Source organism: Pseudomonas rustica (assembly GCF_049959085.1).
Lineage (GTDB): Bacteria > Pseudomonadota > Gammaproteobacteria > Pseudomonadales > Pseudomonadaceae > Aquipseudomonas > Aquipseudomonas rustica.
The window spans coordinates 1,410,001-1,467,671 of the sequence record NZ_CP188200.1; the positions used below are offsets into that span (position 1 = coordinate 1,410,001).

42 protein-coding genes and 2 rRNA genes (2 of these 44 only partly in view) are annotated in these 57,671 nt (G+C 58.9%); 29 read left to right on the forward strand and 15 right to left on the reverse strand.

Annotated features, from left to right (window positions below; translation table 11 throughout):
- The 3 genes from ACP3TY_RS06665 to mrdA form a co-directional block, all read left to right on the forward strand.
- Nucleotides 1-1,530, forward strand: a 23S ribosomal RNA gene (locus ACP3TY_RS06665) (it extends 1,364 nt beyond the left edge of the window).
- 159 nt (nucleotides 1,531-1,689) lie between these two features.
- Nucleotides 1,690-1,805 (forward strand): 5S ribosomal RNA (gene rrf, locus ACP3TY_RS06670).
- 225 nt (nucleotides 1,806-2,030) lie between these two features.
- Nucleotides 2,031-3,923 (forward strand): penicillin-binding protein 2, encoded by a 1,893-nt coding sequence (gene mrdA / locus ACP3TY_RS06675; RefSeq protein WP_053122139.1) that lies wholly within the window; start codon nucleotides 2,031-2,033, stop codon nucleotides 3,921-3,923.
- A 12-nt stretch (nucleotides 3,924-3,935) separates the two neighbouring features.
- Here the strand turns inward: mrdA and ACP3TY_RS06680 are convergent, their stop codons facing one another.
- Complete coding sequence (locus tag ACP3TY_RS06680; RefSeq protein WP_172680132.1) at nucleotides 3,936-4,895, reverse strand: LysR family transcriptional regulator; 960 nt, start codon at nucleotides 4,893-4,895, stop codon at nucleotides 3,936-3,938.
- A 155-nt stretch (nucleotides 4,896-5,050) separates the two neighbouring features.
- Between ACP3TY_RS06680 and ACP3TY_RS06685 the strand changes: the two genes are divergently transcribed.
- From ACP3TY_RS06685 to ACP3TY_RS06695, 3 genes are read left to right on the forward strand one after another with little or no spacing between them, the layout of a single operon-like run.
- On the forward strand, nucleotides 5,051-6,352 hold the full coding sequence (locus tag ACP3TY_RS06685) for an MFS transporter (RefSeq protein ID WP_159814326.1): 1,302 nt from the start codon (nucleotides 5,051-5,053) through the stop codon (nucleotides 6,350-6,352).
- Nucleotides 6,349-7,104 (forward strand): class II aldolase/adducin family protein, encoded by a 756-nt coding sequence (locus ACP3TY_RS06690; RefSeq protein ID WP_426619541.1) that lies wholly within the window; start codon nucleotides 6,349-6,351, stop codon nucleotides 7,102-7,104. Before ACP3TY_RS06685 ends, ACP3TY_RS06690 begins: the two co-directional genes overlap by 4 nt.
- A complete protein-coding gene (locus tag ACP3TY_RS06695) occupies nucleotides 7,101-8,030 on the forward strand; it encodes a 2-hydroxyacid dehydrogenase (RefSeq protein WP_426619542.1) in 930 nt (309 codons plus the stop codon). The genes ACP3TY_RS06690 and ACP3TY_RS06695 overlap by 4 nt, the downstream gene beginning before the upstream one ends.
- Here the strand turns inward: ACP3TY_RS06695 and ACP3TY_RS06700 are convergent.
- A complete protein-coding gene (locus ACP3TY_RS06700; RefSeq protein WP_400650400.1) occupies nucleotides 8,024-8,959 on the reverse strand; it encodes a LysR family transcriptional regulator in 936 nt (311 codons plus the stop codon). The genes ACP3TY_RS06695 and ACP3TY_RS06700 overlap by 7 nt on opposite strands.
- Before the next feature lie 159 nt (nucleotides 8,960-9,118).
- Between ACP3TY_RS06700 and ACP3TY_RS06705 the strand changes: the two genes are divergently transcribed.
- The 3 genes from ACP3TY_RS06705 to ACP3TY_RS06715 all read left to right on the forward strand — a co-directional run bounded on the left by ACP3TY_RS06705 (nucleotide 9,119) and on the right by ACP3TY_RS06715 (nucleotide 12,861).
- Complete coding sequence (locus tag ACP3TY_RS06705) at nucleotides 9,119-10,429, forward strand: MFS transporter (protein WP_426619543.1); 1,311 nt, start codon at nucleotides 9,119-9,121, stop codon at nucleotides 10,427-10,429.
- A gap of 22 nt (nucleotides 10,430-10,451) precedes the next feature.
- Nucleotides 10,452-11,681 carry a Zn-dependent hydrolase gene (locus ACP3TY_RS06710; protein ID WP_426619544.1) on the forward strand — a complete coding sequence of 410 codons (1,230 nt, stop codon included), beginning with the start codon at nucleotides 10,452-10,454 and terminating at the stop codon, nucleotides 11,679-11,681.
- A 154-nt stretch (nucleotides 11,682-11,835) separates the two neighbouring features.
- A complete protein-coding gene (locus ACP3TY_RS06715; protein ID WP_426619545.1) occupies nucleotides 11,836-12,861 on the forward strand; it encodes a histone deacetylase family protein in 1,026 nt (341 codons plus the stop codon).
- 116 nt (nucleotides 12,862-12,977) lie between these two features.
- Here ACP3TY_RS06715 and ACP3TY_RS06720 read toward each other — a convergent pair whose 3' ends face one another.
- Both ACP3TY_RS06720 and ACP3TY_RS06725 read right to left on the reverse strand, forming a co-directional pair.
- Complete coding sequence (locus ACP3TY_RS06720) at nucleotides 12,978-13,382, reverse strand: lysozyme inhibitor LprI family protein (RefSeq protein WP_426619546.1); 405 nt, start codon at nucleotides 13,380-13,382, stop codon at nucleotides 12,978-12,980.
- Nucleotides 13,383-13,438: 56 nt separating this feature from the next.
- Nucleotides 13,439-14,359, reverse strand: coding sequence for an ADP-ribosylglycohydrolase family protein (locus tag ACP3TY_RS06725; protein WP_426619547.1), 921 nt, complete (start codon nucleotides 14,357-14,359; stop codon nucleotides 13,439-13,441).
- Between the two features lie 186 nt (nucleotides 14,360-14,545).
- On the opposite strand from ACP3TY_RS06725, the gene ACP3TY_RS06730 reads away from it, so the two are divergent.
- Entirely contained in the window at nucleotides 14,546-15,034 is a 489-nt protein-coding gene (locus ACP3TY_RS06730; protein ID WP_212545619.1) for an SRPBCC family protein, read from the forward strand.
- On the forward strand, nucleotides 15,021-15,836 hold the full coding sequence (locus ACP3TY_RS06735; RefSeq protein ID WP_426619548.1) for an aminoglycoside phosphotransferase family protein: 816 nt from the start codon (nucleotides 15,021-15,023) through the stop codon (nucleotides 15,834-15,836). The genes ACP3TY_RS06730 and ACP3TY_RS06735 overlap by 14 nt, the downstream gene beginning before the upstream one ends.
- Nucleotides 15,837-16,154: 318 nt before the next feature.
- On the opposite strand, the gene acnA is transcribed toward ACP3TY_RS06735, so the two are convergent.
- Nucleotides 16,155-18,896: an aconitate hydratase AcnA gene (acnA, locus tag ACP3TY_RS06740; protein WP_426619549.1), complete on the reverse strand. Its 2,742-nt coding sequence runs from the start codon at nucleotides 18,894-18,896 to the stop codon at nucleotides 16,155-16,157.
- Between the two features lie 221 nt (nucleotides 18,897-19,117).
- Between acnA and rlmM the strand changes: the two genes are divergently transcribed.
- Nucleotides 19,118-20,191 (forward strand): 23S rRNA (cytidine(2498)-2'-O)-methyltransferase RlmM, encoded by a 1,074-nt coding sequence (rlmM, locus tag ACP3TY_RS06745; protein WP_400754630.1) that lies wholly within the window; start codon nucleotides 19,118-19,120, stop codon nucleotides 20,189-20,191.
- Nucleotides 20,192-20,360: 169 nt separating this feature from the next.
- Nucleotides 20,361-20,612 (forward strand): sulfurtransferase TusA, encoded by a 252-nt coding sequence (gene tusA, locus ACP3TY_RS06750; protein WP_025111044.1) that lies wholly within the window; start codon nucleotides 20,361-20,363, stop codon nucleotides 20,610-20,612.
- Between the two features lie 133 nt (nucleotides 20,613-20,745).
- Here the strand turns inward: tusA and ACP3TY_RS06755 are convergent, their stop codons facing one another.
- The gene (locus tag ACP3TY_RS06755) at nucleotides 20,746-22,155 is read right to left on the reverse strand and encodes an MATE family efflux transporter (protein ID WP_212551172.1); all 1,410 of its coding nucleotides are present in this window, start codon (nucleotides 22,153-22,155) and stop codon (nucleotides 20,746-20,748) included.
- Between the two features lie 207 nt (nucleotides 22,156-22,362).
- Here ACP3TY_RS06755 and pdxB point away from each other — a divergent pair, with 207 nt between their 5' ends.
- Nucleotides 22,363-23,508 (forward strand): 4-phosphoerythronate dehydrogenase PdxB, encoded by a 1,146-nt coding sequence (pdxB, locus tag ACP3TY_RS06760; protein ID WP_426619550.1) that lies wholly within the window; start codon nucleotides 22,363-22,365, stop codon nucleotides 23,506-23,508.
- 171 nt (nucleotides 23,509-23,679) lie between these two features.
- Here pdxB and ACP3TY_RS06765 read toward each other — a convergent pair whose 3' ends face one another.
- Nucleotides 23,680-23,859, reverse strand: coding sequence for a PA1571 family protein (locus tag ACP3TY_RS06765; RefSeq protein ID WP_426619551.1), 180 nt, complete (start codon nucleotides 23,857-23,859; stop codon nucleotides 23,680-23,682).
- A gap of 258 nt (nucleotides 23,860-24,117) precedes the next feature.
- Between ACP3TY_RS06765 and ACP3TY_RS06770 the strand changes: the two genes are divergently transcribed.
- Nucleotides 24,118-25,902, forward strand: coding sequence for an ABC transporter transmembrane domain-containing protein (locus ACP3TY_RS06770; protein WP_426619552.1), 1,785 nt, complete (start codon nucleotides 24,118-24,120; stop codon nucleotides 25,900-25,902).
- A 57-nt stretch (nucleotides 25,903-25,959) separates the two neighbouring features.
- The gene (locus ACP3TY_RS06775; RefSeq protein WP_426619553.1) at nucleotides 25,960-26,988 is read left to right on the forward strand and encodes a Fic family protein; all 1,029 of its coding nucleotides are present in this window, start codon (nucleotides 25,960-25,962) and stop codon (nucleotides 26,986-26,988) included.
- Between the two features lie 108 nt (nucleotides 26,989-27,096).
- Here ACP3TY_RS06775 and ACP3TY_RS06780 read toward each other — a convergent pair whose 3' ends face one another.
- Entirely contained in the window at nucleotides 27,097-29,025 is a 1,929-nt protein-coding gene (locus tag ACP3TY_RS06780) for a transglycosylase SLT domain-containing protein (protein WP_053122100.1), read from the reverse strand.
- Between the two features lie 214 nt (nucleotides 29,026-29,239).
- On the opposite strand from ACP3TY_RS06780, the gene ACP3TY_RS06785 reads away from it, so the two are divergent.
- Complete coding sequence (locus ACP3TY_RS06785) at nucleotides 29,240-31,162, forward strand: ATP-binding cassette domain-containing protein (protein WP_053122098.1); 1,923 nt, start codon at nucleotides 29,240-29,242, stop codon at nucleotides 31,160-31,162.
- Between the two features lie 174 nt (nucleotides 31,163-31,336).
- Here ACP3TY_RS06785 and ACP3TY_RS06790 read toward each other — a convergent pair whose 3' ends face one another.
- Nucleotides 31,337-31,774 (reverse strand): universal stress protein, encoded by a 438-nt coding sequence (locus tag ACP3TY_RS06790; RefSeq protein WP_053122097.1) that lies wholly within the window; start codon nucleotides 31,772-31,774, stop codon nucleotides 31,337-31,339.
- Between the two features lie 102 nt (nucleotides 31,775-31,876).
- On the opposite strand from ACP3TY_RS06790, the gene ACP3TY_RS06795 reads away from it, so the two are divergent.
- The 7 genes from ACP3TY_RS06795 to ACP3TY_RS06825 all read left to right on the forward strand — a co-directional run bounded on the left by ACP3TY_RS06795 (nucleotide 31,877) and on the right by ACP3TY_RS06825 (nucleotide 40,288).
- Nucleotides 31,877-32,314: a hypothetical protein gene (locus tag ACP3TY_RS06795; RefSeq protein ID WP_159814295.1), complete on the forward strand. Its 438-nt coding sequence runs from the start codon at nucleotides 31,877-31,879 to the stop codon at nucleotides 32,312-32,314.
- 528 nt (nucleotides 32,315-32,842) lie between these two features.
- Nucleotides 32,843-34,990 (forward strand): fatty acid oxidation complex subunit alpha FadB, encoded by a 2,148-nt coding sequence (gene fadB / locus ACP3TY_RS06800; RefSeq protein ID WP_426619554.1) that lies wholly within the window; start codon nucleotides 32,843-32,845, stop codon nucleotides 34,988-34,990.
- A gap of 32 nt (nucleotides 34,991-35,022) precedes the next feature.
- Nucleotides 35,023-36,198, forward strand: coding sequence for an acetyl-CoA C-acyltransferase FadA (gene fadA / locus ACP3TY_RS06805; protein ID WP_053122093.1), 1,176 nt, complete (start codon nucleotides 35,023-35,025; stop codon nucleotides 36,196-36,198).
- Nucleotides 36,199-36,297: 99 nt separating this feature from the next.
- Nucleotides 36,298-36,534: a DUF1653 domain-containing protein gene (locus ACP3TY_RS06810; protein WP_007910467.1), complete on the forward strand. Its 237-nt coding sequence runs from the start codon at nucleotides 36,298-36,300 to the stop codon at nucleotides 36,532-36,534.
- Between the two features lie 114 nt (nucleotides 36,535-36,648).
- A complete protein-coding gene (gene topA / locus ACP3TY_RS06815; RefSeq protein WP_053122091.1) occupies nucleotides 36,649-39,279 on the forward strand; it encodes a type I DNA topoisomerase in 2,631 nt (876 codons plus the stop codon).
- Between the two features lie 144 nt (nucleotides 39,280-39,423).
- Nucleotides 39,424-39,948, forward strand: a complete 525-nt coding sequence (locus ACP3TY_RS06820; protein ID WP_053122089.1) for a DUF6586 family protein — start codon at nucleotides 39,424-39,426, stop codon at nucleotides 39,946-39,948.
- 106 nt (nucleotides 39,949-40,054) lie between these two features.
- Nucleotides 40,055-40,288, forward strand: a complete 234-nt coding sequence (locus tag ACP3TY_RS06825; protein ID WP_008082203.1) for a hypothetical protein — start codon at nucleotides 40,055-40,057, stop codon at nucleotides 40,286-40,288.
- Between the two features lie 97 nt (nucleotides 40,289-40,385).
- On the opposite strand, the gene sulA is transcribed toward ACP3TY_RS06825, so the two are convergent.
- Nucleotides 40,386-40,859 (reverse strand): SOS-induced cell division inhibitor SulA, encoded by a 474-nt coding sequence (gene sulA / locus ACP3TY_RS06830; protein ID WP_053122087.1) that lies wholly within the window; start codon nucleotides 40,857-40,859, stop codon nucleotides 40,386-40,388.
- A gap of 10 nt (nucleotides 40,860-40,869) precedes the next feature.
- Nucleotides 40,870-41,478 carry a transcriptional repressor LexA gene (gene lexA / locus ACP3TY_RS06835; RefSeq protein ID WP_053122085.1) on the reverse strand — a complete coding sequence of 203 codons (609 nt, stop codon included), beginning with the start codon at nucleotides 41,476-41,478 and terminating at the stop codon, nucleotides 40,870-40,872.
- A gap of 229 nt (nucleotides 41,479-41,707) precedes the next feature.
- Here lexA and ACP3TY_RS06840 point away from each other — a divergent pair, with 229 nt between their 5' ends.
- The 4 genes from ACP3TY_RS06840 to ACP3TY_RS06855 all read left to right on the forward strand — a co-directional run bounded on the left by ACP3TY_RS06840 (nucleotide 41,708) and on the right by ACP3TY_RS06855 (nucleotide 47,637).
- Complete coding sequence (locus tag ACP3TY_RS06840; protein WP_019648307.1) at nucleotides 41,708-42,415, forward strand: TetR/AcrR family transcriptional regulator; 708 nt, start codon at nucleotides 41,708-41,710, stop codon at nucleotides 42,413-42,415.
- 158 nt (nucleotides 42,416-42,573) lie between these two features.
- Nucleotides 42,574-43,584: a beta-N-acetylhexosaminidase gene (gene nagZ / locus ACP3TY_RS06845; protein ID WP_426619555.1), complete on the forward strand. Its 1,011-nt coding sequence runs from the start codon at nucleotides 42,574-42,576 to the stop codon at nucleotides 43,582-43,584.
- A 12-nt stretch (nucleotides 43,585-43,596) separates the two neighbouring features.
- Nucleotides 43,597-44,334 (forward strand): S-methyl-5'-thioinosine phosphorylase, encoded by a 738-nt coding sequence (locus tag ACP3TY_RS06850; protein ID WP_426619556.1) that lies wholly within the window; start codon nucleotides 43,597-43,599, stop codon nucleotides 44,332-44,334.
- 9 nt (nucleotides 44,335-44,343) lie between these two features.
- Complete coding sequence (locus ACP3TY_RS06855; protein WP_426619557.1) at nucleotides 44,344-47,637, forward strand: SNF2-related protein; 3,294 nt, start codon at nucleotides 44,344-44,346, stop codon at nucleotides 47,635-47,637.
- A gap of 127 nt (nucleotides 47,638-47,764) precedes the next feature.
- Here the strand turns inward: ACP3TY_RS06855 and ACP3TY_RS06860 are convergent, their stop codons facing one another.
- Genes ACP3TY_RS06860 through mfd form a run of 3 tightly spaced genes read right to left on the reverse strand, consistent with a single transcriptional unit; the run spans nucleotide 47,765 to nucleotide 54,493 of the window.
- Entirely contained in the window at nucleotides 47,765-50,455 is a 2,691-nt protein-coding gene (locus tag ACP3TY_RS06860) for a DEAD/DEAH box helicase (RefSeq protein WP_400651708.1), read from the reverse strand.
- A gap of 11 nt (nucleotides 50,456-50,466) precedes the next feature.
- Nucleotides 50,467-51,033 carry a CsiV family protein gene (locus tag ACP3TY_RS06865; RefSeq protein ID WP_053122077.1) on the reverse strand — a complete coding sequence of 189 codons (567 nt, stop codon included), beginning with the start codon at nucleotides 51,031-51,033 and terminating at the stop codon, nucleotides 50,467-50,469.
- A gap of 10 nt (nucleotides 51,034-51,043) precedes the next feature.
- Nucleotides 51,044-54,493: a transcription-repair coupling factor gene (gene mfd, locus ACP3TY_RS06870; RefSeq protein ID WP_159814281.1), complete on the reverse strand. Its 3,450-nt coding sequence runs from the start codon at nucleotides 54,491-54,493 to the stop codon at nucleotides 51,044-51,046.
- 354 nt (nucleotides 54,494-54,847) lie between these two features.
- On the opposite strand from mfd, the gene ACP3TY_RS06875 reads away from it, so the two are divergent.
- Nucleotides 54,848-56,311, forward strand: a complete 1,464-nt coding sequence (locus ACP3TY_RS06875; RefSeq protein WP_008082184.1) for a glyceraldehyde-3-phosphate dehydrogenase — start codon at nucleotides 54,848-54,850, stop codon at nucleotides 56,309-56,311.
- A gap of 171 nt (nucleotides 56,312-56,482) precedes the next feature.
- Here the strand turns inward: ACP3TY_RS06875 and ACP3TY_RS06880 are convergent, their stop codons facing one another.
- A protein-coding gene (locus ACP3TY_RS06880) for an MFS transporter (protein WP_282356715.1) crosses the window boundary here: on the reverse strand, nucleotides 56,483-57,671 show its 3' portion. The gene runs 113 nt beyond the window's last position; the window shows 1,189 of its 1,302 coding nt (coding positions 114-1,302); its start codon lies off the right edge, out of view; it ends in the stop codon at nucleotides 56,483-56,485.

The window sequence follows — 57,671 nt, forward strand, 5'->3', positions numbered from 1 at the left end:
TCGATGGAAAACAGGTTAATATTCCTGTACTTCTGGTTATTGCGATGGAGGGACGGAGAAGGCTAGGCCAGCTTGGCGTTGGTTGTCCAAGTTTAAGGTGGTAGGCTGAGATCTTAGGTAAATCCGGGATCTTAAGGCCGAGAGCTGATGACGAGTGTTCTTTTAGAACACGAAGTGGTTGATGCCATGCTTCCAAGAAAAGCTTCTAAGCTTCAGGTAACCAGGAACCGTACCCCAAACCGACACAGGTGGTTGGGTAGAGAATACCAAGGCGCTTGAGAGAACTCGGGTGAAGGAACTAGGCAAAATGGCACCGTAACTTCGGGAGAAGGTGCGCCGGTGAGGGTGAAGGACTTGCTCCGTAAGCTCATGCCGGTCGAAGATACCAGGCCGCTGCGACTGTTTATTAAAAACACAGCACTCTGCAAACACGAAAGTGGACGTATAGGGTGTGACGCCTGCCCGGTGCCGGAAGGTTAATTGATGGGGTTAGCTAACGCGAAGCTCTTGATCGAAGCCCCGGTAAACGGCGGCCGTAACTATAACGGTCCTAAGGTAGCGAAATTCCTTGTCGGGTAAGTTCCGACCTGCACGAATGGCGTAACGATGGCGGCGCTGTCTCCACCCGAGACTCAGTGAAATTGAAATCGCTGTGAAGATGCAGTGTATCCGCGGCTAGACGGAAAGACCCCGTGAACCTTTACTATAGCTTTGCACTGGACTTTGAATTTGCTTGTGTAGGATAGGTGGGAGGCTTTGAAGCGTGGACGCCAGTTCGCGTGGAGCCAACCTTGAAATACCACCCTGGCAACTTTGAGGTTCTAACTCAGGTCCGTTATCCGGATCGAGGACAGTGTATGGTGGGTAGTTTGACTGGGGCGGTCTCCTCCTAAAGAGTAACGGAGGAGTACGAAGGTGCGCTCAGACCGGTCGGAAATCGGTCGTAGAGTATAAAGGCAAAAGCGCGCTTGACTGCGAGACAGACACGTCGAGCAGGTACGAAAGTAGGTCTTAGTGATCCGGTGGTTCTGTATGGAAGGGCCATCGCTCAACGGATAAAAGGTACTCCGGGGATAACAGGCTGATACCGCCCAAGAGTTCATATCGACGGCGGTGTTTGGCACCTCGATGTCGGCTCATCACATCCTGGGGCTGAAGCCGGTCCCAAGGGTATGGCTGTTCGCCATTTAAAGTGGTACGCGAGCTGGGTTTAGAACGTCGTGAGACAGTTCGGTCCCTATCTGCCGTGGACGTTTGAGATTTGAGAGGGGCTGCTCCTAGTACGAGAGGACCGGAGTGGACGAACCTCTGGTGTTCCGGTTGTCACGCCAGTGGCATTGCCGGGTAGCTATGTTCGGAATAGATAACCGCTGAAAGCATCTAAGCGGGAAACTAGCCTCAAGATGAGATCTCACTGGAACCTTGAGTTCCCTGAAGGGCCGTCGAAGACTACGACGTTGATAGGTTGGGTGTGTAAGCGCTGTGAGGCGTTGAGCTAACCAATACTAATTGCCCGTGAGGCTTGACCATATAACACCCAAGCAATTTGACTACTCGAAAGAGCATCAGATTGCGGTGTGTGAAGACGAAACGAACCGAAAGTTCGAAACGCTCGCAAAACACCGAAAGCTGTCACATACCCAATTTGCTGAAGCGAGGCCATCTGGCCACGACTCAGTACCCGAATTTCTTGACGACCATAGAGCGTTGGAACCACCTGATCCCATCCCGAACTCAGCAGTGAAACGATGCATCGCCGATGGTAGTGTGGGGTTTCCCCATGTGAGAGTAGGTCATCGTCAAGATTAAATTCCGAAACCCCAATTGCGAAAGCAGTTGGGGTTTTGTTTTACCCGCAGGAAAAGTTTTCACGACGCGTTGAGACCGTTCCAACCGTCGCAAGACCTGCCATTGGAGAAAAACGTTCTGAAGTGACTGGGCAGTTTTTGGTATGGTGCAGCTCGTTTTTTAACGGACTGAGGTCATGCCCAAGGAACGGCATTAATTTATGTCAAAGAGTTGCTGTAGAAATGCCTGAACCTATCCCGATCAAGGATCACGAAAAAGAGACACGTCTGGTCAACAAACGGTTGATCGCCTGTGCTCTTTTCGTCTTTGCAGTCAGCTGTGCCCTGGTGGTGCGCCTGTACATCCTGCAAGTGGTCGAGTTCGATTACCACTCGACCATCTCCGAAAACAACCGCGTCCACGTCTTGCCGATCCCGCCCACACGCGGCCTGATCTACGACCGCAATGGCGTGTTGCTGGCTGACAACCGTCCCAGTTACAACCTGATCATCACCCGCGAACGCGCCACCGACGTCAATGAAGAGCTGAATGAGGTCATCAACCTCCTGCACCTGCCTGCCGAGGACCGCACGGTGTTCGACAAGGCGATGAAGCAGTCGCGTCATCCGTTCACGCCGGTGACACTGTTCTATGAATTGACCGAAGAGCAGATCGCCGTTCTGGCAGTTAATGAGTTCCGCCTGCCCGGGCTCGATGTTGAACCGCAGTTCGTCCGCCACTACCCACTCGGTGCGCATTTCGCCCACTCGATCGGCTACGTCGGCCGTATCAATGAAAAAGAATCCAAGACCCTCGACTCGGTCGAGTATCGCGGCACGCAATCCATCGGCAAGACCGGCATCGAGCGTTTCTACGAAGCCCAGCTACACGGCCACGTCGGCTACGAAGAAGTGGAAACCAACGCCCAGGGCCGAGTGCTGCGTGTACTCAAGCACACGGATCCGGTACAGGGTAAAAACATCGTTCTGAGCCTCGATGTTCACCTGCAAGAAGCCGCTGAGGCGGCACTGGGTGATCGTCGCGGTTCCGTAGTAGCGCTCGACCCGGCTACCGGTGAAGTGTTGGCCATGGTCAGTAACCCGAGTTTCGACCCGAATCTGTTCGTGACCGGCATCAGCTCCAAGGAATATTCGGCGCTGCGTGATTCTATCGACCGGCCGCTGTTCAACCGCGTGCTGCGCGGTCTCTACGCGCCGGGTTCGACGATCAAGCCAGAAGTGGCGATCGCCGGTCTCGATGCCGGCGTCGTGACGCCGCAGACCCGCGTCTTCGATCCGGGTTACTACCAACTTCCGGACTTCGATCACAAGTACCGCAACTGGAACCACAGCGGCGATGGCTGGGTAGACATGGACGCCGCGATCATGCGTTCCAATGACACCTACTTCTACGACCTCGCGCACAAGCTTGGCATTGATCGCCTGCACGACTACATGGCGATGTTCGGCCTCGGCGAAAAGGTCTCGCTGGACATGTTCGAAGAGTCGCCCGGTTTGATGCCGTCGCAAGCGTGGAAGCGCGCCACCCGCCGCCAAGCCTGGTTCCCGGGTGAAACCGTGATCCTCGGTATTGGCCAGGGCTACATGCAAGTCACGCCGCTGCAACTGGCTCAGGCCACTGCGCTGATCGCCAACAAAGGCGTGTGGAACCGTCCACACCTGGCGAAAACCGTCGATGGCGTGGCACCGGTCGATGAAAATCCAATGCCGAACATCCTGCTTAAAGACCCGCGCGATTGGGAACAGGTCAACCACGGTATGCAAATGGTGATGCACGATGCGCGAGGCATTGCTCGTGCAGCAGCGGCCGGTGCGCAATACCGCATTGCCGGCAAGAGTGGTACGGCGCAGGTGGTGGCGATCAAGCAGGGTGAGCGTTACAACCGCGAGAAAACCCTCGAGCGCCATCGCGACAACGCCTTGTTCGTCGGCTTCGCGCCGGCCGAGCACCCGAAAATCGCGATTGCAGTGATGATCGAAAACGGTGAGGCCGGTGGCCGAGTCGCAGGTCCGGTGGTGCGGCAGATCATGGATGCCTGGCTACTTGATCAGGATGGCCATCTCAAGCCGCAATACGCGGCGCCAGCCAAAGCGCCAGGCGATCCGCACGTTTGATCGATTACAGCTTCACAGCACAGGCTCACGCAAGCTGAGCATGTGCTGGAAGCTGTCGAGGAACACGGTCTCGGCCTGAGTCATCTTCTGCTCGCGATTCCACAGCAGCTCGATATCGAAATCCACTACGCCGTCCTCCGGTGGTAACCGCCAGAGCAAACCTTGCTCGACGTCGCGCCGCACCAAGTGCGTCGGCAGACAACCGATGCCGAATCCGGCGCAGATCAATCGGTATATCTCTTCGAAACTGGTGGAAGACGCCACGATCTTGCCGGTGAATCCTTGCTGATCGCGAAACAGCGTCAACGGCGATAGATTGCCGCCGAGCTGATCACTGGTGAAGCTGACGAAGTTCTCCGCCGCCAATTCCTCAAGCGACAGATTCTGTTGCCCGAACAACCGATGGCGCTGCCCGCAAAAATACGCGTAGGTCTCGCGAAACAACACCCGCCGTTCAAGCCGTGGTTGCGCGAGACGACATAGGCCAACGCCCACCGTGGCAGTTTTTTGCAGCAGTGAACTGATGATGTTCGAGCTGCCCATCACCTCGACTTCCAGCTCGATTTTCGGATGGGTTTCATGGAAGTCCGCCAGAAAATCATCGTAGTGCCGCGCCTGCACACCGCTGACCGTGAGGATGCGGATCTTGCCGACCACGTCATCATGGCGATGCTCGATCACTGTCCCCAACCGAGAAATATCGCCATAAATATCCGCCGCGATACGCAGGACTTCCTCGCCGGTTTCGGTCAGATCAAAGCGCCGTCCGCTGCGCGCAATCAGCACACATTCCAGTTGTTCTTCGAGGCGTTTCAATGCCTGACTGACTGCCGACTGGGTGATGTGCAAGCGCGCAGCGGCGCGGCTCATGCTGCCTTCCTGGCCGATTACGAGGTAGGTGCGCAGCAGATTCCAGTCCAGCCGATCATTGAGAAAGCGCCGACCGACCCAAGGGTTGGAAGAGGACATCACACACTCCATGTAGTAGCAGAGCTAATACTAGCTTTAAGTTTTTGAAAATTGACTAATCCTGTCACGGAAGCGATAAAGCCCACAAGCGCCACAGAGCGTGACCGTCAGCCGCCTGATACCTGCCCAAAAAAACGATAAATACACAGGTTCCTTGCATGCACACCACCGCTCAGCCACGTCGCGCCGCGGCCGCTGCCTTCATTGGCACGACCATCGAATTCTACGATTTCTACATCTACGCCACTGCCGCCGCACTGGTGCTTGGGCAAGTGTTTTTCCCCAGCGAAGATCCGGTTACCAGCACGCTCGCAGCCTTCGGCAGCTTCGCCGTTGGCTTCATTGCCAGACCGATGGCCGGGATGGTTTTCGGTCATTTGGGCGACCGTCTCGGGCGCAAGAAAATGCTTCTGGTGACGATGGCGCTGATGGGCCTGGCGACTGCCGGTATCGGCTTGCTGCCGAGCTATGCCAGCGTCGGCATATGGGCGCCGATCGGTTTGATCGTGTTGCGCCTGATCCAAGGGATTTCCGTTGGTGGCGAGTGGGGCGGGGCAGTGTTGATGGCCAGCGAACATGCGCCGGCCAAGCGCAAAACCTTTTACGCATCCTTCGCTCAACTCGGCAGTCCTGCCGGATTGTTGTTGGCCTTGATCGCCTTCCGCCTCGTCACTTCGCTGGAGCCGGAAGAGTTTCTCGCCTGGGGTTGGCGTCTGCCGTTTCTCGCCAGTGGCGTGCTGATGATGGTCGGTTTGATGATCCGTTCCGGCGTGCATGAATCGCCGGAATTCGCCAAGGCCAAAGAGAACAACGAAACCTCGAAATACCCGGTGAAAGACGTGATCCGTCAGTGCTGGCGGCAGATTCTGTTCGCGGCGGCTGCGGTGACCATTGGCTCGGCCGGCTTCTTTTTTACCAACACTTTCATGATCACCTACGTCACCCAATACCAGGGCATTTCGCGGGCGACGATTCTCGATTGTCTGTTCCTGGTCACGGTGATTCAACTGCTCTCGCAACCGCTGTCGGCGCTATTGGCCGAACGCATTGGCGAAGGCCGCTTCCTGACGCTGGTTGCGTTGCTGTGCATGGTCACGCCGTACCCGATGTTCCTGCTGGTCGGCACGCAAAACATCTTGCTGATGACCCTCGGCATTGCCGTCGCGGTGGTGATCCTGTCGGCGCTGTACGCAGTGATTGCCGGTTACATGACTCAGGCCTTCCCGGTGCACCTGCGCTACTCGGGGATTTCCATCGCCTATCAACTGAGCTGCGCGCTCGCCGGCGGCACCACACCTTTGATCGGCACGCTGCTGGCCAGCAAATTTTCCGGGCAATGGCTGCCTCTGGCGGTGTTCTTCACATTGCTCTCGACCGTGTCGCTGATAGGTGTCTGTGGCCTCGCTCGGCTGCGTGCCGCGCCGGTCGTTCTGCATTCCAACAAAGAGGTGTATTCGTGAGTAAACCTGCCCACATCGATCCGATCGAATGGCAAGCCCGCTGTGAGCTCGCCGCGCTGTATCGCTTGATCGCGCATTTCCGCATGACCGACTTGATCGACACGCACATCACCCTGCGTATTCCGGGGCCGGAGCATCATTTTCTGATCAATCGCTACGGGGTGATTTTCGACCGCATGCGTGCTTCGGATCTGGTGCGCATCGATCAGGATGGCAACATTGTCGACCCTGAATATGCGGGTCATCGGGTCAACGCCGCAGGCTTCGTCATTCACTCGGCGATCCACATGGCGCGCCCGGATCTGAACTGCGTGATCCACACGCATACCGCCGCTGGTATGGCCGTCGCTGCGCAAAAACAGGGCCTGCTGCCGATCAGCCAACACGCGCTGAAGTTCTACGGAAAACTGGCTTATCACACCTACGAAGGCATCGCGCTGTCGCTGGATGAACGCGCGCGTTTGATCGCCGACCTCGGCCCGCACCGCGCGATGATTTTGCGCAATCACGGTTTGCTGGTTGGTGGCTCGGGCGTGGCTCAGGCCTTTCAGGAAATCCACTTTCTCGAGCGTGCCTGTCAGGCGCAAGTGCAGGCATTGGCCGGTGGTTCGGAGCTGCATTATCCGTCCCACGAGGTCTGCGCGCACACCGCTGAACAGTTCGACCGCGATGAACAGGACAACATCATCGACCTGGCCTGGGCGGCCGCTTTGACCCTGATCGAATCCCAGCGCGAGTCTTATCTGTCATGAGCACCGTTGCACTGTTGTCCCGCGACTTGCTGTTGCTCGAGCAATTGCAGGCAGCGTTTGCACGCAGCGCGCCGCACCTCACGGCAGTGCTGGCCGATGACCCGCGAGCGCTTGATGCACAGATCGCGGCGTGCTGGTTTCCGCTGCCGGGCAGTCTCGCCGCGTTGCCCAATCTGCAAGTGATTCACTCGGTCGCCGCCGGTATCGATCATCTGGAGCACGATCCGTCGTGCCCGGATCTGCCGGTGTGCCGGGTGGTCGATCCCGGTCATCGGCAAGGCATGACCGAGTATGTACGTTGGGCGGTGATTCACTTTCACCGGGGATTTGATCAGGTGCTGCAACAGCAAAAACGCCAGCACTGGGAGCGGCCGCAGCAACGCCCGGCGAGTCAATTCAGGATCGGGATCATGGGCCTGGGATCGCTCGGCAGCGCCATCGCCGAAGATCTGGCTAACGCGGGTTACGACGTTCGCGGCTGGGCGCGAAGTACCAAGGATCTGCCGGGTGTGCAGACCTTCGCCGGCTCGAAAACCTTCACGGCGTTTTTGCACAACGTGGAGCTGCTGATCAACCTGTTGCCACTGACCCACGAGACGCGCGGCATCCTCAATCAAACCGCGTTAGAACACCTGGCCAACGGCGCAGCACTGGTCAATGTCGGACGCGGCGCACACCTGAATATCGAGGATCTGCAACAGGCGCTGCAAACAGGGAAACTGCGCGGCGCGCTACTCGATGTCTTCGATCAGGAACCGTTACCCAGCGACCATCCACTCTGGACAACCGCCGGTGTAACGATCACCCCGCACATGGCCTCGGCAGCTTCCCACAACTGTATCGCCGAGCAGATCGCGGAGAACTTCCGACGACTGAATTCGGGGGAAGAGCTACTCAACAGCGCCGACAGAACGCTGGGTTATTGATCCGCCAGGCACGCCTGCAAGCGTTCGATAAACAGCGTCTCGGCGCGGCTCATGCGCTGGTCGCGGTTCCACAGTAAATGGATGTCGACATCGGCAATCCCTTCGTGAGGCGGCAGTCGCCAGAGCAATCCCGCCTCAACGTCGGCCGCCACCACATGCTCCGGCAGACAACCAATCCCGAACCCGGCGATCACCAGTCGTCGGACTTCCTCCAGGCTCGGCGAGGACGCGACGATGCGTCCGCTGAAACCCTGCTGATCCCGAAAAATCGTCAGCGGCGAGAGCATTCCGCCAATTTGGTCGCTGGTAAAACTGACGAAATTCTCGCGCTGCAAATCGCCTTCGCTGACGTCCTCGCGACCGAACAATTCATGGTGCTTGCCGCAGAAAAACGCATAGCGCTGCCGCAGGAACAAACGCTGTTCGAGACGCGGTTGCGGGCGGCGATTGAGGCTCAGGCCGAGGGTCGCGGTTTTCTCCTGCAAGGCGCTGACGATGTCGGAACTGCGCATCACATCGACCTCCAGATCCACCCGTGGATACTGGCGATGAAAGTCGGCAAGAAAGTCATCGAAGCGGTCGGAAAAGATCCGGCTGATGATCAACAGGCGCACTTTGCCGATCACTTCGTCGGCCGGTTGTTCGAGCAATCCGCCGACCTGTGACACCTGTCCGTAAATCTCGCCAGCGAGTTCGAAGATCTGCTCGCCGACTTCGGTCAGGGCAAAGCGCGGGCCACGCCGGGCGATCAATTGCCGGCCGAGTTGTTCTTCCAGACGCTTGAGTGCCTGGCTCACCGCTGGTTGCGTCAGGTGCAAACGCGCGGCGGCGCGGCTGATGCTCAGCTCCTGACCGATCACGCGGAAGGTGCGCAACAGGTTCCAGTCCAGACGATCATTCAGCAAACGTTGTACATCGCGCTCAGCCATCGTGGCCTCGATTATAAGTTGGCGTAATAGTAAGAATAATAAATAGAAAATTGACTAATCATAGCCCCGGGACGATAAATCACTCCCAGACAGGCACCGCCAGAGTGCCTCGCCCCAGCGTTTTCCTCCTGCCAAAAAAACAATCAAAGGAGCCCGACCATGAAGCCCCAAGCTTCCAACCAGCCGCGCCGTGCGGCAGCCGCTGCCTTTATCGGCACCATGATTGAGTGGTACGACTTTTACATCTACGCCACCGCCGCCGCGCTGGTGTTCGGCGCGTTGTTTTTCCCTTCCGATGATCCACTGTTCAGCACCATGGCCGCCTTCGGCACCTTCGCCGTGGGCTTTTTTGCGCGGCCGTTGGGCGGGATCATTTTTGGCCACATCGGCGACCGCATCGGCCGCAAGAAATCGCTGATCATCACGTTGCTGATGATGGGCGTGGTCACCGTGTGCATCGGTCTGCTGCCGACCTACGCCCAGATCGGCGTGGCCGCGCCGGTGCTGCTGATTCTGCTGCGCGTCGTCCAGGGTATCGCCGTCGGTGGCGAGTGGGGCGGGGCGGTGTTGATGGCCGGCGAACACGCGCCGAAGGGCCGGCGCAACTTCTTCGCGTCCTTCGCGCAACTCGGTAGCCCGGCGGGTTTGATCCTCTCGCTGCTGGCATTCAGCGCGGTGACCCGTTTGCCCGAGGAAGACTTGATGAGCTGGGGCTGGCGTCTGCCGTTCCTCGCCAGTGCGTTCTTGCTGCTGGTCGGTCTGGCGATTCGTCTGGGCGTAAATGAGTCGCCGGAGTTCCTCGCCAGCCGCGAGAAGGCGAGCAAGGAAACCCGTAAGGAACAAGCGCCGGTGATGGAGGTTCTGCGCACCGCGTGGCGCCCACTGTTGCTGTGCATCGGCGCCAACACGCTGGGCATTGCCGGGGTGTATTTCACCAACACCTTCATGATCGCCTACACCACTCAACAACTGGCATTGCCGCGCTCGCTGATTCTCGAATGCCTGTTCGTCGTTGCGATCATTCAGTTTTGCATTCAGCCGCTGGCGGCATGGACGGCGGAGAAGGTCGGCGCCACGCGTTTCCTGTGTCTGGTGTCGCTGCTGGCGATGGCCTCGCCGTATCCGATGTTTGTTCTGGTGAGTTCGGCGCAGGCGCCGCTGATCATTCTCGGCATCGCACTGGCGGTGGTGTGCATGGCGTCGTTTTACGCGGTGATCGCCGGGTACGTCAGTGGCATGTTCGAGACCCGCGTGCGCTACACCGCGATTTCGCTGGCCTATCAGATTTGCGGCGCGGTGGCGGGTGGTCTGACGCCGCTGATCGGCACCATGCTCGCGCACAAATTCACCGGTCAGTGGTGGCCGCTGGCGGTGTTCTACAGCCTGATCGCTGCGGTTTCGCTGATCTGCGTGTTGTCCCTCGCACGTCGCCATGCCAGCGCTCATCGCGCGGAAATGGCTTCTATTTAATCTCGAATTCCAGGAGCACCTCATGTTGAAGATCAATGGCGAACGCCTGTGGGCGAGCCTGATGGCGATGGCCGAAATCGGCGCAACCGCACGCGGCGGCAGCTGCCGTCTGGCGTTGAGCGATGAAGACAAAGCAGGCCGCGAACTGTTCGCCCACTGGTGCCGCGAGGCGGGCATGACGCTGAGTGTCGATGCCATCGGCAACCTGTTCGCCCGCCGCCCAGGCACCGATCAGAACGCGGCGCCAGTGATGATGGGCAGCCACCTCGACACCCAACCGGAAGGTGGCCGCTTCGATGGCGTGTACGGCGTATTGGCCGGTCTGGAGGTGGTGCGCTGCCTCAATGACCAGAACATCAAAACCCGCAAACCGTTGGAAGTCGCGGTGTGGACGAACGAGGAGGGCGCGCGGTTTACCCCGGCGATGTTCGGCTCGGCGGTGTTCACCGGGATCATGGATTTGCAGGCCGCACTGGCGGTGCGCGACGCCAACGGCATCAGCGTTGCCGAAGAATTGCAGCGCCTTGGTTACGCCGCTGACCGTGCCTTGGGAGGTGCGGTGGATGCCTATTTCGAAGCGCACATCGAGCAAGGCCCGGTCCTTGAAGACAACGCGAAAAGCATCGGTGTGGTCAGCGGTGGCCAAGCGATCCGCTGGCTCGATGTGCGCGTCGAAGGCATGGCCGCGCATGCCGGCACCACGCCGATGCCGTTGCGCAAGGACGCCTTGTACGGCGTGGCACGGATGATTCAGGCGATTGAAGAACTGGCGGCGGATTTCGCTCCCGAAGGGCTCACCACTGTGGGCGAACTGAGCATCAATAAATCGTCGCGCAACACCATTCCGGGGCTGGTGAATTTCACCGTCGATTTGCGTCATCACCGTGACGACGCCATCGCCGCGATGGAACAACAAGTGCGCGCACGGTTGCAGACAATTGCTGATGCGCGGGGTTTGAGTGTGACGATCACCCCGCACTGGATCAGCCCGGCCACGCCGTTCGACGCCGAGTGCGTGGCGGCGGTGCAATCGGCGGTGGATGCGCTGGGCTACGCTCAGCAATCGATTGTCAGCGGCGCCGGGCACGACGCGATTCTGCTCGCGCGGTACTGCCCGACGGCGATGGTCTTCATCCCGTGCGTCGGCGGCCTGAGCCACAACGAAGCCGAAGACGTGCTGCCCGAGGATGTGCGCCAAGGCACCGATGTGCTGCTTAACGCCGTCCTGGCTCGCGCTGAAATTTCCCGGTAATCCCCAATCCCCATGTAGGAGTGAGCCTGCTCGCGATGGGGCCGTGTCAGCCACCATCAACGTCAAATGACAGACCGCTATCGCGAGCAGCCTCACTCCTACAGTTGAAATCGGTCATTTTGAAGATTTGTATTAACTGACAGGAATCCATCCCATGCGCAGTTTTTTCCACCCCGAACAATTGCTCCACCATCCACGCAGCTACTACTCCCGTGGCCAGATGCGCACGCCGCAGGAAGTCCCCGAACGCGCGCAACGTCTGGTGCAGGCCGCGCACACTCTGGGCTTCAACGTCGAGCAACCGACCGACGCCGGCCTCGCGCCATTGCTCGCGGTACACGGCGCGCCGTACCTGACATTCCTCCAGGAAGCGCACGCCCGCTGGAAAGAAATCCCCGAAGACTGGGGCGATGAAGTCATGTCGAACATCTTCGTCCGCGAACCCAATGCCCTGCGCGGCATCCTCGCTCAGGCCGCGCGGTATCTCGCCGACGGCAGTTGCCCGGTCGGCGAGCAGACCTGGCGTTCGGCGTACTGGTCGGCGCAAAGCGCGGTGGCGGGCGCGCAGGCGTTGATCGATGGCAAACCGGCGGCGTACGCGCTGTGCCGCCCGCCGGGACACCACGCTCGTGCCGAAGCCGCCGGTGGTTTTTGCTATGTGAACAACGCGGCGGTGGCGGCGCAGGTGTTGCGTGACAAGTTCGCCAAGGTCGCGGTGCTCGATACCGACATGCATCACGGTCAGGGCATTCAGGAAATATTCTACGACCGCGATGACGTGCTCTACGTCTCGGTGCATGGCGATCCGACCAACTTCTATCCGGGCGTGGCCGGGTTTGCCGAAGAACGCGGTGCGGGTGCGGGGGAGGGCTTCAATCTCAATCTGACGATGGCGCATGGTGCGAGTGAAGCGGATTTCCTCGGGCAACTCGATGTGGCGTTGGCGGCGGTGCGTGAGTTTGGTGCCGAGGTGCTGGTGCTGTCGTTGGGGTTCGATATTTATGAGCAGGATCCGCAGAGCAAAGTGGCGGTGACGCGTGAAGGGTTTGCCACCTTGGGTGAGCGGATTCGCGGGCTTGGGTTGCCGTGTTTGATTGTGCAGGAGGGTGGGTATCACCTGGAGAGTCTTGAGGATAATGCTCGGGCGTTTTTTGTGAATGGTGAGGTTTGGCAGATCTGATATTTGGGTTGTTTGACCGATAGTCTTCGCGAGCAAGCCCGCTCCCACATGTTGAAATGCATTCCAATGTGGGAGCGGGCTTGCTCGCGAAGAGGCCCTTAAAATCGCCGCAAAACTCAGGCCCCCGGCACCGGGCAACTCATGTCACCTTCCTCGCACTTCAAATATTCTTTCAGCGCCTCAACCCGCACTTTGGTCACACTCGTCAGGCAATTGCTGTAAATCAACGGATATACACTCCCGCCCGCGACCCCGGATGCCGAAAACTTGCACTCGGCATCACGGAACCCGACCCACGCCCGCTGCGCACTGACCAACAGCTTCTTGCCCTCAGGGTTGTCCTTCAAGCGCCCGGTAATCTGCTGATACACCGCATTCAACTCTTTATCCGCCGCTTTGAAATCCTGCCCGGCGCACTGGTTCATCGTCGCCTGATCGCTGGCGTTGGCGCAGTCGATGGCGGCGTGGGCGAGGGAGGGGAATAGTAATGGCGTCAGGGCCAGCAACAGGCGTGGGGACATGAGGATTCTCGCTGCGTCGAAAGTAAGTGTCAGGCAGTGTAGCGACTACGCCGAGCCTATTCAGGCGTACGCAATCTGGAGGCGTCAAGCAATCGATCTGCAGTCGCCGCAATTTCGGCGCCGTCATGCAGTTTATCCAGCCAGTGTCCCGGGATACCACGCTCTCCGTAATAAGCACCGGCCAGTTGGCCGGTGATTGCGGCGGTGGTGTCGGCATCATCACCCAGATTGGCGGCCAGCAGAATCGCAGCGGCAAAGCTGTCGGTTTGCTGAAAGCACCACAGCGCCGCTTCCAGCGACTGCACGCTATAGCCGCTGCCTTTTATGTCCGCGTGGGTTTTGCCAAGGTAATTCCCGCGAGCAATCGCAGCGACTTTGGGTTGCGAGAAATTGGCTGATGGCAGTTGGCGAAGCTCTGCCTTGGTTGCGCCTTCAAGAGCCTTGGCAATCAGCCCTGCCAATAATTGGCAACACTCGATGGCTTCAGCTGCGGCGTGGGTGGTTCGTGAACTGTCGGCGGCAAAGGTCTGGATCTGCTGGGCATCAGGGAAGTAAAACAGCACCACCGGTGCCAGACGCATTAGTGAGCCATTGCCGGCGCTGTACGGATCGGTTGAGCCCGCAAAGGGATCTGACGTCTGTTGGTATTGCTCCAGTGCCCGACTGACGGTCATCCCGATATCAAAACACTCACCAGTCGAACTCAGATAACCCCATTGCCACCAGTTGAGGTAGCGGCCCATTTGATCAGCAGCATTGAATCCGTTTTTGTTCAGCAGACTTTCCGCCAGACACAGCGCCATCGAAGTGTCATCAGTCCATTGCCCCGGTTTGAGCCGGAACGGGCCGCCTCCGATCATATCGGTCAACGGTTGGAATGATCCCCGCGGTTTGAACTCAACTGTAGTACCAACCGCGTCGCCGCAAGCCAGGCCGAGCAGGGCGCCGCGATAACGTTCGGCGAGGGAAGGCTGCATGGTACGTCCTTGTGTGGTTCGATCTCGCTGGAAACGGTAACAGCTTCGCCGTCGTAACGGTGGCTGGATCCACGCAATCAGCGGTCGGGAATTGCAGCCGGATGTTTCTCTTTTGCACCGGTTTGATACAACTTCACATTGGACATGTGGTCATACAAGCCTAGTGTTCAGAACAGGAGGTGACGTATGAAACCAGTACCCAATAGTTTCGAACGCAAGATTTCGCTGAAGGCGCCGCGTTCTCATGTCTGGCGTGCATTGGTCGACGCCGAGGCGTTTGGCCAGTGGTTTGGCGTGGCGCTGGAGGGCAGGCGGTTTATTGCCGGTGAATGGACGCAAGGGCAGGTCACGTATCCGGGTTATGAACACGTGTTGTGGAATGTGCTGATCGAGCGGGTCGAGCCGCAGCAGTTGTTCTCGTTTCGCTGGCACCCGTATGCGGTGAATCCGAAGATCGACTATTCCCAGGAGCCGACCACATTGGTCAGGTTCGAGCTGCAGGATTACGAGGACGGCACACTGCTCAAGGTTTCCGAGTCAGGTTTCGCGCATATCCCCGATATTCGCCAGAAAGAGGCTTATTTCATGGACAGCCGCGGCTGGGAGGAGCAACTGAGCCGACTGGAACAGTTCCTGACCGAAAGTGCCAAGGCCCGAGCGCGTGACGGTGGCTGATATTTTTCAACCGTGGCTGCAGCGTTGGTCATTGGTACCGGACGGCGAGCCGATCATTACTCTCGGCAGCCGTTTGCTGCCGGTGCGCCACGGCGATACCCCAGCGATGCTCAAAGTGGCGATGGATGCCGATGAAAAAATCGGGAACCATCTGATGTCCTGGTGGGACGGCAATGGCGCCGCGCAGGTGCTGGTGCATCACGAGGAAGGCTTGCTGATGGAGCGGGCCATGGGCCGGTGTTCGCTGATGCACATGGCACTGACTGGCGAGGACGACGAGGCCAGCCGGATTCTGTGTGCGGCGCTGGCGCGGCTGCATGCACCGCGCGCGACGCCACCGCCACCGTTGGTGGAGCTGGGGCCGTGGTTTGCTTCGCTGCGAATCGCTGCGGCCCAGCATGGCGGTCTCTACGGCTTAAGCCTGGAAACGGCAGAAACATTGCTCGCCAACCCGCAAGACGTGGTGGTGTTGCACGGCGACATGCATCACGACAATGTGCTGGATTTCGGTGAGCGTGGCTGGTTGGCCATCGACCCGAAGCGGGTCACGGGCGAGCGCGGTTTTGACTACGCCAATTTGATCTGCAATCCCGATCTGCCCTCAGCCACCAATCCCCAACGTTTCCGCCGACAGCTTGAGGTGATAACCGACGCCGCCGGGCTGGATCGCCAAAGACTGCTGCAATGGGTGCTGGCGTTCGCCGGATTATCCGCCGCATGGTTTTTGGAAGATGACGCACTCGAGCAGGCCTCAGGGCAGCTGAAAGTTGCGCAGATTGCCGCTTCCATTCTCGACGCCTGACACGTCTAAGGGTTTTCGGAAGGGTCGCTATGGCGAATGTCCTACACGCGATGGTAGCTATGTCGACTATTGCCGATTGGATCCCACGGTTAATCTAGCCACATCAACTGAGACACAGGGAGTGTTTCAGGATCACGGATGATCGACCATTTGCAAGGATCGCTGCCGACAGGGAGTCGATAATGGTCTTGGGAAAAACCCGCTTCGGCGGGTTTTTTTTTGCCCTGTAGGAGCTGCCGCCGGCTGCGATCTTTTGATCTTGATTTAAAAAAGATCAAAAGATCGCAGCCTGCGGCAGCTCGTACATGGGTTTCAGCGTTATGAGGCGATGAGTTGGCGCAGGACGTAATGCAGGATCCCTCCTGATTTGAAGTACTCCACCTCATTCAACGTATCGATCCGGCACAGCACTTCAATCTTCTCCTGACGCCCATCCTCCCGCGTAATCACCAACGGCAAATTCATCCGCGGTGTCAGTTCAACCCCGGTCAAACCCTTGATCTCAAACGTCTCCTTGCCCGTCAGATTCAGGCTCTTGCGGTTCTGATCAAGCTTGAACTGCAGCGGCAACACGCCCATACCCACCAGATTGGAACGGTGAATCCGTTCAAAACTCTCGGCAATCACCGCTTTCACGCCCAGCAGATTCGTACCCTTGGCCGCCCAGTCACGACTTGAACCGGTGCCATATTCCTGCCCGGCAATTACCACCAGCGGCGTGCCCGAAGCCTGATATTTCATGGCCGCGTCGTAAATCGCCAGTTTCTCGCCGGTCGGAATGTAGATGGTGTTGCCACCTTCTTCACCGCCAAGCATTTCGTTACGAATACGGATGTTGGCGAAGGTGCCGCGCATCATCACTTCGTGATTGCCGCGCCGTGAGCCGTAGGAGTTGAAGTCTCGCGGTTCCACGCCTTTCTCGCGCAGATATTCGCCGGCGGGACTGTCAGCCTTGATGTTGCCGGCGGGGGAGATGTGGTCGGTGGTCACCGAGTCGCCGAGCAAGGCCAGAACGCGAGCGCCTTTGACGTCTTTGATTTCCGGCAACGGCCCGGAAATGTCGTCGAAGAACGGTGGATGCTGTATGTAAGTCGAATCGTCCTGCCAGACATAGGTGGCGGCTTGCGGCACCTCGATGGCTTGCCATTGCTCATCACCGGCGAACACCTCGGCGTATTCCTTGTGAAACATCGCGGTGTTGACCTGGCTGACCGCGTCGGCAATTTCTTTGCTGCTTGGCCAGATATCGCGCAAGTACACCGGATTGCCTTGCTTGTCCTCGCCCAGCGGTTCGCTGCTGATGTCGCTGCGCACGCTGCCGGCCAAGGCATAGGCGACCACCAGCGGCGGCGAGGCCAGCCAGTTGGTTTTCACCAACGGATGCACACGACCTTCAAAGTTGCGATTGCCGGACAGCACCGAGGCAACGGTGAGATCGGCTTTCTGGATAGCTTTTTCAATCGGCTCGGGCAACGGCCCGGAGTTGCCGATGCAGGTGGTGCAGCCGTAGCCGACCAGCGAAAACCCGAGCTGGTCGAGGTATTGCGTCAGCCCGGCAGCCTTGTAGTAGTCGGTAACCACTTTCGAGCCCGGCGCCAGCGAACTCTTCACCCATGGCTTGCGGGTCAGGCCTTTTTCCACGGCTTTTTTCGCCAGCAGACCGGCCGCCATCATCACGCTCGGGTTGGAGGTGTTGGTGCAGGAGGTAATTGCCGCGATCACCACGGCACCGTTTTTCAGACGATAGGTGTGGCCTTCGTATTCATATTCGGTTTCGCCGACCAGATCGGCATTGCCCACCGCCACGCCACCACCGCCCTCACTTTCCAGGCGTCCTTCATCTTTACTGGTGGGTTTGAATTGCAGATCGATGAAGTCGCTGAAGGCTTGCGGCACATTGGGCAGCGACACGCGATCCTGCGGACGTTTCGGCCCGGCCAGACTCGCTTCGACGCTGCCCATGTCCAGCGCCAGGCTATCGGTGAACACCGGTTCCTGACCGGCCAGGCGCCACAGGCCTTGGGCCTTGGTGTAGGCCTCGACCAGTTTCACCGTTTCTGGCGGCCGACCCGACAGGCGCAGGTATTCCAGCGTCACGTCGTCGACCGGGAAGAAACCGCACGTCGCGCCGTATTCCGGGGCCATGTTGGCGATAGTTGCGCGATCAGCCAGTGGCAGATCGGCGAGGCCGTCACCGTAGAACTCGACGAATTTGCCCACCACGCCTTTCTTGCGCAGCATCTGCGTGACCGTCAGCACCAGGTCGGTGGCGGTGATGCCTTCCTTGAGTTTGCCGGTGAGCTTGAAACCGATCACTTCCGGAATCAGCATCGACACCGGTTGCCCGAGCATCGCCGCTTCCGCCTCGATCCCGCCGACGCCCCAGCCGAGTACGCCGAGGCCGTTGATCATGGTGGTGTGGGAGTCGGTGCCGACCAGGGTGTCGGGGAAGGCATAGGTGCGGCCGTCTTCATCCTTTGTCCACACGGTGCGGCCGAGGTATTCAAGGTTGACCTGGTGGCAGATGCCGGTGCCCGGCGGGACTACGCTGAAATTGTCGAAGGCACTCTGGCCCCAGCGCAGAAAGGCGTAACGCTCGCCGTTGCGCTGCATTTCGATATCGACGTTCTGCTCGAACGCGCTGGGCGTGGCGAATTTGTCGACCATCACCGAGTGGTCGATCACCAGATCCACCGGTGACAGCGGGTTTATCCGCTGCGGGTCGCCGCCAGCCTTGGCCATCGCCGCACGCATGGCGGCAAGGTCGACCACGGCGGGAACTCCGGTAAAGTCTTGCATCAATACGCGGGCAGGGCGGTACTGGATTTCCCGATCGGAGCGACGCTCCTTGAGCCACGCGGCAATCGCCTTGAGGTCGGCGCCGGTGACAGTTTTTTCATCTTCCCAGCGCAGCAGGTTTTCCAGCAGGACTTTCAACGACATCGGTAGCTTGTCCAGATCGCCCAGGCTTTTGGCGGCATCCGGCAGGCTGAAATAGTGGTAGGTCTTTTGGTCAATCTGCAGTGTTTTGAGGGTCTTCAGACTATCGAGGGACGGCATTACGATCACTCCTTTGAATCCGCACGGCTACGGATTGAGGGGACGGGCAGAGCTATCAACGTAGCCCTGTTTTCATTAGCTGGCTAATAACTGGACTCTATGGGCAAGTCCAAGGTTCCGACATCGGCTATCATGCGCCGGTTTTCGTGACAGGCTTTGCTTCAACGCAAGGCTTGAGCATCGCGCAGGGGCCAATCATCGCCCGCTGCCCAGGAGTAAGAATGAACACCCTATTCATGCATTGCCGGCCAGGCTTCGAAGGCGAAGTCTGTTCGGAAATTTCCGACCTCGCCGCCCAGCTCAACGTGGCCGGTTACGCCAAGGCCAAAGCGGCCACTGCCTGCGCCGAGTTTGTCTGCACCGAAGAAGACGGTGCCGAGCGCCTGATGCGCGGCCAGCGTTTCGCCGAGCTGATCTTCCCGCGCCAATGGGCGCGCGGCGTATTTATCGATCTGCCGGAAACCGACCGCATCAGCGTGATCCTTGCGCACATGGCCGATTTCCCGGTGTGCGGCAGCCTGTGGCTGGAAGTCGTCGACACCAACGATGGCAAGGAACTGTCGAACTTCTGCAAAAAATTCGAAGGCCCGCTGCGTAAAGCGCTGACCGGCGCCGGCAAACTGGTCGACGACGCGAGCAAGCCGCGCCTGTTGCTGACCTTCAAAAGTGGCCGAGAAGTGTTTCTGGGTATGGCGGACGCTGGCAACTCGGCGATGTGGCCAATGGGCATTCCGCGCCTGAAGTTTCCGCGCGAGGCACCAAGCCGTTCGACGTTGAAGCTGGAAGAAGCCTGGCACCACTTTATCCCGCGTGATCAGTGGGAAGATCGTCTGCACAGTGACATGACCGGCGTCGACCTTGGCGCAGCGCCGGGCGGCTGGACCTGGCAACTGGTCAATCGCGGCATGCTGGTGACGGCGATCGACAACGGTCCGATGGCGGAAAGCCTGATGGACACCGGTCTGGTGCAGCATTTGATGGCCGACGGTTTCACCTTCAAGCCCAAGCAACCGGTGGACTGGATGGTCTGCGACATCGTCGAAAAGCCTGCGCGTAACGCAGCGATGCTCGAAGAGTGGATCGGCGAGGGGCATTGCCGCGAGGCGGTGGTCAACCTGAAGCTGCCGATGAAGCAGCGTTATGCCGAAGTGAAGCGTTTGCTTGAGCGCATCGCCGATGGCTTCAAAGCGCGCGGGATCAAGGTCGATATCGGTTGCAAACAGCTGTACCACGACCGCGAAGAAGTGACCTGCCACCTGCGCCGTCACGACATCAAGAAACCAAAGTCCCGCTGATTCTCCCTGTAGGAGCTGCCGAAGGCTGCGATCTTTTGATCTTGTTTTTGAAGATCCAGATCAAAAGATCGCAGCCTTCGGCAGCTCCTACATAGGGTGCGGTTTAAAGCTATAGATGACCGAACACCCGGCATTGCGCGACAATGCCGGCCAGTTTCAGGAGTAAATCATGAGTGAAATGATCGATACCCCGGTCGACGGCACCCTCGACGCCACCGGCCTTAACTGCCCGGAACCGGTAATGATGTTGCACCAGCACATCCGTGACCTGGTGCCCGGCGGCCTGCTCAAGGTGATTGCCACCGATCCGTCGACCCGTCGCGACATCCCCAAGTTCTGCGTGTTTCTCGACCATGAACTGGTCGGCCAACACGAAGAGGCCGGCACGTATCTGTACTGGATTCGCAAGAAACACGCGTGATTCAGGCTTGCACAAAACGAACTGTGGGAGCGAGCCTGCTCGCGAAAGCGGTATATCAGTCACTATGGATGGCCACTGATACAACGCATTCGCGAGCAGGCTCGCTCCCACATTTTTTGTCTCGAGTCAGGCCTTAGCCTGCCGAACGACTGATCCGAATACGCTTGCGCGCACTGCGCGTCAGGCGGATCGACAACATCAACGCCGCGCAGCTCAGGCCGACGATCAAACCCTGCCACAAACCACTCGGGCCACGTGGCTCGCCGAGCCAGTCGGTCAGGCCGAGGGCGTAACCCACCGGCAAACCAATGCCCCAATACGCAAACAGCGTCAGAATCATCGTCACCCGAGTGTCCTGATAACCGCGCAGCGCGCCGGCGGCTGTAACCTGAATCGCATCGGAAAACTGGAACAGCGCTGAGTACACAATCAGCATCGCCGCGATGTGAATCACCGTCGGGTCGGCGGTGTAGATCGCCGCAATTGGCTCGCGCAGTAACAGCATCATGCTCGCCGACAGGCAGGCGTAGGCCAGCGCCGTGCCCATGCCGACGCCAGCAGCAAAACGCGCTTCACGCGGCTCTTCACGGCCCAATGCCTGACCGACCCGTACAGTCACGGCCATGCCCAGCGAATACGGAATCATGAACACCAGCGAGCTGACGTTCAGCGCAATCTGATGCCCGGCCACCACCGTGGCGCCGAGGCTGCCGATCAACAGAGCGATCACCGCAAAGATGCTCGATTCGGCGAACACCGCAATGCCAATCGGCAAACCAATCGCCAGTAAACGCTTGATCACCGCCCACTGCGGCCAGTCGAAACGGCTGAACAGTTCGCTCGAACGATAGGCCGGCGCCCAGCGCTCATAACCGGCCAGACCCAGCGCCATCACCCACATTACGATTGCCGTCGCCCAGCCGCAGCCGACGCCGCCCATCGCTGGCACGCCGAAGTGGCCATAGATGAAGATGTAGTTCAGCGGAATATTCAGCGCCAGACCGCACAGACCCAGCACCATCGCCGGGCGGGTTCGGCCGATGCCGTCACTGGTGCAACGCAGCACGTGATAAAACGCCACGGCCGGCAAACCACTGGCGATGCCGTGCAGGTATTGCATGCACGGGCCGATCAGCTCCGGGTCGACCTTCATCAGGTGCAGCACCGGTTCGGCGGCCACCAGCATCGCAGTCGCGATCAGGCCAACCACCAACGCCAGCCACAACGCCTGACGCACGATCGGGCCGATCTCGCTGTGCTTGCCGGCGCCGTAGCGCTGGGCGACTTTCGGCGTGGTGGCGAGCAGGGTGCCGGTCATTAACAGAAACACCGGCACCCAGATCGAGTTGCCCAGTGCCACTGCCGCCAGATCCTTGGGCCCGACGCGCCCGGCCATCACCGCATCGACGAAGCCCATGGCCGTGGTCGCCAGCTGCGCTATGATGATCGGCAGCGCGAGGGCGAGCAGGTTCTTGAACTCCAGACGAATCCGCGCGGGGCGGGTCAGGGAGACGGCGACAGGTTGGTCAGTTACAGAATTCACAGGCAAAGCGTCCACAAAGGTTGATGCGCAAGGCGCCGCATTCTACGCCGCTGACGTTACAGTCAGGAAAAATCCTCTGTTGCGGATTTGTAATCGGGTAGGAGCTGCCGCAGTCTGCGATCTTTAGGTTTTTAAGATCACCATCAAAAGATCGCAGCCTGCGGCAGCTCCTACAGTTAAACTGCCGATCCGCCCAAGGAGCCCGCCATGCTGATTGTTGCCGACGAAAATATCCCGCTGCTCGATGCCTTTTTTGCCGGTTTCGGCGAAATCCGCCGGGTGCCGGGCCGTTCCATTGACCGTGCGACGGTCGAGCAGGCCGATGTGTTGCTGGTGCGTTCGGTGACCAACGTCAACCGTGCGCTGCTTGAAGGCAGCAAAGTGCGTTTTGTCGGCACTTGCACCATCGGCACCGATCATCTGGATCTGGAGTATTTCAACGAGGCCGGTATCACCTGGTCGAGCGCACCTGGCTGCAATGCCCGGGGCGTGGTCGACTATGTGCTCGGCAGCCTGATGACCCTCGCCGAAATCGAGGGTGTCGATCTGACTAAACGCACTTACGGGGTGATCGGCGCCGGTGAGGTTGGCGGTCGCCTGATCAATGTCCTCAAGGGCTTGGGCTGGAGCGTCAAAGTCTGCGATCCGCCGCGTCAGGCAGCAGAGGGCGGCGATTACGTCAGCCTCGAACAGATCATCGAGCAGTGCGACGTGATCAGCCTGCACACTCCGTTGACCCGCAGCGGTGACGGCGCGACCTGGCATCTGTTCGATCAGCAGCGTTTGCAGCAACTCAAACCCGGTGCCTGGCTGATCAACGCCGCGCGCGGCCCGGTCGTGGATAACGCGGCCCTGCGCGAAGTGCTGCTGGAACGTGAAGACCTGCAAGCAGTGCTGGATGTCTGGGAGGCCGAGCCGCAAGTCGATGTCGCGCTGGCCGAACTCTGCGTGCTGGCAACACCGCACATTGCCGGTTACAGCCTTGATGGCAAACAGCGCGGCACCGCACAGATCTATCAGGCGTACTGCGAGTTCATCGGCCAGCCTGCGAACATTCAGCTCAGCGACTTGCTGCCGGCACCGTGGCTGTCGGAAGTTTCCCTGCACGCTGACAGCGATCCGGCGTGGGCGCTGGCGATGTTATGCCGTGGCGTGTACGACCCGCGCCGCGATGATGCGGATTTCCGCCGCAGTCTTGTAGGCAGCGTCGCTGAGCAGCGTGCGGCGTTTGATGTGTTGCGCAAACAGTATCCGGTGCGGCGCGAGATTGAAGGGCTGAAAGTGCGGATTGAAGGGGCGTCGCCAGTGTTGCGGCAGATTGTGGCGGCGCTGGGTGCAATCGCAATCCCGTAACCTGCCATAACCCCTGTAGGAGCTGCCGAAGGCTGCGATCTTTTGATCTTGCTTGTAATAAACAACATCAAAAGATCGCAGCCTTCGGCAGCTCCTACACGGTCCGTCGGCGAATCCCAGCCAGAAAAAACCCGGCCAAAATGGGGCCGGGTCAGGAAGACGGTGGCTATATCACTCTTGTTCGGCAGGCTTGACCAATCGCTTCTCCAGTTCGCTGCACGCTTGCTGGATCATGTCTTCAGTGATCGGTACTTCACGCCCATCCTTATCAATAATCGAGCAACCCAGAGGTCGGCCGGGCTTGGTGCGGATCACTTCAATCTTGTCATCGCTGCTGTGTTGCAAGGACATGGCCTGTCTCCTCATCAGGTTATTCGCCAAGGTTAAAACTGCCACGTGACCGGGCTGTTACAACGCCCTGCGGTCTGTCGGCGGCGGCATCTCCACTCAAACAGAAATGACCGCTCGTCTCAACCCGAACTTTAGACCAATAGCCTCTAGGCTCTAGTCGTCACGGGCATATTTAACCTGACTCATTGTGATTTACAGAGTTCCACCCCATTTCAATGACTAGGCTGGCCCTATTCATCTGCGCAGATGTGAACCCGAATGATCTCGATGCTTTCCTCCCGACACCGGCGCGCCCTGCGTCTGACCAGCCATTTTCTCCTGCCCTATCGTTGGCAGGCCTTTGGCGCGCTGCTCGCATTGATCGTCACCGCCGGCATTACCTTGTCGATGGGGCAGGGCATCAAGCTGCTGGTCGATCAGGGTTTCATGACCCAGTCGCCGCATTTGCTCAACCAGTCGATTGGCCTGTTCATGCTGTTGGTCGTCGGACTGGCGATCGGCACCTTTGCCCGGTTTTATTGGGTGTCGTGGATTGGTGAGCGGGTTGTCGCGGACATTCGTCGACAGGTGTTCAACCACTTGGTGTACCTGCATCCGGGGTTTTACGAAGACAACCGCAGCTCGGAAATCCAGTCGCGCCTTACCGCAGACACGACATTGCTGCAGTCGGTGATCGGTTCGTCGCTGTCGCTGTTTCTGCGCAATCTGCTGATGGTCATTGGCGGAGTTGTGCTGCTGTTCATCACCAACCCCAAACTCACCAGCATTGTGGTGATCGCGCTGCCGCTTGTAGTCGCGCCGATCCTGATTTTCGGCCGCCGTGTGCGCAATCTGTCGCGCCAGAGTCAGGATCGCATTGCCGACATTGGCAGTTACGTCTCCGAAACCCTTGGCCAGATTAAAACCGTGCAGGCCTACAACCATCAGGTGCGGGACGAGCATCGCTTTGCCTCGACGGTCGAGCAGGCTTTTGAAACCGCGCGTAAACGCATCTTCCAGCGTGCGTGGCTGATTACCCTGGTGATCGTGCTAGTGCTGGGCGCGGTCGCGGTGATGTTATGGGTCGGCGGCATGGACGTGATCGCCGGGCGCATTTCGGCGGGTGAACTGGCGGCGTTTGTGTTTTACAGCCTGATCGTCGGCAGTGCTTTCGGCACACTGAGCGAAGTGATCGGCGAGCTGCAACGCGCTGCCGGCGCTGCCGAACGCATCGCCGAACTGCTGCGCTCGGAAAATATCATCCAGCCGCCCACCTCCGGGTTGGTGACGTTGCCTGAGCGCGTGCGCGGCGAGCTGGAGCTGCGGGATGTGCGTTTTTCCTACCCGTCGCGTCCAGAAAGTTACGCCGTCGATGGCTTGAATCTGACCGTCCGCGCGGGCGAAACCCTGGCGCTGGTAGGGCCGTCCGGCGCCGGGAAATCCACGGTGTACGATTTGTTGCTGCGATTTTACGACCCGCGCGAAGGACAAATTCTCCTCGATGGCGTGCCCTTGACCCGCCTCGATCCTCTGGACCTGCGCCGCTGCTTCGCCCTCGTCTCGCAAACGCCCGCGCTGTTCTTTGGCAGCGTCGAGGAAAACATTCGTTATGGCTGCCCGACGGCCACGCTGGAGCAGGTCAAGGAAGCCGCGCGAATCGCCCATGCCCACGATTTCATCGAACAAATGCCTGACGGCTACCAAACCCACTTGGGCGACGGCGGCCTCGGCCTCTCCGGCGGCCAACGCCAACGTCTGGCCATCGCCCGGGCGCTGCTGGTGGACGCGCCAATCCTGCTGCTTGACGAAGCCACCAGCGCCCTCGACGCGCAAAGCGAACACTTGATCCAGCAAGCCTTGCCGAGCCTGATGCACAACCGCACGACGCTGGTGATTGCGCACCGTTTGGCCACAGTGAAAAACGCCGACCGGATCGCCGTGATGGATCAGGGCAAATTGGTCGCGGTGGGGACACATCAGGAATTGATTGCCAGTAATCCACTGTATGCACGGCTGGCGGCGTTGCAGTTTAGTGATGGTCAGGAAACGTCTAAACAACACTGATGAACTACGCCCGTATCGGGCATTATGGCGACCTGTATGGAATGCCTGGATGAGGACATGAGTCGTTACCAACCGCCATTGACCCTGACCACTCGAATGATTGCTTTGATCGCTGACATCAGCGAGCAAATCGGTCAGCTTTCGGCTTTGGACGATGGCCTTCAGACCCCTCAACTGCGGCGTGGCAATCGGATCCGTTCGATTCAGGCTTCGTTGGCGATTGAAAACAACACGTTGAGTGTTGATCAGGTAACAGCCGTCCTCGACGGTCGTCGGGTGCTTGGATTACCCAAGGAAATCCAGGAAGTACGTAACGCTTTTACGGCCTATGAAGCTATGCCGCAGTGGCAGCCCGGTAACAGGGCTGACTTGCTTCGCGCGCATGAGCTATTGATGCATGGACTTATTGATGAATGCGGGCACTTTCGCCGAGCGGGTGTAGGCATTTATCGCGGTGATCAACTGGTTCATATGGCACCGCCGCCGAACCGGATATCGTCTTTGATGGATGATTTGCTGGCGTGGCTGCAGGGCTCTGACTGGCATCCGTTGATTATCAGTTGTGTCTTTCACTATGAATTCGAATTCATTCACCCCTTTGCCGATGGTAACGGGCGGATGGGGCGGCTTTGGCAAACCTCGATTCTCAGTCAGTGGCGACCGGTGCTGGCTTATTTGCAAGTTGAGGCGGTAATCAGAGATCAGCAAGATGCTTATTATGCAGCGTTGTCAGCGGCGGATCGGATGGCCGAATCGACACCCTTCGTCGAGTACATGCTTCAAGCCTTAAGTCTTGCGCTGCAAGAAGCAATCAGCAATGAGCCTTCTACCGACCAAGTAACCGACCAAGTAACCGACCAAGTAGCGATGTTGCTCGGCGTATTTGATGGGGCTGATCAACTGAGCGTAAACGAGCTCATGAGTAGCCTCGGGCTGGCTCACAAGGCAACCTTTCGCGCGAACTATCTCAAGCCCGCTCTGGCTATTAAATTGATTGAAATGACCGACCCCGATTCGCCCAGGAGCCCAGTACAAAAGTATCGCCTGACTGCACGGGGCAAAACGACAGCCCCCACATTCAGGTAGGAGCTGCCGCAGGCTGCGATCTTTTGATCTAAAAATGCCCGCATGAAAATGCGGGCATTTTATTTGGAGCAAGATCAAAAGATCGCAGCCTTCGGCAGCGCCTACAGGTCATTGGTCGTCGAAGTAGCGCTCATGCCAATCCACCAGCGGCTGTGGCGAGTTGAGTTTCTGGCCGTAGATCACCGAGTACGACAGAACGTTTTGCACGTACTGGCGGGTTTCGTCGAACGGGATGCTTTCCACCCAGACGTCGAAGCTCAGGTGATCGGCGCCGCGCAGCCATTGGCGCACACGACCGGGGCCGGCGTTGTAGGCGGCGGAGGCGAGGACGCGGTTGCCGTTGAACTGGCTGTGCACCTGGCTCAGGTAGGCGGCGCCAAGCTGGATGTTTTTGTCCGGATCGAGCACTTGTTGCGGCGAGGCCAGCGGAATGCTGAACTTGCGCGCGGTTTCCTTGGCGGTGGCGGGCATCAGTTGCATCAGGCCGCTGGCGCCGACGCCGGAGCGGGCGTCGTCCATGAAGGCGCTTTCCTGGCGAGTGATCGCGAACACCCAGCTAGAATGCAGGCCACGCACCTTGGCTTCACGCACGAGAGTTTCGCGGTGGGCCATCGGGAAGCGGATGTCCAGGTCGTCCCAATACTGCGCCTGACTGATGGTGCGAATCGCCGGGAAATACCATTTCAGGTCATAAGCCAGTTTTGCCTGCGCGACCATTTCGTCACGATTGAAATGACGGCTGACGTGGTACCACTCGCGGCGACCGTCGACGATCTGCCCGCGCGCATGAAATTCCAGCGCGCGGCGTACGCCAGGCGTGTTGCGAACCTTGTTGATCAGCGCCTGGCTCAGCACCAGTGGCTTGTTGTTCAACGAATACGGCGATTGCGAGCGGTCGGCGGCGAGGAAACCGTAGAAGTCACGTTCACGCGCCAGATTTTTGTACAGGGTCTGTGCTTCCGGGTTCTGCGGTTGCGCCAGTTCCAGACTGCGCGCCTGCCAGTAACGCCAGCGGTTGGTGGTGGCGAGATCCTGCGGCAGACGTTTGGTCAGTTGGTAAGCATCGTCCCAACGCGCCAGACGCAACAGCAGACGCAAACGCCATTCGGAAACAGTGTTGTCGCGCAGTTCCGGATCGTATTTGGTCATCACGTCCAGCGCGCGGCTGTCGAAACGCCGGGCCAGGGTCAGGCCGATTTCCCGGGCGATCGCGACTTTTTCATCGCGGGAGAAATGCATGCTGCTGGCGTAACCATCGAGCAGCGCCATGGCCTTGTCCGGATCCTGACGGGCGAGGCGGCGCAGGCCGAGGCTGACCACGTCGGACATCGGCTCATCCGCCGGAGTGAAGCGCGACGGTTGGTTGAGCAGCTCGGGTTTCTGCGCGACATCGACCAGCAACCGCCCGCGCGGGGCAAGGGTGGTCAGGCCGTTAACGAGGCTGTTGGCGAGCGGATAGTTGCGCGCCTGAGCGGCGAGTTTGGTGCGCTCCCAGCGTTTCTGTTCGGTCAACTGGCCGTCAGCGGCCCAGATGCCGAACAGCGCGTCACACGCGGCGGGCTGCGATTTGCCGGTCAGCCAGAGCTTGTCGGCATTGGCATAACCTTCGGATTTTTTGTCGTGGGTGATCTGGTACTGCGCATTCAGGCAGTCCAGTTCGGTGAAGTTGAGCTTCGGGTCGTAGTACTTGACGAAGGTCGCCCAGTCGCCACGGTCGGCGAGCCAGCGCAACCAGCGCAGCTTCATCCAGTTGGCCTGGGGCAGGTCACCGTGCTCGGCGAGGAATTTCTCGATTTCCTCGTTGCTTGCGCTTTTCAGGCGCGCGGTCAATTCGTCGTAAGCCAGATACGGTTCCAGCGGATAATCGGCCAGTGCCTGGCTGTAACGGAAATACGGGCCGGTGTCGCCTTTGGCCAAGGCGCGCTTGGCTTCATCGTAATACTGGCGTTGGGTGGACAGATCCACCGCCTGGGCGGATTGAACGGCAGCGGCGGTAAGTAGCAAGCAGGACAAAACACTGAAAAGGCGACTGCGCATGAGACATCCGGGCAGAGAAATCATGACAAGTGCCGACCTCGGTCAGCACTGAATTGTCTGTAGCTTAGCCTTTTGCCAGCGAGCGGCGAAAGCTTTGCGGGCCTCGCAGCACAAGTTCGCAACAATTGTTGTGCAGAGTGCTTCGACAGACAAATTGCCGGCCTGCTGGAGCCCTAAGTCAGGTAGAATGCGCGCCCGGTTTTTGGAGAAGCTCATGACCCTGCTCAAATTCAGCGATGTGTCCCTTGCGTTCGGCGCTATGCCGTTGTTGGACAAGGTGTCCTGGCAGATCGCCCGTGGTGAGCGGGTGTGCATCATCGGCCGCAACGGCACAGGCAAGTCCAGCATGATGAAGCTGGTCAAGGGCGATCAAAAGCCTGATGACGGCTCCGTGTGGCGTGCCCCCGGTCTGAAAATCGGCGAATTGCCGCAAGAATTGCCAGTGGCCGACGATCGGACGGTGTTCGACGTGGTCGCTGAAGGCCTGGATGGCGTGGGCGCGTTGCTCGCCGAGTACCATCATTTGGCGCAGAACTGCGTCACTGAAGAAGACCTGAACAAGCTGATGCACGTTCAGCAAGACCTCGAAGCCCGTGATGGCTGGCGCTTGCAGACGTTGGTCGACAGCACCCTGAGCCGCCTGCAACTGCCGGCCGACAAGACCCTCGCCCAGTTGTCCGGCGGCTGGCGTCGTCGCGTGCTGCTGGCGCAGGCGCTGGTGTCCGAGCCGGATCTGCTGCTGCTCGACGAACCGACCAACCATCTGGACATCGGTGCGATTGCCTGGCTCGAAGAAGCGCTGAAAGATTTCCAGGGCGCCGTGCTGTTCATCACGCACGACCGTTCCTTCCTGCAAAACCTTGCCACGCGCATCCTCGAACTGGATCGCGGCGGCCTGATCGACTGGAACGGCGACTACGCCAGTTTCCTCGTGCACAAAGAAGCCGCGCTGGCCGCTGAAGAAACCGCCAACGCGCTGTTCGACAAGAAGCTGGCCCAGGAAGAAGTCTGGATCCGCCAGGGCATCAAGGCGCGCCGCACCCGTAACGAAGGCCGCGTCCGCGCCCTGAAAGCGTTGCGCGTTGAGCGCAGTGAGCGTCGTGAGCGCACTGGCAAAGCCAACATTCAGTTGGACACCGCCGACAAGTCCGGCAAGCAGGTGATGGTTCTCGAGAATGTGAGTTTCGCTCACCCGGGTGGCCCGTTCCTGATCAAGGATTTCTCGATGGTGCTGACGCGCGGTGACCGTATCGGTCTGCTCGGCGCCAACGGTACTGGCAAAACCACGTTGCTGAAACTGATGCTCAGCGGTCTGCAACCGACCAGCGGCAAAGTGGAAGAGGGCACACGGATCGACGTAGCCTACTTCGATCAGTTGCGTCATCAACTGGATCTGGAAAAAACCGTTATCGACAACGTTGCCGAAGGTCGCGACTTCATCGATATCGACGGTCAGAGCCGCCACGTCCTGAGTTATCTCGGAGACTTCCTGTTCAGCCCGCAGCGTGCCCGCACGCCGGTCAAGGCGCTGTCGGGTGGTGAGCGTGCGCGCCTGTTGCTGGCGAAGCTGTTCAGCAAACCAGCCAACCTGCTGGTGCTCGACGAACCGACCAACGACCTCGACGTGGAAACGCTGGAGCTGCTTGAAGAAGTGCTGCTGACGTTCAACGGCACTGTGCTGATGGTCAGTCACGACCGGGCATTCCTCGACAACGTGGTCACCAGCACCCTGGTCTTCGAAGGTGAAGGCAAGGTGCGTGAATACGTCGGCGGCTATCAGGACTGGATCCGTCAGGGCGGCTCGCCGCGTCTGCTGGGCGTGACTGAAAGCAAATCCGGCAAGGCTGACCTGAATTCGGCAGTGGTAACGGCTGAGCCTGCTGCGGTGGCTGAACCTGCCGCTACCGCCCCGGCGGCCAAGAAAAAGCTGAGCTACAAGCTGCAGCGCGAGCTGGAAGCGTTGCCGGGCGACATCGACGCCAAAGAGCAGCAGATCGCTGCGGTGGAAGCTGAAATGGCGGATGCCGGTTTCTATCAGCGTCCTGCGGCTGAGACGGCCAAGGTGATTGCTTCTCTGGAGCAGTTGCACGCTGAGCTGGATGCGTTGATGGAGCGTTGGGCCGAGCTGGATGCCTGATTGATCCCGTAACAAAAAAGCCCGGCCTCATTTGCGTGAGGCCGGGCTTTTCATATGTAAACGCTTTTCCATTGTAGGAGTGAGCCTGCTCGCGATAGCGGTTTAGCATTCAACGCGTCTGTCGACTGTTACAACGCTATCGCGAGCAGGCTCACTCCTACAGGGTGCAGTGTTTCAGCGTTTAACCAGGTGGACAGCGAGCACATCGCAAGGCGCGCCGTGCAGTACGTCGTTCGCAGTGGAGCCGAGCAACAGGGCCAGACCATGACGACCATGGCTGCCAACCACAATCAGATCGCATTGCTGTTCCTTGGCGAAGTGGTGGATCTCCTGACGTGGCTGGCCGTAGGTCAAATGGCAGTTGGCACCTTCGAGCTCGGAGTACTTGAGCTTCAGGCGCTCCAGGCGCTCTTTGGCCTGATCGAACTGCTGTTGTTGCAGTTGTGACAGATCCATCGGCACGTCGCCGCCGAACGCCATGGCCATTGGTTCGACAATATGCACCAGCGACAGCTTGGCACCGTTGCTCACCGATAGCTCGCGGGCGCGGTGAATCACAGGGTCGCACTCTTCAGTCAGATCTACGGCGACCAGGATATGGGTGTAGGGCATGAGGTGCTCCTCGTGACGGTTCAATATTGTTAAGTATGGCTGGTTTCAAGCGCATTGGTTCCGAAGTGGAGCAATGGCTCATCAAAAATCGGGAGTAGAGATATGACGGTCTGGTTGGTGGTGTCAATCCTGTTGGTGGTTTTGAGTCCGCTGGCGTGGTTGCGTCCATCGCGTGCGCAAAGCGGTCGCATCGCCCTGCGCATGGAGGCGCGCCGCATCGGTCTGGCCATGCAGCTGGCGCCTCAGGAGTGGCCACACTGGATGGCGCAAGAACCGCCGAGCCCGTGCGCGCAATATCATCGGCCGCGCCGTAGCAAGCAGCCGGCGTGCTGGACGTATTGGCAGAAATCGCCGGGTGCGTGGGTCAATCAATGGCAGGAAGCCTGCGAAGATCCGGCGCTGCTTAATCATTTCGAAAAGTTGCCGGGCAACGTTTTCAAAGTTGAAGCCGACAAGCAGATGATCGCCTTGTATTGGGGTGAGAAAGGCGAAGCCTCGGTTTTGCTGGATATCGACGCGACTCTGAAAGCGCTAGCATGACGCGCGGACTTTTCCCACTGCAACGGTGGGGAATGTCCGGCAGAGGCGCATTAAAAAGCCCGACATGATTCATCGGGCTGGGTTGGCCAGGCAGGCCGGTAAATCTTTTTACAACGAATCTCGCTTGTAGCGCTCAGCGCTTTTCCCTGTAGTCCAGCCAGCGTAGCCTGTTAAACAAGGCTCGGCGCTAATTAGGGCGACTTTTCTAACTATTGATTCTATGAATGGCTTCTCATGCAGGCGCGTGTTGCCGGTCAGCGTGGTGCGGAAATGACCGCAAAGTCGCATTTCAACCCGTATTTTGGGCGATTGACAATTGTCGGAAATTCCGTGAAGGTGACGTACCCAAATCAAACGGGCGTATGAATTGAGCGTTTGTCTTACTGACCGCTCCTACAGAATCCCGACTATCGCGTTGGCGGGTGTGCCGGGTGAATGGGTATCAGCAGTGACGAAGAAGCGTCCTGCCAAACCATTCGCTTGCGTCCGACGTGTACTGTTCAGCTTCCATATCGTGGAGATCAGTTGATGATTTACGAAGGTAAAGCCATCACGGTTAAAGCTCTTGAAAGTGGCATCGTCGAATTGAAATTCGACCTCAAGGGTGAGTCCGTCAACAAGTTCAACCGTCTTACCCTGAACGAACTCCGTCAGGCCGTAGACACCATCAAGGCAGATGCTTCGATCAAGGGCGTGATCGTCAGCAGTGGCAAGGACGTATTCATCGTCGGCGCCGACATCACCGAATTTGTCGAGAACTTCAAGCTGCCGGATGCCGAGCTGGTTGCTGGCAATCTCGAAGCCAACAAGATCTTCAGCGATTTCGAAGACCTCAATGTTCCGACCGTAGCGGCCATCAATGGCATCGCTCTGGGCGGCGGTCTGGAAATGTGCCTGGCGGCTGACTATCGCGTCATGTCGACCAAAGCCAAGATCGGTCTGCCGGAAGTCAAACTGGGCATCTACCCAGGCTTCGGCGGCACCGTGCGTCTGCCGCGCCTGATCGGTGCCGACAACGCCATCGAGTGGATTGCCTCCGGTAAGGAAAACCGCCCTGAAGACGCGCTGAAAGTCAGTGCTGTCGACGCTGTGGTTGCTCCAGAAAAACTGCATGAAGCGGCTCTTGAACTGATCAAACGCGCCATCTCCGGCGAGTTCGATTACAAGGCCAAGCGTCAGCCGAAGCTGGATAAGCTCAAGCTGAACGCCATTGAACAAATGATGGCTTTCGAAACCGCCAAAGGTTTCGTCGCAGGTCAGGCTGGCCCGAACTACCCGGCGCCGGTTGAAGCGATCAAGACCATCCAGAAAGCCGCGAACTTCGGTCGTGACAAGGCGCTGGAAGTCGAAGCTGCCGGTTTCGTCAAACTGGCCAAGACCTCTGCTGCGCAGAGCTTGATCGGTCTGTTCCTGAACGATCAGGAACTGAAGAAAAAGGCCAAGGCCTACGACGAAATCGCCAAAGACGTGAAGCAGGCTGCCGTACTCGGCGCAGGCATCATGGGTGGCGGTATCGCTTATCAGTCGGCCTCCAAAGGTACGCCGATCCTGATGAAGGACATCAACGAGCACGGTATCGAGCAGGGTCTGGCCGAAGCCGCCAAACTGCTGGTTGGCCGCGTTGATAAAGGTCGCATGACCGCTGCGAAAATGGCTGAAGTGCTCAACGCCATTCGCCCAACCCTGTCCTACGGCGACTTCGGTCACGTCGATCTGGTTGTCGAAGCTGTTGTCGAGAACCCGAAGGTCAAGCAAGCCGTATTGGCTGAAGTTGAAGACAAGGTCAAAGAGGACACCATCCTCGCGTCCAACACGTCGACCATTTCCATCAGCCTGCTGGCGAAAGCCCTCAAGCGTCCGGAAAACTTCGTCGGCATGCACTTCTTCAACCCGGTGCACATGATGCCGCTGGTGGAAGTGATCCGTGGCGAGAAGTCGAGTGAGCTGGCTGTTGCCACCACCGTTGCTTACGCCAAGAAAATGGGCAAGAACCCGATCGTCGTCAACGACTGCCCGGGCTTCCTGGTCAACCGCGTACTGTTCCCGTACTTCGGCGGTTTCGCCAAACTGGTCAGCGCCGGTGTGGACTTCGTCCGTATCGACAAGGTCATGGAAAAATTCGGCTGGCCAATGGGCCCGGCATACCTGATGGACGTGGTCGGCATCGACACCGGTCACCACGGTCGTGACGTAATGGCTGAAGGTTTCCCGGATCGCATGAAGGATGACCGTCGTTCGGCCATCGACGTGCTGTACGAGGCCAAGCGTCTGGGTCAGAAAAACGGCAAGGGCTTCTACGCCTACGAAGCCGACAAGAAAGGCAAGCAGAAGAAAGTCGCCGATCCATCGGTACTCGAAGTGCTCAAGCCGATCGTTTACGAGCAGCGCGAAGTCACTGACGAAGACATCATCAACTGGATGATGATCCCGCTGTGCCTGGAAACCGTGCGTTGCCTGGAAGACGGCATCGTTGAAACCGCCGCCGAAGCCGACATGGGTCTGGTCTACGGTATCGGTTTCCCTCCATTCCGTGGCGGTGCACTGCGCTACATCGATTCGATCGGTGTTGCCGAGTTCGTTGCCCTGGCTGACCAGTACGCTGATTTGGGCGCGCTGTACCACCCGACCGCGAAGCTGCGTGAAATGGCCAAAACCGGCCAACGGTTCTTCGGTTAAGCGTCCCAACTTTTGAGCGAGAGTGAAATTTTATGAGCTTGAATCCAAGAGACGTCGTGATTGTCGACTTCGGTCGTACTCCGATGGGCCGCTCCAAGGGCGGCATGCACCGCAACACCCGTGCCGAAGACATGTCGGCGCACCTGATCAGCAAACTGCTGGAACGCAACGTCAAGGTCGATCCGGCGGAAGTCGAAGACGTGATCTGGGGCTGCGTTAACCAGACCCTGGAGCAGGGCTGGAACATCGCGCGCATGGCGTCGCTGATGACCCAGATCCCGCACACTTCGGCCGGCCAGACCGTCAGCCGTCTGTGTGGCTCGTCGATGAGCGCGCTGCACACTGCTGCGCAAGCGATCATGACCGGTAACGGTGACGTGTTCGTGGTTGGTGGCGTCGAGCATATGGGCCACGTGAGCATGATGCACGGTGTCGATCCGAACCCGCACATGTCTCTGTACGCGGCGAAAGCCTCGGGCATGATGGGTCTGACCGCTGAAATGCTCGGCAAAATGCACGGCATCACTCGCGAGCAGCAAGATGCTTTCGGCGTGCGTTCCCACCAGTTGGCCCACAAGGCCACCGTGGAAGGCAAGTTCAAAGACGAAATCATCCCGATGCAGGGCTACGACGAGAACGGTTTCCTGAAACTGTTCGACTATGATGAAACCATTCGTCCGGAAACCACCCTGGAAAGTCTGGCGGCCCTCAAGCCTGCCTTCAATCCAAAGGGCGGCACCGTGACGGCGGGTACTTCGTCGCAGATCACCGATGGTGCTTCGTGCATGATCGTGATGTCGGCGCAGCGCGCACAAGATCTGGGTATCCAGCCAATGGCGGTTATCCGTTCGATGGCAGTGGCAGGTGTGGATCCGGCAATCATGGGCTATGGTCCAGTTCCGGCAACACAAAAAGCCTTGAAACGTGCCGGTCTTGGCATCAACGATATCGACTTCTTCGAGCTCAACGAAGCTTTCGCTGCACAGGCTCTGCCAGTGCTGAAAGATCTGAAAGTACTCGACAAGATGAACGAGAAGGTTAACCTGCATGGCGGCGCGATCGCCCTGGGTCACCCGTTCGGTTGCTCCGGTGCCCGTATTTCCGGCACCTTGCTGAACGTGATGAAGCAGAATAGCGGCACCTTCGGGGTAGCCACTATGTGCATTGGTCTCGGCCAAGGCATCTCCACCGTCTTCGAACGCGTTTAAGCGTCTCGTCGATGGAAGCCGGGGCCAAGTGCCCCGGTTTTTGTTTTTCTGGATTTATTTTTGTTTTTATTTTGAAAAAATTTGAGTGAGGGCCAAAACATGCCGATACAACCTGGGCTCTACCAACATTACAAAGGTCCGCAGTACCGTGTATTCAGTGTTGCGCGGCACTCGGAAACCGAAGAAGAAGTGGTCTTTTACCAAGCCCTGTATGGCGATTACGGCTTTTGGGTACGCCCCTTGAGCATGTTTCTCGAGTCGGTCGAGGTTGACGGCGAGCAGGTGCCACGCTTTGCTTTGGTGCAAGCTGAACCGAGCCTTTTTTCCAAGGCATAAGGCGAGTGCGCACAGAACCCTGTGCTTGACCTCACCTTGTATCAACTATATATAGCGGTGCCGCGTCAGGCGCCAACCGCCTTTCACTTCTAGAATTCAGGAATTTTCTGATCCATGGGCAAATCGCTGGTCATTGTGGAATCCCCGGCTAAGGCCAAGACCATCAACAAGTATCTGGGTAACCAATACGTGGTGAAGTCGAGTATCGGCCATATCCGAGACCTGCCCACCAGCGGTTCGGCTAGCGCCAGCAAAGAGCCAGCCGCCAAGCGCGGCAAGGCTGCTGCGGGCGAAGGTCCGGTGCTCTCGCCGAAAGAGAAGGCGCGCAAGCAGCTCGTCTCGCGTATGGGTGTCGATCCCGATCATGGCTGGAAAGCCAAGTACGAGATCCTCCCGGGTAAAGAGAAGGTCATCGAAGAGCTGCGCCGGCTCGCCAAAGATGCTGACACCATCTATCTCGCAACCGACTTGGATCGCGAGGGGGAAGCCATTGCCTGGCACCTGCGCGAAGCCATCGGTGGTGACGACAGCCGCTACAAGCGCGTGGTGTTCAACGAAATCACCAAGAAGGCGATTCAGGAAGCGTTCTCCAAGCCGGGCGAGCTGGACATCGATCGTGTCAACGCTCAGCAGGCGCGTCGGTTCCTCGACCGCGTTGTCGGTTACATGGTCTCGCCGCTGCTGTGGGCGAAGATCGCCCGTGGCCTGTCCGCTGGCCGCGTGCAATCTGTAGCCGTGAAGCTGGTAGTGGAGCGTGAGCGCGAAATTCGTGCGTTCAACCCGGAAGAGTATTGGGAAGTGCATGCCGATCTCGGCACCACCAAAGGCTCGACCGTGCGTTTCGAAGTGGCTCGCGAAAAAGGCGAAGCCTTCAAGCCGCTGAACGAAGCCCAGGCCACGGCCGCGCTGGAAAAGCTCAAGGCTTCCAGCTACAGCATCGTCAAACGCGAAGACAAGCCGACCAGCAGCAAGCCTTCGGCGCCGTTCATCACGTCGACCCTGCAACAGGCTGCGAGTAACCGCCTGGGCTTCGGCGTGAAGAAAACCATGATGATGGCCCAGCGTTTGTATGAAGCCGGCTACATCACGTATATGCGTACCGACTCGACCAACCTCTCGGCCGATGCCGTAACAATGGCGCGGGCTTACATCGAAGACGAGTTCGGCAAGAAATACCTGCCGGAAACGCCGAACGTCTACAGCAGCAAGGAAGGCGCACAAGAGGCTCACGAAGCGATTCGTCCTTCCGACGCCAACACCATTCCAAGCAAGCTGGCGGGCATGGAGCGCGATGCAGAGCGTCTCTACGAGCTGATCTGGCGCCAGTTCCTGGCTTGCCAGATGCTGCCGGCCCAATACCTGTCGACTACCGTCAGCGTCGGCGCTGGCGATTTCGAGCTGCGTGCCAAGGGCCGCATCCTCAAGTTCGACGGTTACACCCGTGTCATGCCGCAAATTGCCAAGCCGGGCGATGACGACGTTCTGCCTGATATGGCGCAGGGCGACGTGATGAAGCTGATCAAGCTCGATCCGTCGCAGCACTTCACCAAGCCGCCGGCGCGTTACTCCGAAGCCAGCCTGGTGAAAGAAATGGAAAAACGCGGCATCGGTCGTCCTTCGACTTATGCGGCGATCATTTCGACCATTCAGGATCGCGGTTACGTGACCCTGCACAACCGTCGTTTCTATTCCGAAAAGATGGGCGACATCGTTACCGAGCGTCTGTCGGAGAGCTTCTCGAATCTCATGGACTACGGCTTCACCGCCGGCATGGAAGAGAATCTCGATGACGTGGCGCAGGGCGAGCGCGACTGGAAAAACGTGCTGGACGAGTTCTATGGCGACTTCAAGAAGAAGCTCGAAGTAGCCGAGAATCCGGAAAACGGCATGCGTGCCAACCAGCCGGTGATGACTGATATTCCGTGCACGACCTGCGGCCGTCCGATGCAGATTCGTACCGCATCGACCGGCGTGTTCCTCGGCTGCTCGGGCTACAGCCTGCCGCCGAAAGAACGCTGCAAGGCCACCGTCAACCTGGTGCCGGGCGATGAGATCGCTGCGGACGATGAGGGCGAGTCGGAGTCGCTGGTACTGCGCGGCAAGCATCGTTGCCCGATCTGCAGCACAGCGATGGACGCTTACCTGCTCGACGAGAAGCGCAAACTGCACATCTGCGGTAACAACCCGGATTGCGCTGGCTACGAAATCGAAGAGGGCAGCTATCGCATCAAGGGCTACGAAGGTCCGAGCCTGGAATGCGACAAGTGCGGCAGTGAGATGCAACTCAAGACCGGCCGTTTCGGCAAGTTCTTCGGTTGCACCAACCCTGAGTGCAAGAACACCCGCAAGCTGCTGAAAAGCGGTGACGCGGCGCCGCCGAAGATGGATCCGGTGAAGATGCCTGAGCTGAAATGCGAAAAGGTCAACGACACCTACATCCTGCGCGACGGTGCCTCCGGCCTGTTCCTCGCGGCGAGTCAGTTCCCGAAAAACCGCGAGACCCGTGCTCCGCTGGTGATCGAGATTGTGCCGCACAAGGACGAAATCGATCCGAAGTACCACTTCCTCTGCGACGCGCCGAAGAAGGATCCTGATGGTCTGCCAGCGGTTATTCGCTACAGCCGCAAGACCAAGGAGCAATACGTGCAGACCGAAGTCGACGGCAAGCCTACCGGTTGGAAGGCTTACTACGACGGCGGCAAGTGGACGGTTGAAGACAAGCGTACGAAGGCCAAGGCCGAGTAAGCGTTAGTCCGATACTGAAAAGGCCGCATGCAAACCCTCGGGTTTTCATGCGGCCTTTTTGTTTTCTGCTTGCGGTGGGATCGGCTGATCCACGACACTGTCCGGCCTGTGTGAAGCAATTATTTCGTTGTGGAGAGCGCCGTCATGGCTCACGAACTCTATACCCGTACCAATCAGAAGATCTATTTCGCCGGCCTGTCGCTGGAAGCCCTGGCTCGCGCTGAAGAAGGGCGGGCGATGAATTCTCTGGCGCTGATTCAGGCCGGGCGTGAATCGGCGCTATTCCACCTCTACGGCGCTTTGCTGGGCCTGTGCCACGAGATCGCCGGGTTCTATCGTCTACCTCAGGCCAATGCGCCACGGGCAGAGATGCTGCTGACGCGCGAAGTGCTGGAGTCGATCGCGATTCCCGAAATGGCCGAAATGGTCGAATTGGCGGGTAATCCTGAAACCTGGCTGGCGAAACTGTTGGCGGCGCATTCGGCACTGTTTCAGCCTCCGCGGGTGCCACACAAGCCGAAGGGCGACGTGACCCAGCCGCTGATTCAGGCGATCAACCTCGATGAAGAAGAGGCGCCAGAAGAGTTGAGCCGAGAGGAGCTGGAAAGCTGGCGGCAGAATCTGAAAGGCTTGGCGATTCGTTTTCGTGAAGGATTGAACGAGTGCTGAGACTGATTGAGACGGTGGCAATCTGAAACATGCTGCTGGTCAAGATCCCGAGCGAATCCTGAATGATGTCTATATAATCCCTGCCTTTCGTGGAGAACAGACCTATATGCCAACGTCCTTTCTAGAAATTGTCGAGTTACCAGACGGCCGAATCGAACTGCGCAGGGCTGAGGACGAAGGTTCTTTGGTGACTCTGGATTTCTCCGAGGATGCCAAGACTTTCCTTCAGGGGCAGCACGTGGAAATCGCCAAGGCGATGTTGAGCGTCGGCGTGCAGATGGCCGGCCGGATGATTGAAGGTGAGTTTGATAAGGAAGAGGGGCCACGGGTTCTTCACTGATCCCTGCCTGCTTTTCGTTTTTATCGGTACCGCTTCAGATCGGCTTCTCTGTCCTTGGAGAAGCCCTGCGCTTCACACAGCGCATTTTACCTGCGAATCAACCCAAGCGAATGTTCAGGCTTTGAGCGTCGCCCGTGCGGGCCGCGCTGATCAGTTGCTGACGTGAGGTTGTGTTCAGCGGGTTGAGCCAGGTCACCACTGTGTGACTGCGGCCCAGACGCAATGCCTCGCACGCCAACTGTTGAGCACTTTGCGTGCCGCGCGGTTGCAGCAGCAGAATGCGTTCGCGGTTCAGGCCGGCATCGCGCAGCCAGGTTTGCGTCAGGCTGGCAGGCGGCGCGATCAGCGTCAGCCAGCGAGCGTCCTGATCTTCGCTGAGTTCGCGAAGGATCGGGGCGAGCAGGTTCAGGCAGTTCCCGGCCGCACCGCGCAGAGACAGCTCACTGAATACTTCAGGTTCGGCATTCCATTCACGCTCGACCACTTCTTTGAGGATCGGCGCCATCGGTTGCGCCAGAAACGCTTCGAATAAAGGCAGTTGTGTTTGCTGAGGTGTGTGTGGGAACTGCATAAAGCCTCCTTTAGCGGCGGATAACGCCGACACTCAAGCCTTCGATCACCAGTTCCTGATCTTTCAGGTCGACTTCGATTGGGGCGAACTCAGGGTTTTCGGCCATCAGCCAGACTTTGCTGCCTTCACGCTTGAAGCGTTTGACGGTCACTTCATCGCCGATACGGGCGACAACCACCTGGCCATTGCGCGCTTCGCGAGTGGTGTGGACGGCCAGCAGGTCACCGTCGAAAATGCCGATGTCCTTCATGCTCATGCCGTGCACGCGCAACAGATAGTCGGCACGCGGGTGGAAGAAGGCGGGGTTGATATTGCAGGATTCTTCGATGTGCTGCTGAGCGAGGATCGGCGCACCGGCAGCGACACGGCCAATGACCGGCAGGGTAGAGTCGTCAGCCTTGGCTTCGAAGCCAGGGATGCGAATGCCACGAGAGGCGCCCGGGGTCATTTCGATGGCGCCTTTGCGGGCCAGCGCCTTGAGGTGTTCTTCTGCCGCGTTAGGCGACTTGAAGCCCAGTTCCTGAGCGATTTCCGCACGGGTTGGCGGATAACCGTTGTCTTCGAGGCAACGTTTGATAAAGGCCAGAATCTCGGCTTGGCGTGGCGTCAGCTTTAGCATAATGATCGCTCTGTCTTTTTATACAGTGACTGGGATTATATACAGTGAAACGCTCTTGGCAATGCCCGTTTTTTTGCCTGCCGCCGGACGGTCGGCGGCACTGCTTATAAAAGCGTCGGGCTTGTGTGGTTAAATAGCTGACCGACCATTCCCAAAACGAACTGGCAGGCTTGACAAGGCATAGGCTGAAACGTATGTTTCAAACAAGTGTTTGTCAGGCGGAGTAGCCATGGCCCAGTCGGAAACCGTTGAACGCATTCTTGATGCTGCCGAGCAGTTGTTCGCGGAGAAAGGTTTCGCTGAAACCTCATTGCGTTTGATCACCAGCAAGGCTGGCGTCAACCTGGCAGCAGTGAACTATCACTTCGGTTCGAAGAAGGCCCTGATACAGGCGGTTTTCTCGCGCTTCCTCGGGCCGTTCTGCCTCAGCCTCGATAAAGAGCTGGAGCGCCGTCAGGCCAAGCCTGAGAACAAGCCGACCCTCGAAGAACTGTTGGAAATCCTCGTCGAGCAAGCCCTCGTGGTGCAACCACGCAGCGGCAACGATCTGTCGATTTTCATGCGTTTGCTCGGCCTCGCGTTCAGCCAGAGCCAAGGTCACTTGCGCCGTTATCTGGAAGACATGTACGGCAAGGTATTCCGTCGCTACATGTTGCTGGTCAACGAAGCCGCGCCGCGTATTCCACCAATTGAACTGTTCTGGCGCGTGCACTTCATGCTCGGCGCTGCGGCCTTCAGCATGTCCGGCATCAAAGCGTTACGGGCGATTGCCGAGACCGATTTCGGCGTCAACACTTCCATTGAACAAGTCATGCGCCTGATGGTGCCGTTCCTCGCCGCGGGCATGCGCGCAGAAACCGGCGTCACCGACACGGCCATGGCCACCGCGCAACTGCGTCCGCGCAGCAAATCAACGCCGGTCGCCGCCAAGGTTTAACCGCGCACGGGTGGGCGCGGCAGCTTGTATCCGCTAAGCTAGCCGCCCATGCCGACTCTCGTTCTGAACCCGATCCAAACAGAAATTGCCGACCTGCCGAGCACTGCTCACGGTAGCGATTTTCTGCGCATCGGGTTTTTCGTTTTCAAGGAATCTCTATGACTGCTGGCCTGCAAGGCTCGTTGATGGTGGACGTCGCCGGTACCTGGCTGACGGCCGAAGATCGCCAATTGTTGCGTCAGCCCGAAGTGGGCGGCCTGATTATTTTCGCCCGTAACATCGAACATCCACGCCAGGTGCGTGAGCTCAGCGCCGCGATCCGCGCGATTCGTCCGGATCTGCTGCTGGCGGTGGATCAAGAGGGCGGTCGTGTGCAGCGTCTGCGTCAGGGCTTCGTGCGCCTGCCGGCCATGCGTGCCATCGCCGACAACCCGAATGCCGAATACCTCGCTGAACAATGCGGCTGGATCATGGCCACCGAAGTGCTGGCGGTCGGCCTCGACCTGAGTTTCGCCCCGGTACTCGATCTCGATTACCAGCGCAGCGCCGTGGTCGGCACCCGTTCCTTTGAAGGCGATCCCGAGCGCGCCGCAGTCCTTGCCGGGGCATTTATTCGCGGCATGAACAGCGCGGGCATGGCGGCCACCGGCAAGCACTTCCCTGGTCACGGTTGGGCCGAAGCCGATTCCCACGTGGCGATCCCGAATGACGAACGCAGCCTCGACGAGATCCGCGCCAACGACCTCGTGCCGTTCGCCAGACTCAGCAAACAACTGGCTGCGATCATGCCGGCGCACGTTATCTATCCGCAGGTCGATTCGCAGCCAGCCGGTTTCTCCCGCCGCTGGTTACAGGACATCCTGCGCGGCGAGTTGCAGTTCGACGGCGTGATCTTCAGCGACGACCTGTCGATGGCCGGCGCTCACGTGGTCGGCGACGCCGCCAGCCGCATTGAAGCCGCGCTGACTGCCGGTTGCGACATGGGCCTGGTGTGCAACGACCGCGCCGCTGCCGAGCTCGCCCTTAGCGCCGCGCAACGGATGAAGGTCAAGCCCTCCGCCCGAATTTCCCGTATGCGCGGTCAGGCCATTGCCAGCACCGAATATCGCCAGGATCCGCGCTGGCTCACCGCCATCGGCTCGCTCAAAGACGCTCAACTGATCGATTAAGGATTTTTCTTTATGACCGTTTACGCAATCATCGGTGGCACCGGCCTGACTCAACTCGAAGGCTTGACCATTCGCCAATCGCTGGCAGTGGACACGCCTTACGGCGCGCCATCGGCCGACGTGCAAATTGGCGAATACGCCGGCAAGGAAGTGCTGTTCCTCGCCCGTCACGGCCACCCGCATCGCTTCCCGCCGCACAAGGTCAACTACCGCGCCAATCTGTGGGCGCTGAAGCAGGCCGGCGCCGAAGCGATCATCGCGGTGAATGCCGTGGGCGGGATTCATCCGGCGATGGGCACCGGGCATTTCTGCGTGCCACATCAAATCGTCGACTACACCAGCGGCCGCGAGCACACCTATTTCGCCGATGATCTGGAGCACGTCACCCACATCGATTTCAGCTTTCCCTACAGCGAACCGCTGCGTCAGCAATTGATCGCTGCCGTGGCCGCCGAAGGCTGCGAATACAGCGATCAAGGCGTTTACGCCTGCACTCAAGGGCCGCGTCTGGAAACGGTCGCCGAGATCGTGCGACTGGAGCGTGATGGCTGCGACATCGTCGGCATGACCGGCATGCCGGAAGCCGCGCTGGCGCGTGAACTGGATCTGGATTACGCCTGTCTGGCGCTGGTAGTGAACCCGGCAGCGGGCAAGACCACCGAAGTGATCACCATGGCCGAGATCGAGCAGGCGTTGCATGACGGCATGGGTAAGGTGAAGTCGACATTGGCGCGGGTGTTGGCCGGCTAAGGGCTGCCCATGAGCATTTTCATCGAGCGGCTCAAGTCGTCGGCCTGGACTCAGGCATTCACTAGCAGCGCGCTGGCCAAGGCTCGCGCTTATGCCGCCGAGAACCGGGTAGAGATCATCGAGATCAATGACCGAAAGATCGAGGCGTTCTGCGTCGGTTCGCAAGATCAGGCGTATCAACAAACCCTATACCTGTCCGAAGATCGGCTAGGTTCCGTCAACCTGCGTTGCCTGTGCACCTGTCCTGTCGCTATCGATTGCAAGCATTGCGCTGCGGTGCTTTATCACCTGCAGGGCAGTGATCATAGTGCGTCTGAAAGTGACGCACAGATCCCGCTGGGTCGGGCGCTGGAACATTGGCTTTCGACAATTCCGGTGCCGGCCAAGCCCGCCGTAGAAGGCGCGCAAACCGCAGGCACGCGCCTGTTTTACAAGCTCAAGCCTACGTCAGTCAGCGGCAAGTGGCTGCTCGATATTTTCAAGGTGTCCCAGCTCAAGAGCGGCGAGTTACGCGAAGTCAAACCGATGTATTCGCTGGCGGAAATGCTCATGCGTCAGCCCGGCTACCTGTCCGAACTGGATCTGCGCGTCGCCAGGCTGCTGGTTGCCATGCACTCCCACCACGCCTATTACAGCGGCTATCCGCTGGAAGGCAGCAGCGGCGCCGAGCTGCTGGAAATGCTCCTGCGCACCTCGCGGCTGTTCCTCGATTTCGAGGATCTGCGACCGTTGGCGCCGGGCGCGAAGCGCATCGGTCAGTTCGCCTGGGCCGAGCAGGCCGACGGCGGTTTCCGCGCGCAGTGGAGCAGTGCCGAGACTGCGCAGGAAACTGTGCTGGCGCTGGAGCCGCTTTATTACCTCGATCGTGAACAGCGGCAGATTGGCCCTTTGTTCAATGAACTGGAAGAAAAACTGGCCAGTCATTTGACACTGGCGCCGGACGTTCCGGCGCGTCAGGCCATGCAGTTCAGCCATCGCATGAGCGCGTCAACGAGAATCCCGCCGCCACACCAACTGACCGAACGAGTCATCGACGACGTATTGCCGCAGCCACAACTGACCCTCGTCAGCGGTCGGGAGCGCTCGCGCTGGGAATACGTTCTGGAGCACCGCGCCGCCCTGGTATTTACCTACAACGGCCAGCCGACGGTGGATCGCAATCCGGAAGTGATGATCCTCAACGGCACCGAAACCCAGCGCATTCAACGCCAGCCTGCGGTGGAAAAGCAACTGCGCCAGATCCTGCAAAAGCACGGCTTCAAGAAGGCCACGCGCAAGAGTTCGCTGGATCGTCGCGGCGAGATGTTCACCTTGCCGGATGATTCCGCCTGGCTCGGGTTTATGCACGAAGGCCTTGCCACGCTGCGCGCCTTGAACTGGCAAGTCGAGATCAGTGACGGCTTTCATTTCAATGTGCAGCCAGTCGAGCATTGGTACGCCGAGGTCGAAGAAGAGGCTGGGCATCAGTGGTTTGATTTGCAGTTGGGTATCGTCGTCAATGGCCAGCGCTACAGTTTGCTACCGATCCTTCTGCACTTGTTGCGCACCCAGCCGCGCTTGCTCGACCCGGTCAATCTGGCACAACGCAGCGATGACGAAAAACTCCTGATCGAACTGAAGCCCAGCGGTTTTGGTGACTCTTCGGGCGCCAAGGTCGCGCTGCCGCTGAGTCGGGTCAAACCACTGATGGCCACGCTGGGCGAGTTGTACCTGGGCGGTCATCAGGGCGATGCACTGCGCTTGAGTGTCCCGGATGCCGCGCGCTTGAGTATGCTCGATGGTGTGCCGCTGGATTGGCAGGGTGGCGAGCGGCTGCGCACCTTCGCCAAGCGTTTGCAGAATTCCAGTCACACCCACGTCGCTGCGCCGGCCGGTCTTAACGCGCAACTGCGCCCGTATCAGCTCGAAGGCCTGAACTGGATGCAGACCCTGCGTGAGCTTGAGGTCGGCGGCATTCTCGGCGATGACATGGGGCTGGGTAAAACCCTGCAAACCCTGGCGCATCTGCTCACGGAAAAACACGCCGGTCGCCTCGATTGCCCGGCTCTGGCGGTGATGCCGACCAGCCTGATTCCCAACTGGCTCGACGAGGCCGAGCGATTCACCCCGCAGTTGAAAGTATTGGCGCTGCACGGCACGGGACGGCAGAAAGATTTCGCCAATCTGGCCGAGTACGATCTGGTGCTGACCACTTACGCGTTGCTGCCGAGGGATCTCGAGGTTCTACAGTCGCAGCTGTGGAGCGTGCTGATTCTCGACGAAGCGCAGAACATCAAAAACCCGATCAGCAAAGCGGCGCAAGCCGCGCGTGATCTGCAGGCCCGTCAGCGCTTGTGCCTGAGCGGCACGCCATTGGAAAACCACTTGGGCGAGCTGTGGTCGCAGTTTCATTTCCTCATGCCCGGCTGGCTTGGCGACAGCAAATCCTTCAATCGCGATTACCGCACGCCAATTGAAAAGCACGGCAATGTTCAGCGCATGCAGCACCTGACGGCACGGATCAAGCCGTTTTTGTTGCGTCGCAAAAAGGATCAGGTCGCCACCGAGTTGCCCCCGAAAACCGAAATCGTCCATTGGGTCGATCTCAGCGACGGCCAGCGCGATGTCTATGAAACGGTTCGCGTCGCAATGGACAAAAAAGTCCGCGACGAGATTGCCCGCAGTGGCGTGGCGCGCAGTCAGATCATCATTCTCGATGCCTTGCTCAAGCTGCGGCAGGTTTGTTGCGACTTGCGCCTGATCAAGATGCCAATGACAGCCAAGGCACTGCGTTCCGGCAGTGGCAAGCTGGTCAGCCTGATGGAAATGCTTGAAGAGTTGCTCGGCGAAGGTCGCAGAATCCTGCTGTTCTCCCAGTTCACCTCGATGCTCGCTTTGATCGAGGAAGAATTGCAGCAACGGGACATTGCCTACTCGCTGCTGACCGGTGACACCACGGATCGGCGTACGCCAGTGAAGGATTTTCAGGGCGGCAAGGTGCCGCTGTTTCTGATCAGTCTGAAGGCGGGCGGTACCGGTTTGAACCTGACCGCTGCGGACACGGTGATCCACTTCGACCCGTGGTGGAATCCGGCGGTGGAGAATCAGGCCACCGATCGCGCGTATCGCATCGGGCAGAACAACCCGGTGTTTGTTTACAAGCTGATTGCCCGTGGCACCGTGGAGGAGAAGATACAGGCGTTGCAGCAGGAGAAGGCTGCACTGGCCGGGGCGGTACTGGAGGGCGGGACGACGGGTGGCTGGAAGCTTGAGCAGAGTGACATCGAGGCGTTGTTTGCGCCGTTGCCTGTTTCCAAGGGCTGAGCCTGGGTTTTAACTGTTAGACCGAGGTGAGTCATTCGCGAGCAAGCTTTGCTCCTACAGGGATCTGCGGCGTCCACCCGTAGGAGCAAAGCTTGCTCGCGATAGCTATCTAACAGAAAAAAAGATTTCAACGCTTATCGAGCTTATCCGGCAACGGCGCAAACAACGCTTCAATATCATCACTCTGCAACTTCCAGTCCCCAGCCTTGCGCCCATCCAGCACGCCTGCCGCCAAGTCGGATTTTTCCTTTTGCAGGTGCTGAATCTTCTCTTCCACCGTGCCCCGGGCAATCATCTTGTAAACGAATACCGGTTTCTCCTGACCAATCCGGTACGCCCGATCCGTCGCCTGATTTTCGGTCGCCGGGTTCCACCACGGGTCGTAGTGAATCACCGTGTCCGCTTCCGTCAGGTTCAGACCAACACCACCGGCCTTCAGACTGATCAGAAAAATCTGACGCTTGCCGCTCTGGAATTCCTTCACCGGTGTACGCCGATCGCGGGTCTGGCCGGTCAAGAGCGCGTAGGAAACATTACGCTTTTTCAGCTCTTGCTCGATCAAGGCCAGCATTGAGGTGAACTGCGAAAACAGCAAAATCCGCCGTCCTTCCTCAAACAACTCCTCAAGCATCTCCATCAAGCTGTCGAGCTTGCCTGAGGTGCTGCCGCGAGCGGGCAGGGTGGCATCGTTGACCAAGCGCAAATCACAGCAAACCTGACGCAGCTTCAACAGCGCCTCAAGAATAATGATCTGACTGCGCGCCACGCCTTTGCGGGTGATCTCGTCGCGGACTTTCTTGTCCATCGCCAAACGCATGGTTTCGTACACATCGCGCTGCGCTTCGTTGAGATCGACCCAATGGATGATCTCGGTTTTCGGCGGCAGCTCGGTGGCGACCTGCTCTTTGGTGCGGCGCAGCAGGAACGGTTTTATCCGACCGTTGAGGTGCTGAAGTCTGACTTCACTGCCGCGCTTTTCAATCGGCACACGGTAATCGGCGTTGAAGCTTTTGACGTCGCCGAGCCAGCCCGGCAGCAGGAAGTGAAACAGCGACCACAGCTCGCCCAAGTGGTTTTCCAGCGGCGTACCGCTCAGGCACAGACGCTGGCGTGCATTAAGCTCACGCGCCGCTTGCGCAGCTTTGCTGTTGGGATTCTTGATGTACTGCGCCTCATCCAGCACCAATACATGCAGCGGCTGCTTGGCAAGACGTTCGACGTCTTTGGGCAGCAGCGCGTAGGTGGTGAGGATCAGGTCGAAATCGGCCAGATTATCGAAATGTTTTTTGCGCGTGGCGCCGTACAGCGCGACCACTTTCAGCTGCGGGGTGAAGTGTGCCGCCTCATCCAGCCAGTTCGGAATCAGACTGGTCGGCATCACCACCATGCACGGGCGATCCAAACGTCCGGCGATTTTCTCGCTGAGAATATGCGCCAGGGTCTGTAGGGTTTTACCCAAACCCATGTCATCAGCAAGAATCCCGCCGACTTCCAGTTGCCGCAGCGATTGCATCCAGCTCAGGCCTTCGAGCTGATACGGACGCAGCGTCGCGTTCAGTCCTTCCGGTGCTTCAGCGCTGAAATCACGGATGTCGCGCAAGCGTTGGGCGAACGTGCGGATCTGCTCACCACCCTCCCACAGCAGCGGCAAGCCTTCCAAAGAATTGAGTCGCGTCGCGTCGGCCTTGCTCAGGCGCAGGGTGGTTTCGCCCGGCTCCTGCAAATAGAACTCGCCGAGCGTCATCAGCACAGGTTTCAACCGGCCCAGCGGCAACGCCACCTGCAGCGGCCCGTGCTCGATATTACGTTGCGGCACGTTGACCAGAATCAGCTCGTCATCACGGCGCCGCGCAAGGCGTTCCGGATTGAGAATTTCCGCGTGCGAGCGCATCAGGTTAAGCAGGATCGGCAGCAGACTCAGGCGTTCGCCGTTGACGATGATCCCCAATTCCAGATCAAACCAGTCGCGCTCCGGCGCCTGCTCGACCGTGGCGTACCAGTCATCCACGGCAGTCAGGTCAAAGCCAAACTCCTCGTCGATCTGCAATTCCCAGCCTTGGGTGCGCAGCTTCGGCAAATCGTTGAGGGTAAACGTTAGCCAGGCGCTGTCGTTGACCATCTCATACAGTTCGCCCGCGCTTTCCGGCAGCGCTTTGCTCTGGCGGGTAGCAATACGAAAACCGAGGATTCTTAACTGTTCACGGTAGGACTGTTCGACTTCCGGATGGCGTTTTATCCGCAGGGTCTGGGTTTCCTGACGGATCAGGATGTCGCTGTTTTTCTGCCCGCTGACGTACTCATCCAGATAGCTGAACGACAGCGCCGCTCGGTGCTGAATGTAGCGCTGCATCTTGCCGTTGCGCGGTTCGAAAGCGCTGAACTCGACACTGGCCAGCCACAGGCGCGGCATCGGCTGCACATTGTCGACCAGCACTTGCGGCGGCGCTTTCGGGCCACGGTTTTCCAGCACGGCTTGAAGTTTCTCCAACAGCTCGGCGTCTTTGGCGGCGGCGGGGTAATCGAGGGTTTCCTGCACTTTCAGCAACACTGCCGCGCAATGTTTGCAGTTGCTGCGAACCGGGCAGGTACAGCCGGCATCGACCAGCAGCAAAGTACCTTTGGCTGACTCGCGAAGATGAATCGTCTGACGGTAAACGTTGCCGCCAGAGCCTTCGCAACTGGCGGTGATCGTTGCATCGCCGACCTGGGCGATGCGTACCCGGTTTTCCAGGGCGTAGCGGCGGCCACGCTCCAGGCTCTGTTCCTTGAATCGGCTGACCCAGGAGGGCGCCAACGGTTTACTCAGCGGCGGGTTCATAAGGACTTCGATCAGTCCGGAATCGCTTCAGGCGCTTCCCGTGGCGCAGGTGCGGTCAGGGAAGTGATCTTGATCAGCAGGGCCAGATGGCCGTTATCGAGATAGTTGAGTTGGCCGTTCTTGGTGTGGCTGTCCTGTTTCAGGCGTTCACTGGCGGTGACCAGGCCATTGGTGTCGATCTGATTGACCCAGAAATCGGCAGCGACGTCGGTGAAGCGCCCGAGCTTCATCTCCAGCGTGCCCTCGATCGGGAACTGGCCGTATTGCTCCTGACCGTCGCTGACCGCGACTTTCGCCGGTGCTTCGCCGAGGGTCTGCTGCCAGGCCTTGTGCATCAGGACTGTGTAGTCGCCACTGGCGGTGAGTTTAGTTACCACGTCATTCAGTGCCGGGGTGCGCTTGCTGTCATCGCCCAAACGCTGGGCGCCGGCGGCCCAGTCTTCCGGCGCGGCACGGCTGACGATGGCCGGCACGGCGTTCTGGCGCACCAGAATCATTTCGACCTGATACAGGTCATCGGCAAAAACCGAAGGTGCTACCAGGGTGAGTAGCAAAGTCAGCGAGCGAAACAGGCGCATGCGGCGTCCTTTAAACAGATTTCGGGAGGAGGCGCTCAAACAGCGCCTCTACAGTATTAAAGCGCTCTTCCGGGCGTTCCATCGGCACCTGGAACTTGAACATCGTGGCGCCTTCGAATTTGTAGCGTTTCGGCTGGCTCTGGATCAGCTTGATCAGCGTCATCGGATCGACCGGCGTCTGCGCTTCGAACTCGATGCGCCCACCTTGCGGCCCGCCATCGACTTTCTTGATGCCCAACTGCTCGGCCTGCAACTTCAACGCCGTGATGCGCACCAGATTTTTCGTCGGTTCCGGCAACAAGCCGAAACGGTCGATCATCTCGACTTGCAGATCCTTCAAACCTTCCTCGTCGGTCGCCGAAGCAATGCGCTTGTACAGAATCAGACGGGCGTGAACGTCCGGCAGATAATCTTCCGGAATCAGCGCCGGTACCCGCAAGTTGACTTCCGGGCCACCGCCGAGCGGTTGATCGAGGTTCGGTTGCTCGCCCTTGCGGATCGATTTCACCGCGCGTTCGAGCATTTCCATGTACAGCGTAAAACCGACGGCTTGAATCTGCCCGCTCTGGCCATCGCCAAGCAGTTCGCCGGCACCACGGATTTCCAGGTCGTTGGTCGCCAGCACGAAACCGGCACCGAGATCCTGAGTATTGGCGATCGCTTCCAGACGCTTTTCCGCGTCCGAAGTGATTTGCTGGCGCGGCGGCGTCAGCAAATACGCGTAAGCCTGGTGGTGACTGCGGCCGACACGGCCACGCAACTGGTGCAGTTGCGCCAGGCCGAATTTGTCAGCGCGCTCAATGATGATGGTGTTGGCGCTCGGCACGTCGATGCCGGTCTCGATGATGGTCGAGGCGATCAGCACGTTGAAGCGCTTGTGATAGAAGTCGCTCATCACTTGTTCGAGTTCGCGCTCGCGCATCTGCCCGTGGCCGATGCCGATACGCGCTTCCGGTACCAGTTCGGCGAGGTCGGCTGCGCATTTCTCGATGGTTTTCACATCGTTGTGCAAGTAGTAAACCTGGCCGCCGCGCAGCAGTTCGCGGAGCAGGGCCTCTTTCACCGTGCTCTTGTTCTGCTCCATGACGAAGGTGCGCACCGACAGGCGTCGCGCCGGCGGTGTGGCGATGATCGACAGATCGCGCATGCCCGACACCGCCATGTTCAGCGTGCGCGGAATCGGCGTGGCGGTCAGCGTGAGGATGTCGACTTCGCTGCGCAGGGCCTTGAGCTGTTCTTTCTGACGGACACCGAAGCGGTGTTCTTCGTCGATGATTACGAGCCCGAGGTTTTTGATTTTCACGTCGTCGGACAGCAACTTGTGCGTGCCGATGACGATGTCGATCTTGCCTTCGGCCAGATCGGCGATCGCCGCGTTCACTTCCTTGGCCGATTTGAAGCGGCTCATCACTTCCACGCTCACCGGCCAGTCGGCGAAGCGGTCGCGGAAGCTGTTGTAGTGCTGCTGGGCGAGCAGGGTGGTCGGCACCAGAATCGCCACCTGGCGGCCACCGTGTACGGCGATGAACGCCGCGCGCATGGCCACTTCGGTCTTGCCGAAGCCGACGTCGCCGCAGACCAGGCGATCCATCGGTTTCGGCGCGAGCATGTCGGCGCGCACGGCTTCGATGGTGGTTTGCTGGTCGGGCGTTTCCTCGAACGGGAAACCGGCGCTGAACGTCGCGTAATCGGCTTTCGGGTCGGCGAACGCATAACCTTCGCGAGCGGCTCGGCGTGCGTAGATGTCGAGCAGTTCGGCAGCAACATCGCGTACCTGTTCGGCAGCTTTGCGTTTGGCTTTCTGCCAGGTTTCCGAGCCGAGACGGTGCAGCGGCGCTAGCGCATCATCGCTGCCGGTGTAGCGCGCGATCAGATGCAGGTTGGCCACCGGCACGTAGAGCTTGGCGTTTTCGGCGTATTCGAGGGTGAGGAATTCGGCGGCTTGATCGTCGATTTCCAGAATCGTCAGGCCTAGGTAGCGACCGACACCGTGATCGATGTGCACCACCGGCGCACCTTCGCGCAGTTCGGTGAGGTTTTTGATCACTGCGTCGTTGTTGCCGTCGGCACGCTTCTCGCGACGGCGACGCTGCATCACGCGTTGACCGAACAGCGGACTTTCGGCGACCAGCGCCAGCGCCGGATCGTCGAGCATCAGGCCTTCGTCGAGCGGGGCAATGGTGATCGCCAGGCGATCCTTGCTCGCAACAAAGTCCGGCCAGCTATCGACAGTTTTCGGCCGCAGCTTCAGACGTTCGAGCAACTCCAGCAGCACTTCGCGACGGCCCGCGGATTCAGCAGTGAACAGCACGCGCCCGGGGAATTCATCGAGGAAGCCAGCCAACGCGGCCAGCGGTTGCGTGGCTTTGGCTTCGATCGCCAGATTCGGCAGGGCTTGCGCGGGGAAGCGCTCGCGACCGGCGCCGCTTTCGACGTCTTGCTGACTGGCAACCACTCGCGGCCAGCTCTTCAGCCGGGCGAAGCAGTCTTCCACCGGCAGGAACAATTCGGCGGGCGGCAATAAAGGACGCGATGGATCGACGCGGCGCTCTTCATAACGATTGCGCACGTCGTTCCAGAAATTCTCTGCCGCTTGCTCGATGCCCGGCAGCGAGAACACTTGCGTGTCTTGCGGCAGGTAATCGAATAGCGTCGAGGTTTCGTCGAAGAACAGCGGCAGGTAGTACTCGATACCGGCCGGAGTGATGCCGCTGCTCAGATCTTGGAAGATCGGGCAGCGCCGGAAGTCGACGTCGAAACGCTCGCGAAAGCGCGCCTTGAAACGGGTGACGGCGTCTTTCTGCAGCGGAAATTCGCGGGCCGGCAGCAGCTTGACCGAGTCGACCTTGTCGATGGAGCGCTGGTTTTCCGGATCAAACGTGCGCAGGGTTTCGATTTCGTCATCGAACAGATCGATGCGATACGGCAACTTGCTGCCCATCGGAAACAGGTCGATCAGCGCGCCGCGCACGGTGAATTCGCCGTGCTCATACACCGTGTCGACGTAGCGATAGCCGCTGGCTTCGAGCCGCGAGCGCATCTGTTCGACGTCGAGTTTCTGCCCGACGTCTAGCACCAGACTGCTGCCGAGCAGAAATTTGGTCGGCGCCAGGCGGTGCAACGCTGTGGTGATCGGCACCACCAGCACACCGTGTTCCAGTTCCGGCAGCCTATATAAGCTGGCGATGCGCTGGGAAATGATGTCCTGATGCGGCGAGAACAGGTCGTAGGGCAGGGTTTCCCAGTCGGGGAAATGCAGAACGGGCAAATCCGGGGCGAAGAAACTCAGCTCCTGTTCCAGTCGTTCAGCACTCTGGCTGTCGGCGGTCAGTAGCAGGGTGAAGCGCTTGGCAGCGCTGGCAGCCTCGGCAATCGCCAGACTGAGGGCAGCGCCGGGCAAATTGCCCCAATGCTGTTTACCTGCCTCGGCAGGGAGTTGCGGTAGACGCAGAACGGGCACGGAAGGTTGAGCTCCAGGCTTTGCGACAAAGTCGGTAATTGTAGCGGCGTCGGGTGTCGCCTGTCAGTTGCAGACTACGTCTATCTTCACTGTTTTGGCGAAATGTAGTGGTAACCATAAAAACGAGCACTTTTTTAGTGGTTATGTAGTGCCGAAATTGGCTCGTGTTACGGAGGGTTACAGACATCGTCTAACAGTCGACGAAAAATTGACTGCGCTGGAAGCCGCGTATTTACTGGGCTGGCGCGGGGCGTGATTTTTTTGAAAGGAATTTTGTTACCGATTTCGCGACAAGCGCGCATTGCTGAATAAGGTTGTGGGCGGCATAATGTAGCCCCTTTTTTCTGCCCCTACATGTGGAAGGTTACCGTGACTCAGAAGCCCGACCAGTGTCTTGGTGAATGGATCGACCGTGAAGCACTCGCAGAAGCGATGATCCCGCTTATCGGTCAGCTCTACCGCAATAACAACGTGGTGAGCTCGATCTATGGCCGCAGCCTGATCAACCAGTCTGTCATCGCGATTCTCAAAGCTCACCGCTTTGCGCGCCACCGTTCTTCCGACGACAGCGAACTCTCCGTCCACGAAACATTCCCACTGCTTAAAGCCATGAGCGAGCTCAAGCTCGGCGCGGCTTCGGTAGATCTGGGCAAGTTGGCGTTCAAATTCCGCAACGAAGGCAACGGCCGCAGCGCTGAGCAATTCGTTCGTGAAGAAATGGCTGATGTGGTTGGCCAGCAAAACGCTTCCGCGCGTAAAGGCACCGACGTTGTGCTGTACGGCTTCGGTCGTATCGGCCGTCTGCTGGCGCGCATCCTGATCGAGAAAACCGGTGGTGGCGACGGTCTGCGTCTGCGTGCCATCGTCGTGCGTAAAGGCGCCGACAACGACCTGACCAAGCGTGCCAGCCTGCTGCGTCGCGATTCGGTACATGGTTCGTTCAACGGCACCATTACCATCGACGAAGAAAACAACACCATCACCGCCAACGGTAACCTGATCCAGGTGATCTACGCGAAGAACCCGACTGAAGTGGATTACACCCAGTACGGCATCAAAGACGCGCTGCTGGTGGACAACACCGGTGTATGGCGTGACGCTGATGGCCTGGGCCAGCACTTGCAGTGCCCGGGTATCGACCGCGTTGTTCTGACTGCACCTGGTAAAGGCAAGCTGAAGAACATCGTTCACGGCATCAACCACGGTGAAATCACCGCTGATGACAAGATCGTCTCCGCTGCTTCCTGCACCACCAACGCCATCGTGCCGGTGCTGAAAGCTGTGAATGACAAGTTCGGCATCATCAACGGTCACGTCGAAACCGTTCACTCGTACACCAACGACCAGAACCTGATCGACAACTTCCACAAAGGCGATCGCCGTGGTCGTAGCGCCGCGCTGAACATGGTGATCACCGAGACCGGTGCTGCCACCGCTGCTGCCAAGGCCCTGCCTGAGCTGGCCGGCAAGCTGACCGGTAACGCGATCCGCGTTCCAACGCCGAACGTGTCGATGGCCATTCTCAACCTCAACCTTGAGAAAGCCGCCACCCGTGAAGAGATGAACGAGTACCTGCGCTACATGGCGCTGCACTCCGATCTGCACAAGCAAATCGACTTCGTTAACTCGCAGGAAGTGGTTTCGACTGACTTCGTGGGTTCGCGTCACGCCGGTGTGGTCGACGCTGAAGCGACCATCGTTCAGGACAACCGCGTTGTTCTGTACGTCTGGTACGACAACGAGTTCGGTTACAGCTGCCAGGTTATCCGCGTGATGGAAGACATGGCTGATGTGAATCCGCCAGCGTTCCCGCGCTAAGCGATAGCTGCACATGAAAACGCCCCGACTTTGGTCGGGGCGTTTTTGTTTGTGTGCCTTTTAGAGCTGTGTTGTCAGTACCGGCCCCTTCGCGAGCAAGCTCGGCTCCTACAAGGGATTTGTGAGCGCCACATCTCCAATGTAGGAGCAAAGCTTGCTCGCGATGGCGTTCTATCGGGCGCCGCCAGGGATAGCCGCTTGCGCCGTTCGCAGTTCATGCTTATTGCCCCGGAACAACACCAGCGTCGCCAGCAACCCCAACACCGCCGCGCCACTCAGCCAGATCCCCGGCGCAGCCTTGTTATCCAGCACATGAATCAGGTACGTGCACGCCGCCGGGGTAAACCCGCCAAACGTCGCCGTCGCCAGGCTATAGGCCAGCGAGAACCCGGTCGTACGCACTTCCACCGGCATGATCTCGGTCAGCGCCACCACCATCGCGCCGTTGTACGAGCCGTACAGGAACGACAACCACAACTCGACGATCAGCAAATGGCTGAAGCTCGGATTCGCCACCAACCACGACAGCGCTGGATACGCGGTCAGAATCGCCAGAATAGTCGCCGCCAGCAGTAGGGGTTTACGTCCAATCTTGTCGGACACCGCGCCCATCACCGGCAGCCAGAAGAAATTCGACAAACCAATACACACCGTCACCAGTAACGCATCGAAGTCCGACAAGTGCAGCTCAGCCTTGCCGAAGGTCGGGGTGTACGCAGTGATCAGATAGAAAGACACCGTGGTCATCACCACCAGTGCCATGCCGGCGATAACGATGCCAAAGTTCTGACCGATCGAGCGGACAATTTCCCGCAGGGTAGGGCGATGTTTCCGCGCCTGGAATTCCGGGGTTTCTTCCAGCGAGCGACGAATGACGAAGATCACCGGCACAATCATGCAGCCGATAAGGAACGGCACGCGCCAGCCCCAGTCACCCATCTGTTCCGGACTCAGCCAATGGTTGAGGCCGACGCCGAGCAAACCGGCGAACACCACCGCCGCTTGTTGGCTGGCGGACTGCCAACTGACGAAAAAGCCCTTGCGGCCCGGTGTGGCGATTTCTGCCAGATACACCGAGACGCCGCCCAGCTCCACGCCCGCCGAAAAACCTTGCAGCAAGCGGCCAAACAGCACGAGCAAAGGAGCGGCAACGCCGAGGGTGGCGTATCCCGGAACACAGGCAATCAGCACCGTACCGGCGGCCATCAATGCCAGCGTGATGATCAAACCCTGGCGACGGCCATGACGGTCAATGTAGGCGCCGAGGAAGATCGCCCCCAGCGGTCGCATCAGGAAACCGGCACCAAAAGTCGCCAACGACAGCATCAGCGAAGCGAAGGCACTGTCAGTCGGGAAGAAG

What these genes read in the sequence shown, in the direction of transcription:
- mrdA (WP_053122139.1), top strand. Translation starts at nt 2,031, where the DNA reads ATGCCTGAACCTATCCCGATCAAGGATCACGAAAAAGAGACACGTCTG.
- ACP3TY_RS06685 (WP_159814326.1), top strand. Translation starts at nt 5,051, where the DNA reads ATGCACACCACCGCTCAGCCACGTCGCGCCGCGGCCGCTGCCTTCATT.
- ACP3TY_RS06695 (WP_426619542.1), top strand. Translation starts at nt 7,101, where the DNA reads ATGAGCACCGTTGCACTGTTGTCCCGCGACTTGCTGTTGCTCGAGCAA.
- ACP3TY_RS06700 (WP_400650400.1), bottom strand. Translation starts at nt 8,959, where the DNA reads ATGGCTGAGCGCGATGTACAACGTTTGCTGAATGATCGTCTGGACTGG.
- ACP3TY_RS06705 (WP_426619543.1), top strand. Translation starts at nt 9,119, where the DNA reads ATGAAGCCCCAAGCTTCCAACCAGCCGCGCCGTGCGGCAGCCGCTGCC.
- ACP3TY_RS06710 (WP_426619544.1), top strand. Translation starts at nt 10,452, where the DNA reads ATGTTGAAGATCAATGGCGAACGCCTGTGGGCGAGCCTGATGGCGATG.
- ACP3TY_RS06715 (WP_426619545.1), top strand. Translation starts at nt 11,836, where the DNA reads ATGCGCAGTTTTTTCCACCCCGAACAATTGCTCCACCATCCACGCAGC.
- ACP3TY_RS06720 (WP_426619546.1), bottom strand. Translation starts at nt 13,382, where the DNA reads ATGTCCCCACGCCTGTTGCTGGCCCTGACGCCATTACTATTCCCCTCC.
- ACP3TY_RS06725 (WP_426619547.1), bottom strand. Translation starts at nt 14,359, where the DNA reads ATGCAGCCTTCCCTCGCCGAACGTTATCGCGGCGCCCTGCTCGGCCTG.
- ACP3TY_RS06730 (WP_212545619.1), top strand. Translation starts at nt 14,546, where the DNA reads ATGAAACCAGTACCCAATAGTTTCGAACGCAAGATTTCGCTGAAGGCG.
- acnA (WP_426619549.1), bottom strand. Translation starts at nt 18,896, where the DNA reads ATGCCGTCCCTCGATAGTCTGAAGACCCTCAAAACACTGCAGATTGAC.
- rlmM (WP_400754630.1), top strand. Translation starts at nt 19,118, where the DNA reads ATGAACACCCTATTCATGCATTGCCGGCCAGGCTTCGAAGGCGAAGTC.
- tusA (WP_025111044.1), top strand. Translation starts at nt 20,361, where the DNA reads ATGAGTGAAATGATCGATACCCCGGTCGACGGCACCCTCGACGCCACC.
- pdxB (WP_426619550.1), top strand. Translation starts at nt 22,363, where the DNA reads ATGCTGATTGTTGCCGACGAAAATATCCCGCTGCTCGATGCCTTTTTT.
- ACP3TY_RS06765 (WP_426619551.1), bottom strand. Translation starts at nt 23,859, where the DNA reads ATGTCCTTGCAACACAGCAGCGATGACAAGATTGAAGTGATCCGCACC.
- ACP3TY_RS06770 (WP_426619552.1), top strand. Translation starts at nt 24,118, where the DNA reads ATGATCTCGATGCTTTCCTCCCGACACCGGCGCGCCCTGCGTCTGACC.
- ACP3TY_RS06775 (WP_426619553.1), top strand. Translation starts at nt 25,960, where the DNA reads ATGAGTCGTTACCAACCGCCATTGACCCTGACCACTCGAATGATTGCT.
- ACP3TY_RS06780 (WP_053122100.1), bottom strand. Translation starts at nt 29,025, where the DNA reads ATGCGCAGTCGCCTTTTCAGTGTTTTGTCCTGCTTGCTACTTACCGCC.
- ACP3TY_RS06785 (WP_053122098.1), top strand. Translation starts at nt 29,240, where the DNA reads ATGACCCTGCTCAAATTCAGCGATGTGTCCCTTGCGTTCGGCGCTATG.
- ACP3TY_RS06790 (WP_053122097.1), bottom strand. Translation starts at nt 31,774, where the DNA reads ATGCCCTACACCCATATCCTGGTCGCCGTAGATCTGACTGAAGAGTGC.
- ACP3TY_RS06795 (WP_159814295.1), top strand. Translation starts at nt 31,877, where the DNA reads ATGACGGTCTGGTTGGTGGTGTCAATCCTGTTGGTGGTTTTGAGTCCG.
- fadB (WP_426619554.1), top strand. Translation starts at nt 32,843, where the DNA reads ATGATTTACGAAGGTAAAGCCATCACGGTTAAAGCTCTTGAAAGTGGC.
- fadA (WP_053122093.1), top strand. Translation starts at nt 35,023, where the DNA reads ATGAGCTTGAATCCAAGAGACGTCGTGATTGTCGACTTCGGTCGTACT.
- ACP3TY_RS06810 (WP_007910467.1), top strand. Translation starts at nt 36,298, where the DNA reads ATGCCGATACAACCTGGGCTCTACCAACATTACAAAGGTCCGCAGTAC.
- topA (WP_053122091.1), top strand. Translation starts at nt 36,649, where the DNA reads ATGGGCAAATCGCTGGTCATTGTGGAATCCCCGGCTAAGGCCAAGACC.
- ACP3TY_RS06820 (WP_053122089.1), top strand. Translation starts at nt 39,424, where the DNA reads ATGGCTCACGAACTCTATACCCGTACCAATCAGAAGATCTATTTCGCC.
- ACP3TY_RS06825 (WP_008082203.1), top strand. Translation starts at nt 40,055, where the DNA reads ATGCCAACGTCCTTTCTAGAAATTGTCGAGTTACCAGACGGCCGAATC.
- sulA (WP_053122087.1), bottom strand. Translation starts at nt 40,859, where the DNA reads ATGCAGTTCCCACACACACCTCAGCAAACACAACTGCCTTTATTCGAA.
- lexA (WP_053122085.1), bottom strand. Translation starts at nt 41,478, where the DNA reads ATGCTAAAGCTGACGCCACGCCAAGCCGAGATTCTGGCCTTTATCAAA.
- ACP3TY_RS06840 (WP_019648307.1), top strand. Translation starts at nt 41,708, where the DNA reads ATGGCCCAGTCGGAAACCGTTGAACGCATTCTTGATGCTGCCGAGCAG.
- nagZ (WP_426619555.1), top strand. Translation starts at nt 42,574, where the DNA reads ATGACTGCTGGCCTGCAAGGCTCGTTGATGGTGGACGTCGCCGGTACC.
- ACP3TY_RS06850 (WP_426619556.1), top strand. Translation starts at nt 43,597, where the DNA reads ATGACCGTTTACGCAATCATCGGTGGCACCGGCCTGACTCAACTCGAA.
- ACP3TY_RS06855 (WP_426619557.1), top strand. Translation starts at nt 44,344, where the DNA reads ATGAGCATTTTCATCGAGCGGCTCAAGTCGTCGGCCTGGACTCAGGCA.
- ACP3TY_RS06860 (WP_400651708.1), bottom strand. Translation starts at nt 50,455, where the DNA reads ATGAACCCGCCGCTGAGTAAACCGTTGGCGCCCTCCTGGGTCAGCCGA.
- ACP3TY_RS06865 (WP_053122077.1), bottom strand. Translation starts at nt 51,033, where the DNA reads ATGCGCCTGTTTCGCTCGCTGACTTTGCTACTCACCCTGGTAGCACCT.
- ACP3TY_RS06875 (WP_008082184.1), top strand. Translation starts at nt 54,848, where the DNA reads ATGTGGAAGGTTACCGTGACTCAGAAGCCCGACCAGTGTCTTGGTGAA.